At 60.4% G+C, this 55,680-nt stretch carries 58 protein-coding genes and 1 tRNA gene (2 of these 59 running past the window's edge); 26 read left to right on the top strand and 33 right to left on the bottom strand.

The window, feature by feature from the left end:
- Positions 1–441, top strand: the 3' portion of a protein-coding gene (locus DXY33_RS02495; protein ID WP_170950904.1) for a glycoside hydrolase family 15 protein. It extends 2,736 nt beyond the left edge of the window; 441 of the gene's 3,177 nt are visible here — the last part of the coding sequence; the start codon falls outside the window, past its left edge; it ends in the stop codon at positions 439–441.
- A gap of 15 nt (positions 442–456) precedes the next feature.
- Here the strand turns inward: DXY33_RS02495 and DXY33_RS02490 are convergent, their stop codons facing one another.
- From DXY33_RS02490 to DXY33_RS12905, 5 genes are all read right to left on the bottom strand, one after another.
- Positions 457–1,464 (bottom strand): Gfo/Idh/MocA family protein, encoded by a 1,008-nt coding sequence (locus tag DXY33_RS02490; RefSeq protein WP_115131588.1) that lies wholly within the window; start codon positions 1,462–1,464, stop codon positions 457–459.
- A 37-nt stretch (positions 1,465–1,501) separates the two neighbouring features.
- Positions 1,502–2,785 (bottom strand): hemolysin family protein, encoded by a 1,284-nt coding sequence (locus DXY33_RS02485; protein ID WP_115131587.1) that lies wholly within the window; start codon positions 2,783–2,785, stop codon positions 1,502–1,504.
- Between the two features lie 13 nt (positions 2,786–2,798).
- Positions 2,799–2,871 (bottom strand) — tRNA-Ile (locus DXY33_RS12150).
- A gap of 12 nt (positions 2,872–2,883) precedes the next feature.
- The gene (locus tag DXY33_RS12910; RefSeq protein WP_371634545.1) at positions 2,884–3,102 is read right to left on the bottom strand and encodes a hypothetical protein; all 219 of its coding nucleotides are present in this window, start codon (positions 3,100–3,102) and stop codon (positions 2,884–2,886) included.
- Positions 3,083–3,385: a hypothetical protein gene (locus DXY33_RS12905; RefSeq protein ID WP_371634544.1), complete on the bottom strand. Its 303-nt coding sequence runs from the start codon at positions 3,383–3,385 to the stop codon at positions 3,083–3,085. Before DXY33_RS12905 ends, DXY33_RS12910 begins: the two co-directional genes overlap by 20 nt.
- Positions 3,386–3,441: 56 nt before the next feature.
- On the opposite strand from DXY33_RS12905, the gene pyrE reads away from it, so the two are divergent.
- Both pyrE and DXY33_RS02470 read left to right on the top strand, forming a co-directional pair.
- Positions 3,442–4,014 carry an orotate phosphoribosyltransferase gene (gene pyrE, locus DXY33_RS02475; protein ID WP_115131586.1) on the top strand — a complete coding sequence of 191 codons (573 nt, stop codon included), beginning with the start codon at positions 3,442–3,444 and terminating at the stop codon, positions 4,012–4,014.
- On the top strand, positions 4,011–4,805 hold the full coding sequence (locus tag DXY33_RS02470; protein WP_115131585.1) for a glycine cleavage T-protein: 795 nt from the start codon (positions 4,011–4,013) through the stop codon (positions 4,803–4,805). Before pyrE ends, DXY33_RS02470 begins: the two co-directional genes overlap by 4 nt.
- Here the strand turns inward: DXY33_RS02470 and DXY33_RS02465 are convergent.
- Positions 4,787–6,262, bottom strand: a complete 1,476-nt coding sequence (locus DXY33_RS02465) for a TM0106 family RecB-like putative nuclease (RefSeq protein WP_115131584.1) — start codon at positions 6,260–6,262, stop codon at positions 4,787–4,789. The two genes, DXY33_RS02470 and DXY33_RS02465, sit on opposite strands and share 19 nt — an antisense overlap.
- 53 nt (positions 6,263–6,315) lie before the next feature.
- On the opposite strand from DXY33_RS02465, the gene DXY33_RS02460 reads away from it, so the two are divergent.
- Positions 6,316–7,779, top strand: coding sequence for a phosphoglucomutase/phosphomannomutase family protein (locus DXY33_RS02460; RefSeq protein WP_115131583.1), 1,464 nt, complete (start codon positions 6,316–6,318; stop codon positions 7,777–7,779).
- The gene (rdgB, locus tag DXY33_RS02455) at positions 7,776–8,357 is read left to right on the top strand and encodes an RdgB/HAM1 family non-canonical purine NTP pyrophosphatase (RefSeq protein WP_115131582.1); all 582 of its coding nucleotides are present in this window, start codon (positions 7,776–7,778) and stop codon (positions 8,355–8,357) included. The genes DXY33_RS02460 and rdgB overlap by 4 nt, the downstream gene beginning before the upstream one ends.
- Positions 8,358–8,416: 59 nt before the next feature.
- Here rdgB and DXY33_RS02450 read toward each other — a convergent pair whose 3' ends face one another.
- From DXY33_RS02450 to fabI, 4 genes are all read right to left on the bottom strand, one after another.
- The gene (locus tag DXY33_RS02450; RefSeq protein WP_371634543.1) at positions 8,417–8,908 is read right to left on the bottom strand and encodes an SIMPL domain-containing protein; all 492 of its coding nucleotides are present in this window, start codon (positions 8,906–8,908) and stop codon (positions 8,417–8,419) included.
- A gap of 295 nt (positions 8,909–9,203) precedes the next feature.
- Entirely contained in the window at positions 9,204–10,670 is a 1,467-nt protein-coding gene (locus DXY33_RS02445) for a carotenoid oxygenase family protein (RefSeq protein ID WP_115131672.1), read from the bottom strand.
- A gap of 60 nt (positions 10,671–10,730) precedes the next feature.
- Positions 10,731–11,339 (bottom strand): imidazoleglycerol-phosphate dehydratase HisB, encoded by a 609-nt coding sequence (gene hisB / locus DXY33_RS02440; protein WP_115131671.1) that lies wholly within the window; start codon positions 11,337–11,339, stop codon positions 10,731–10,733.
- A 29-nt stretch (positions 11,340–11,368) separates the two neighbouring features.
- Positions 11,369–12,151, bottom strand: coding sequence for an enoyl-ACP reductase FabI (gene fabI / locus DXY33_RS02435; RefSeq protein WP_025362030.1), 783 nt, complete (start codon positions 12,149–12,151; stop codon positions 11,369–11,371).
- Positions 12,152–12,234: 83 nt separating this feature from the next.
- Between fabI and DXY33_RS02430 the strand changes: the two genes are divergently transcribed.
- Both DXY33_RS02430 and DXY33_RS02425 read left to right on the top strand, forming a co-directional pair.
- Positions 12,235–13,146, top strand: coding sequence for an FAD-binding domain-containing protein (locus tag DXY33_RS02430; protein WP_115131581.1), 912 nt, complete (start codon positions 12,235–12,237; stop codon positions 13,144–13,146).
- A gap of 15 nt (positions 13,147–13,161) precedes the next feature.
- Positions 13,162–13,602: a hypothetical protein gene (locus tag DXY33_RS02425; protein WP_115131580.1), complete on the top strand. Its 441-nt coding sequence runs from the start codon at positions 13,162–13,164 to the stop codon at positions 13,600–13,602.
- On the opposite strand, the gene DXY33_RS02420 is transcribed toward DXY33_RS02425, so the two are convergent.
- Complete coding sequence (locus DXY33_RS02420) at positions 13,584–14,102, bottom strand: hypothetical protein (protein ID WP_115131579.1); 519 nt, start codon at positions 14,100–14,102, stop codon at positions 13,584–13,586. The genes DXY33_RS02425 and DXY33_RS02420 overlap by 19 nt on opposite strands.
- A 57-nt stretch (positions 14,103–14,159) precedes the next feature.
- On the opposite strand from DXY33_RS02420, the gene DXY33_RS02415 reads away from it, so the two are divergent.
- Positions 14,160–14,744 carry a thioredoxin family protein gene (locus tag DXY33_RS02415; RefSeq protein ID WP_115131670.1) on the top strand — a complete coding sequence of 195 codons (585 nt, stop codon included), beginning with the start codon at positions 14,160–14,162 and terminating at the stop codon, positions 14,742–14,744.
- A 19-nt stretch (positions 14,745–14,763) separates the two neighbouring features.
- A complete protein-coding gene (locus tag DXY33_RS02410) occupies positions 14,764–16,005 on the top strand; it encodes a DegT/DnrJ/EryC1/StrS aminotransferase family protein (RefSeq protein WP_115131578.1) in 1,242 nt (413 codons plus the stop codon).
- On the opposite strand, the gene DXY33_RS02405 is transcribed toward DXY33_RS02410, so the two are convergent.
- The gene (locus DXY33_RS02405) at positions 15,984–17,417 is read right to left on the bottom strand and encodes an FAD-binding domain-containing protein (protein WP_115131577.1); all 1,434 of its coding nucleotides are present in this window, start codon (positions 17,415–17,417) and stop codon (positions 15,984–15,986) included. The two genes, DXY33_RS02410 and DXY33_RS02405, sit on opposite strands and share 22 nt — an antisense overlap.
- Positions 17,417–17,977, bottom strand: a complete 561-nt coding sequence (locus tag DXY33_RS02400; protein ID WP_115131576.1) for an NUDIX hydrolase — start codon at positions 17,975–17,977, stop codon at positions 17,417–17,419. The genes DXY33_RS02405 and DXY33_RS02400 overlap by 1 nt, the downstream gene beginning before the upstream one ends.
- A gap of 49 nt (positions 17,978–18,026) precedes the next feature.
- On the opposite strand from DXY33_RS02400, the gene DXY33_RS12795 reads away from it, so the two are divergent.
- Both DXY33_RS12795 and DXY33_RS12790 read left to right on the top strand, forming a co-directional pair.
- Positions 18,027–19,364 carry an ATP-binding cassette domain-containing protein gene (locus DXY33_RS12795; RefSeq protein WP_256377185.1) on the top strand — a complete coding sequence of 446 codons (1,338 nt, stop codon included), beginning with the start codon at positions 18,027–18,029 and terminating at the stop codon, positions 19,362–19,364.
- Positions 19,318–19,770: an ATP-binding cassette domain-containing protein gene (locus tag DXY33_RS12790; RefSeq protein WP_256377184.1), complete on the top strand. Its 453-nt coding sequence runs from the start codon at positions 19,318–19,320 to the stop codon at positions 19,768–19,770. Before DXY33_RS12795 ends, DXY33_RS12790 begins: the two co-directional genes overlap by 47 nt.
- Here DXY33_RS12790 and folK read toward each other — a convergent pair.
- The gene (folK, locus tag DXY33_RS02390; RefSeq protein WP_115131575.1) at positions 19,712–20,197 is read right to left on the bottom strand and encodes a 2-amino-4-hydroxy-6-hydroxymethyldihydropteridine diphosphokinase; all 486 of its coding nucleotides are present in this window, start codon (positions 20,195–20,197) and stop codon (positions 19,712–19,714) included. The two genes, DXY33_RS12790 and folK, sit on opposite strands and share 59 nt — an antisense overlap.
- Before the next feature lie 38 nt (positions 20,198–20,235).
- Between folK and DXY33_RS02385 the strand changes: the two genes are divergently transcribed.
- Entirely contained in the window at positions 20,236–22,341 is a 2,106-nt protein-coding gene (locus DXY33_RS02385) for a putative cobaltochelatase (RefSeq protein ID WP_115131574.1), read from the top strand.
- A gap of 48 nt (positions 22,342–22,389) precedes the next feature.
- Here the strand turns inward: DXY33_RS02385 and DXY33_RS02380 are convergent, their stop codons facing one another.
- Positions 22,390–23,250 (bottom strand): MlaD family protein, encoded by an 861-nt coding sequence (locus DXY33_RS02380; RefSeq protein WP_115131573.1) that lies wholly within the window; start codon positions 23,248–23,250, stop codon positions 22,390–22,392.
- A 5-nt stretch (positions 23,251–23,255) separates the two neighbouring features.
- A complete protein-coding gene (locus DXY33_RS02375; RefSeq protein WP_170950916.1) occupies positions 23,256–24,014 on the bottom strand; it encodes an ABC transporter ATP-binding protein in 759 nt (252 codons plus the stop codon).
- Positions 24,015–24,163: 149 nt separating this feature from the next.
- On the opposite strand from DXY33_RS02375, the gene yvcK reads away from it, so the two are divergent.
- The gene (yvcK, locus tag DXY33_RS02370; protein WP_115131572.1) at positions 24,164–25,519 is read left to right on the top strand and encodes a gluconeogenesis factor YvcK family protein; all 1,356 of its coding nucleotides are present in this window, start codon (positions 24,164–24,166) and stop codon (positions 25,517–25,519) included.
- Here the strand turns inward: yvcK and DXY33_RS02365 are convergent.
- The 3 genes from DXY33_RS02365 to DXY33_RS02355 are packed head-to-tail and all read right to left on the bottom strand — an operon-like array spanning position 25,513 to position 27,181.
- A complete protein-coding gene (locus DXY33_RS02365; protein WP_115131571.1) occupies positions 25,513–26,079 on the bottom strand; it encodes an NAD(P)H-quinone oxidoreductase subunit J in 567 nt (188 codons plus the stop codon). The two genes, yvcK and DXY33_RS02365, sit on opposite strands and share 7 nt — an antisense overlap.
- Complete coding sequence (locus DXY33_RS02360; RefSeq protein WP_115131570.1) at positions 26,076–26,816, bottom strand: NADH dehydrogenase subunit K; 741 nt, start codon at positions 26,814–26,816, stop codon at positions 26,076–26,078. The genes DXY33_RS02365 and DXY33_RS02360 overlap by 4 nt, the downstream gene beginning before the upstream one ends.
- 2 nt (positions 26,817–26,818) lie before the next feature.
- Positions 26,819–27,181, bottom strand: a complete 363-nt coding sequence (locus tag DXY33_RS02355) for an NAD(P)H-quinone oxidoreductase subunit 3 (RefSeq protein ID WP_038551549.1) — start codon at positions 27,179–27,181, stop codon at positions 26,819–26,821.
- An 83-nt stretch (positions 27,182–27,264) separates the two neighbouring features.
- Between DXY33_RS02355 and DXY33_RS02350 the strand changes: the two genes are divergently transcribed.
- The 6 genes from DXY33_RS02350 to DXY33_RS02325 all read left to right on the top strand — a co-directional run bounded on the left by DXY33_RS02350 (position 27,265) and on the right by DXY33_RS02325 (position 29,477).
- Positions 27,265–27,663 (top strand): rubredoxin, encoded by a 399-nt coding sequence (locus tag DXY33_RS02350; RefSeq protein ID WP_115131569.1) that lies wholly within the window; start codon positions 27,265–27,267, stop codon positions 27,661–27,663.
- Positions 27,664–27,672: 9 nt separating this feature from the next.
- A complete protein-coding gene (locus DXY33_RS02345; RefSeq protein WP_115131568.1) occupies positions 27,673–28,674 on the top strand; it encodes a photosynthesis system II assembly factor Ycf48 in 1,002 nt (333 codons plus the stop codon).
- A gap of 71 nt (positions 28,675–28,745) precedes the next feature.
- A complete protein-coding gene (psbE, locus tag DXY33_RS02340; RefSeq protein ID WP_006850675.1) occupies positions 28,746–28,994 on the top strand; it encodes a cytochrome b559 subunit alpha in 249 nt (82 codons plus the stop codon).
- A 3-nt stretch (positions 28,995–28,997) separates the two neighbouring features.
- Positions 28,998–29,138 (top strand): cytochrome b559 subunit beta, encoded by a 141-nt coding sequence (psbF, locus tag DXY33_RS02335; RefSeq protein ID WP_006851435.1) that lies wholly within the window; start codon positions 28,998–29,000, stop codon positions 29,136–29,138.
- Positions 29,139–29,146: 8 nt separating this feature from the next.
- Positions 29,147–29,266 carry a photosystem II reaction center protein L gene (locus tag DXY33_RS02330; protein WP_006852026.1) on the top strand — a complete coding sequence of 40 codons (120 nt, stop codon included), beginning with the start codon at positions 29,147–29,149 and terminating at the stop codon, positions 29,264–29,266.
- 10 nt (positions 29,267–29,276) lie between these two features.
- Positions 29,277–29,477, top strand: coding sequence for a photosystem II reaction center protein J (locus DXY33_RS02325; protein ID WP_011363231.1), 201 nt, complete (start codon positions 29,277–29,279; stop codon positions 29,475–29,477).
- A gap of 100 nt (positions 29,478–29,577) precedes the next feature.
- Here DXY33_RS02325 and DXY33_RS02320 read toward each other — a convergent pair whose 3' ends face one another.
- From DXY33_RS02320 to hisS, 4 genes are read right to left on the bottom strand one after another with little or no spacing between them, the layout of a single operon-like run.
- Complete coding sequence (locus tag DXY33_RS02320; protein ID WP_115131567.1) at positions 29,578–30,600, bottom strand: NAD-dependent epimerase; 1,023 nt, start codon at positions 30,598–30,600, stop codon at positions 29,578–29,580.
- Positions 30,597–32,033: a nucleotide sugar dehydrogenase gene (locus DXY33_RS02315; protein WP_115131566.1), complete on the bottom strand. Its 1,437-nt coding sequence runs from the start codon at positions 32,031–32,033 to the stop codon at positions 30,597–30,599. Before DXY33_RS02315 ends, DXY33_RS02320 begins: the two co-directional genes overlap by 4 nt.
- Positions 32,030–32,986, bottom strand: coding sequence for a UDP-glucuronic acid decarboxylase family protein (locus tag DXY33_RS02310; protein WP_256377187.1), 957 nt, complete (start codon positions 32,984–32,986; stop codon positions 32,030–32,032). The genes DXY33_RS02315 and DXY33_RS02310 overlap by 4 nt, the downstream gene beginning before the upstream one ends.
- Before the next feature lie 57 nt (positions 32,987–33,043).
- A complete protein-coding gene (hisS, locus tag DXY33_RS02305) occupies positions 33,044–34,336 on the bottom strand; it encodes a histidine--tRNA ligase (RefSeq protein WP_115131565.1) in 1,293 nt (430 codons plus the stop codon).
- A gap of 84 nt (positions 34,337–34,420) precedes the next feature.
- Between hisS and galE the strand changes: the two genes are divergently transcribed.
- The gene (galE, locus tag DXY33_RS02300) at positions 34,421–35,482 is read left to right on the top strand and encodes a UDP-glucose 4-epimerase GalE (RefSeq protein WP_115131667.1); all 1,062 of its coding nucleotides are present in this window, start codon (positions 34,421–34,423) and stop codon (positions 35,480–35,482) included.
- The gene (gene selD / locus DXY33_RS02295) at positions 35,479–37,506 is read left to right on the top strand and encodes a selenide, water dikinase SelD (protein ID WP_115131564.1); all 2,028 of its coding nucleotides are present in this window, start codon (positions 35,479–35,481) and stop codon (positions 37,504–37,506) included. Before galE ends, selD begins: the two co-directional genes overlap by 4 nt.
- Here selD and DXY33_RS02290 read toward each other — a convergent pair.
- From DXY33_RS02290 to DXY33_RS02280, 3 genes are all read right to left on the bottom strand, one after another.
- Positions 37,451–38,590: a hypothetical protein gene (locus DXY33_RS02290; protein WP_244275826.1), complete on the bottom strand. Its 1,140-nt coding sequence runs from the start codon at positions 38,588–38,590 to the stop codon at positions 37,451–37,453. The two genes, selD and DXY33_RS02290, sit on opposite strands and share 56 nt — an antisense overlap.
- Positions 38,591–38,867: 277 nt before the next feature.
- Complete coding sequence (locus tag DXY33_RS02285) at positions 38,868–40,061, bottom strand: CCA tRNA nucleotidyltransferase (protein WP_371634542.1); 1,194 nt, start codon at positions 40,059–40,061, stop codon at positions 38,868–38,870.
- Between the two features lie 86 nt (positions 40,062–40,147).
- Positions 40,148–42,532 (bottom strand): UvrD-helicase domain-containing protein, encoded by a 2,385-nt coding sequence (locus tag DXY33_RS02280; RefSeq protein ID WP_115131562.1) that lies wholly within the window; start codon positions 42,530–42,532, stop codon positions 40,148–40,150.
- A 316-nt stretch (positions 42,533–42,848) separates the two neighbouring features.
- Between DXY33_RS02280 and DXY33_RS02275 the strand changes: the two genes are divergently transcribed.
- On the top strand, positions 42,849–43,724 hold the full coding sequence (locus tag DXY33_RS02275; protein ID WP_115131561.1) for a glycosyltransferase family 2 protein: 876 nt from the start codon (positions 42,849–42,851) through the stop codon (positions 43,722–43,724).
- A 34-nt stretch (positions 43,725–43,758) separates the two neighbouring features.
- Here DXY33_RS02275 and DXY33_RS02270 read toward each other — a convergent pair whose 3' ends face one another.
- The 5 genes from DXY33_RS02270 to DXY33_RS02250 form a co-directional block, all read right to left on the bottom strand.
- On the bottom strand, positions 43,759–45,012 hold the full coding sequence (locus tag DXY33_RS02270; RefSeq protein ID WP_170950903.1) for an O-antigen ligase: 1,254 nt from the start codon (positions 45,010–45,012) through the stop codon (positions 43,759–43,761).
- A gap of 36 nt (positions 45,013–45,048) precedes the next feature.
- Positions 45,049–46,881 (bottom strand): ABC transporter ATP-binding protein, encoded by a 1,833-nt coding sequence (locus DXY33_RS02265; protein ID WP_115131559.1) that lies wholly within the window; start codon positions 46,879–46,881, stop codon positions 45,049–45,051.
- A 195-nt stretch (positions 46,882–47,076) separates the two neighbouring features.
- Positions 47,077–48,123 carry a glycosyltransferase gene (locus DXY33_RS02260; RefSeq protein ID WP_115131558.1) on the bottom strand — a complete coding sequence of 349 codons (1,047 nt, stop codon included), beginning with the start codon at positions 48,121–48,123 and terminating at the stop codon, positions 47,077–47,079.
- A gap of 18 nt (positions 48,124–48,141) precedes the next feature.
- Positions 48,142–48,855, bottom strand: coding sequence for a heme oxygenase (biliverdin-producing) (locus DXY33_RS02255; RefSeq protein WP_115131557.1), 714 nt, complete (start codon positions 48,853–48,855; stop codon positions 48,142–48,144).
- A gap of 72 nt (positions 48,856–48,927) precedes the next feature.
- The gene (locus DXY33_RS02250; protein ID WP_115131556.1) at positions 48,928–49,335 is read right to left on the bottom strand and encodes a hypothetical protein; all 408 of its coding nucleotides are present in this window, start codon (positions 49,333–49,335) and stop codon (positions 48,928–48,930) included.
- 113 nt (positions 49,336–49,448) lie between these two features.
- Here DXY33_RS02250 and DXY33_RS02245 point away from each other — a divergent pair, with 113 nt between their 5' ends.
- A complete protein-coding gene (locus DXY33_RS02245) occupies positions 49,449–50,204 on the top strand; it encodes a 5'-methylthioadenosine/adenosylhomocysteine nucleosidase (RefSeq protein WP_115131666.1) in 756 nt (251 codons plus the stop codon).
- A 67-nt stretch (positions 50,205–50,271) separates the two neighbouring features.
- On the opposite strand, the gene DXY33_RS02240 is transcribed toward DXY33_RS02245, so the two are convergent.
- Positions 50,272–50,469 (bottom strand): glycosyltransferase, encoded by a 198-nt coding sequence (locus DXY33_RS02240; protein WP_371634541.1) that lies wholly within the window; start codon positions 50,467–50,469, stop codon positions 50,272–50,274.
- Positions 50,470–50,551: 82 nt separating this feature from the next.
- Between DXY33_RS02240 and DXY33_RS02235 the strand changes: the two genes are divergently transcribed.
- The gene (locus DXY33_RS02235) at positions 50,552–51,976 is read left to right on the top strand and encodes an NADP-dependent isocitrate dehydrogenase (protein ID WP_115131555.1); all 1,425 of its coding nucleotides are present in this window, start codon (positions 50,552–50,554) and stop codon (positions 51,974–51,976) included.
- Positions 51,977–52,010: 34 nt separating this feature from the next.
- Positions 52,011–53,369: a (Fe-S)-binding protein gene (locus DXY33_RS02230; RefSeq protein ID WP_115131554.1), complete on the top strand. Its 1,359-nt coding sequence runs from the start codon at positions 52,011–52,013 to the stop codon at positions 53,367–53,369.
- Here the strand turns inward: DXY33_RS02230 and DXY33_RS02225 are convergent.
- Complete coding sequence (locus DXY33_RS02225) at positions 53,268–54,614, bottom strand: four-carbon acid sugar kinase family protein (protein WP_115131553.1); 1,347 nt, start codon at positions 54,612–54,614, stop codon at positions 53,268–53,270. The genes DXY33_RS02230 and DXY33_RS02225 overlap by 102 nt on opposite strands.
- A 14-nt stretch (positions 54,615–54,628) precedes the next feature.
- On the opposite strand from DXY33_RS02225, the gene DXY33_RS02220 reads away from it, so the two are divergent.
- Positions 54,629–55,680 carry the 5' portion of an FAD-binding oxidoreductase gene (locus DXY33_RS02220; protein ID WP_115131552.1) on the top strand. It continues 100 nt past the right edge of the window, so 1,052 of the gene's 1,152 nt are visible here — the first part of the coding sequence; its start codon is at positions 54,629–54,631; its stop codon lies off the right edge, out of view.

The raw sequence follows: 55,680 nt of genomic DNA, 5'->3' as shown, positions 1-55,680 counted from the left end.
GCCGGGATCTGGTCGCTGCTGCAGCACTGCCGCGGCCTGGTGATTGGCGACAAGCTGGAGCGGCGCAATCGCCTCAACAGCAGCCTCATCCTCGAGAAGACGCCAGGGGAGCGCAATTTTGCCGCCCAGGTCGACCATTTGCTCAGTCGGATCAAGGCACCTGAATACCGACAACTCTGCAGCGAATGCCTGCTTTCGCTGATGGCCTTCGTCGAAGCCAATCCAGAGGTGCGCTTCGAGGATGACCTGGCCCTCGACGTGGTGATCGGTCATGCCGTCCGGGTGGGCTGGCAGCAGAGCCATCCCTCTCTGCGTCCAGAGAACTACCCGCAACACAAGGCCCAGGCCTGGGGGCAGTTTTATCGGTCCTCACCCGGTGATTGCCGCCGCTGGCAGGTCACGGCGTTGCGGGAACTGGCCGAAGAGCAGGGGCTGGTGTAATCCCAGTGAAAGCCCTCAGATCGGTGCGCACAGGGGCGCCCCCGTATCCGGGTGTTCAACGGCCTGCTCGATCAGGTCTGCCAGCTTGAGAGCCCGCGAAGCCTGAAGACCATCCACCGCAGGGGTCTCCCGGCCGCGAACGCACTGCAGAAAGTGCTCGAGCTCGGCATAGAGCGGTTCGATCGAAGTGGTGCTCACCTCCTCGATGAAGCCGTCATTCCGATACAGCAGCTCGCCGTGATCAGCTGAATACCACTCGTGGGCCCGGCGATGAACATGCAGGGTGTGGTTGAGGAAGTCCGTCTCCACCAGGCTCGAACGGCAATGGGCACTGAGGCTGCGGATTTTGCGGTGGCTCATCTTGCTCGCCGTCAGGCTGGCCACAACACCGTTCTCGAAACCCAACGTGGCGTTGACGTAATCGATCGGGCCTTCGGCACTGCGACCGCCGGCAGCGGCAAGCCGCACCACCGGTGCCTTCGCCAGCTCCAGCACGAGGTCGATGTCATGGATCATCAGATCCAGCACCACGGAGACGTCATTGGCCCGATCGGAGTGGGGGCTGTGGCGACGCGCCTCAAGAACCACCACCTCCTCGTTGGCCACCACCTTGGTGAGCTCACGGAAGGCAGGGTTGAACCGCTCGATGTGGCCCACCTGCAGCAGACACCCCGCCCCTGAAGCGGCCTCGATCAGTGCGGTGGCTTCGTCCTGACTGGCCGCAATCGGCTTTTCAATCAAAACGTGCACACCCGCACGCAGGCAGGCCAGACCGACGGGATGATGCAGCAGCGTGGGAACCGCGATGCAGACGGCCTCCACCTCCGAGAGCATGGCGTTGTAATCGGCGAACCAGCGGCAGCCGAATTGCTCGGTGGCGAGCTTGCCGCGCTCAGCATCCGGGTCCGCGACGCCCACCAGATCGGCATCCCGCAGAAGGCTGAGCACCCGCGCGTGGTGCCAGCCCATGTTGCCGATGCCGATCACCCCGACCTTGACCGGGACCATGGGGTCGGGAGACATCAGCGCAGGCGGTCGATTGGGAGAAGACTATCGGCCTTCAGTCGGAATCTTCCTCTGAGGTGGGGAGAACAAGCCGGACCCGCTCGATCCGCGGCCCTGCCATGGCTGTGATCTCGAACTGAAGGCCGTTGAAATGAAGCCCTTCCCCCGCGGACGGAATGTGCTGGAGCCGCTCCAGCAGGAAGCCCGCCAGGGTGTGATGGTCATCGGCCTCGGGCAGATCGAGATCGAGCTGTCGGTTGAGCTCGAAAATCTCCAGATCTCCGGCCACCAGCCAGGCACCGGGGCAGTCCTCCTCTTCGAGCAGATCCGGTTCGTCGGTCTCGGCGGGATCCTCATCACCAACGATTTCTCCGGTGAGGTCCGCAGCGGTCACCAGACCCTCGGTTCCACCGTGTTCATCCACCACCAGCAGGAGCGGCTGACCGCTGCGGATCATCGGCAGCAGTTCCGCCAGCGTGCAGGTCTCCAGCACGGGCACCGCAGGCTGGAGATACGGCTCGAGCAACGAATCGGCCTGGAGCTCACCCCGTGCGATCGGTTCGGCCATCTGACGCAGATCCAGCACGCCGCGCACGTCATCCAACGACTGGCCGATCACCGGAAAGCGGGCATGACGGGTGTGGTGCACGGCCTCCATCATTTCCGCAAAACGGACCGTGGCCGGCAGAGTGACCATCCCAGAGCGCGGCACCATCACCTCCCGCACCTGGGTGTCCCGCAGGGCGAAGACACCTTCGAGGATGTTCTTCTCATCCGGGAACAAGCCCGTGACCCGTCCAGATTCCACAAGGGTTTCCAGCTCACCAGCGGAAAGGGCTGGCACCAGCACATCCCATTGGGGAGCCAGGCCAAGCAGACGCATTAACAGGCCCGCCAGCGCCTCAAGCAGATTGAGCAGTGGGGCCAGGCAGCGCATCACCACCTCCAGCAGCGGCACCAGGCGAAGCGCCGAAGATTCCGGACGGTTCAACACCCAGGCCTTGGGCAGCAAACCAGCCACCAGCGTGGCCAGCAACACGATGCTGAGGAACAAGGCTGTGTCGCGCCAAGCGACACCCACAGACCCATCCGACCAGAGCCGCCCCCCCAGACCACGGCCAGCCCAGCCAAGGGCCACCAGCGCAAGGGTTGCACCCAGTTGAGACACCAGCAGAGCGCGCCGCAGGCGTCGCTGAAGACGCTGGATGGAACGGGCCCCGGCCTGCTCTTCCTCAACGAGCACTTCAACGCGACTGGGGCGTAGCCGCAGCAGGGCCACCTCTGCAGCCGCGAAGAAGGCCGGCAGAACCAGCAGAACAGCCAGCAGAAGAAGCCGCATCAACAGGGGGGAATGGGGGTCGCGAGGATCGAACTCGCCTTAGGCGAATTATGAGTTCGCTGCATTCACCAGATTGCTAGACCCCCATGGGGAGAGTGTTACCACAGGGGAGTCACGCTGGGGAAGTGATCGCCTGAGGGCGCATCCTGCACGGCTTCGATCGTCTCGGTGGCCGCCAGGCTGCCGTTGAAACCGCTTGAGATATCCATGGTTCGCATCGGCAGCGGCGGACTCTGCTCCTCCAGCAGGGCTCCCGTCGTGTTCTGAAGTGCAGACCCATCCCAAATCAGCGTCTGGTCAGGGAAGCCGAATCCCATGACCCCGATTCCCCTCGATGCCGCCAACTGCGATCCCCAGAAAATCGGTCAATTGATGCAGGGGGTCCACGCCCCGGGCCATGGGCGAGGTCCAGGTGTAGAAGCGACGGTTGACCAGCTCACTGGTGGTGTCCGTGGGGTGGCACACCGTGACTTCGACGGGAGCACCACCACTGCCGGGCGGAGGCGCCTCAACACTGGTGGTGCAGACCAACGGACCCGCCAACACCGATGGGCCGGCGAGCAGGAGCAGGCTCGAACCCAAGAACGACCGCAGCAGCACCGGATGAATCAGCTCTAAGCGCAAACTAAGGACATCTGCGAAGCGCGGCCAGCCCCATGTCTGAATCGTCGAGTGTCCCGACTGAGAGGGAGCAACTGCTGAACCGTCTGGCCACCCTGGCCTACCGACGCGGAGACTTCACCCTGGCTTCAGGCCGCAAGAGCGAGCACTACGTGAACTGCAAACCCGTGAGCCTGAGTGGTTCCGGTCTGGCGCTGATCAGCCGGGCGATGCTCACCCACGTGGAGGCCGATGCGCTGGCCGTGGCTGGTCTCACCCTCGGAGCAGACCCACTGGTGAGCGGTGTTGCCATGGCCGCCGCCGACCGAGGTCGGGAGCTTGATGCGCTGATCGTGCGCAAGGAAGCCAAAGGCCACGGCACCGGTGCCTGGCTGGAGGGTCCGCTCCCTGCCCCCGGGGCACGCATCACCGTGCTGGAAGATGTTGTCACCACAGGAGGCTCATCCCTCAAGGCTGTTCTGCAGCTGCGCGACGCCGGCTACAAGGTGGAGCGGGTCGTCACCATCGTCGACCGGGAAGAAGGGGGTGACGCTGCGATGACAGCTGAAAATCTTGAACTGATCAGCCTTTTCAAGCTGTCTGAAATCGCCGCCTTCACGCCGGCATGAGCAAGTTGTTTTGGGACGCCAAGGTCCCCTGGCTGCGCTTGAACGGCAGCGGAGCACGCCAGTTTCTTCAGGGGCAGACCAGTGCTGACCTCACCGCACTCCAATCCGGGGATTTGCTTCAGACCTGCTGGCTGACCGCAACGGGACGCTTGCGGGCCGTGCTGGAACTTCGTTTCGATGCAGAGGGGGCCGATGTGATCGTTCTGGCGGGAGAGGCCTCTGCCATTCACGCTGGATTTGATCAGGTGATCTTTCCAGCCGATCGGGTTCGCCTCCAACCCCTGGGCCAGTTGCGCCGACTGCAGTGGCTGGAGCCCATGGCTGCAGCCGTGTGGTGCGATCCGGATGTGCCCCTGCCGGAGCCCTGGGCATCAGGGGAAGCAGCCACCGCGACGGCTCTGGAGCAATGGCGGCTTCAAAGCGGATTCCCCCCGGGACCCGGTGAACTCAATGGCGAGACCAACCCCCTTGAGCTTGGGCTCATCGCTCAGGTCAGCACAGAGAAAGGCTGCTACCTCGGCCAGGAGACCATGGCCAAACTCATCGGCCAGGCAGGGGTGAAGCAACAACTGCGCTGTTGGAGCTGCCCCAGTCCGCTGGCGGCCGCCGCCAAGCTCACGCTGGATGGCGAGCGAGCCGGGGTGATCACCAGTGCGCTCGAACGCGATGGCACTTGGCTTGGGCTGGCCCTGGTGCGCCGCCAGTGCCTGGCCAGTCCAACGCTGGAAGGTCCCAACGGAGAACAGCTCCAGATCCGTCAACCTGAGGCGTTTCAGGATCCCGACGCCTGATCCTGTTCAAGCAACCAGTCGGCTACGGCCCAGGTGGCCAGGCAGTCGTCGCGGTTGTAATCGAAGATCCAGCGCAGCCCGTGCCTGGTGCCGCGTCGGTCGGGCCCCTCTCCCTGCCACTGCCGCCACCAGAGCAGGGCCCTGGCCCCATCCACACCGGCCTGACTCCATTGGAACCCCTGCCAAACAGCCACGGCCTTGAGGCCATAACTGGCCAGGGGTAGGCGCCAGTGATGTCTGACCCGGGCATGCACATCCACCAACCGCTGACGAAGTTGCAGCACCTCGGCCTCGGCAGCACCCTGCCGCTCAGCCATACGCCTTAAGGCCAGGCTTTCTGTCTCCCCGTAGTGGAGGATCGGCCAACCCCGATAGCGATTCAGCAACCGCTGCAAACGAAGCCAGCAACGGGCTTCACCATGCTCCGCCAGGGCCAGGATCGGGTGATACGCCACGGATGCCAGATCCCAATTTCCGCTTTTGGTTCTGGGCAACACCAGAAAACCGTGAAGGAAGTCGTGACGGGCGTCGGGATCGGATTCGATGTCGTAGAGCAGCACACCAGGACAGTCCTGCAGTTCCGGCAGTGCCGCTGAGGCATCCAAACGCTCCACCCGTCCATCCCGCTGCGCCCGGGCCTGAGCCACCAGGGATGCGGCCACCTCACCATGCTGATCCCCAAAACGCTGCAGCTGCTTGGCGAGCTGCAACGGATCAGCCCCGGCGAGATCGGACAAGCCGCGAATCCCAAGCTCCAGCAACATCTCGCGCCGCTTGGCGCCGATGCCGCTGACCTCGCTCAGATGCCCTTCCTCCGCCGCCACGGCATTGCAGGCGACACGCCAGCTGCAAAGTGAGCACTTGCGCCGGTCAGCGGCCAGCGGAGGAGGAACCGGGCTCTCGAGGTCAGAGCGCAGTTTGCGCAGCCCCTCCGACAGCTGTCGGCGCAGACTACTGGAGAGATGCAGCCGCTCCTGTTCCAGGCGCCGGCCACCACCGCCGAGCACCAGCATCGACGGAACGTCCCCCTGCTGATGCTGCTCAAGCAACAGGGCCATCAGCGCCAGCGGCAGCTGATGTTCCCGGGTGGTGCGGCGGCCCTGACGGGCCAGCACCGGTTGATAGGCGAAGTCACCCCAGCGGCTCTGCCCCTTGACCCGCCGCAGCAGTGGAGGGTGTGCCTCCAACGGCTCACCGGATGGGCCAAGCCCCTTCAGACGCAGACCCACCACAGCCTCGGCTCCGGCAGCACAGGCGGCGATGCCATGACCAGGCTTGCGGGGCAGCAAGGCCACAAAACAGCGCTGCTGGTCGTCCAGCAGGAGATTGCGATGGGCCGTCCAACGCCGCTCGGCAGGATTCCCGTGGCGATCGAGCCAGGCCTTGCGACGGCAACGCAGCCAACTGCGCAGCAACCGGTCGGTGAGAGCGTTGTCGGCAGCCGGGGTGTCACCCATCCGCCGACCCTACGGCTGCCAGCTGCTAGATCCACTGAAGTGCAGGCTGTGCCATGGCATCGGCTCCCCTCCCTCTGAGTCCAGCTCCGATCAAGTTCGGCACCGATGGCTGGCGCGGGATCACCGGCGTCGACATCACCGTTGAGCGGTTGTTGCCCGTTGCCGCTGCCGCGGCTCAGGAGCTCGCCCATCGCTCCCCCGAAGGTCTCAACAGCCGAACGGTGGTGATCGGTTACGACCGGCGCTTTCTAGCTCCAGAACTGGCGGAAGCCATCGCAGCCGCTGTGCGGGGTTGTGAACTGGAACCCCTGCTCACCGACACCGCTGTGCCCACGCCGGCCTGCAGCTGGGCCGTGGTGGAGCGCAAAGCCCTGGGAGCGTTGGTGATCACCGCCAGTCACAACCCACCGGAATGGCTGGGGCTGAAGATCAAAGGCCCCTTTGGTGGATCGGTCGAAGGAGACTTCACGGCCGCCGTGGAACGACGTCTGGCTGCCGGGGGCATCACGGCCCCGATCAAGGCGGAGGTCCCCCGGTTTGATGGACGCGGCGAGCATCTCGAAGGGCTGCGCCGCAAGCTGGACCTGAATGCCCTGGTTGCTGGCCTCAAGGCCATCAACCTCAAGGTGATCGTCGATCCGATGCACGGATCAGCCGCCGGGTGTGTGACGGAGCTGCTCGGCCCTGAAGCCGCTGGCGTTGTGGAGGAAATCCGCAGCGAACGAGATCCCTTGTTCGGCGGTCATCCGCCGGAACCCCTGGCGCCCTACCTCGGGGCATTGATCACGGCGGTGAAAGCCTCAACCGCCGCCGGAACCCCTGCCGTGGGACTGGTGTTCGATGGCGATGGTGACCGCATCGCCGCCGTGGATGAAACCGGCCGGTTCTGCAGCACCCAGCTGCTGATGCCCCTGTTGATCGATCACCTGGCCCGGGCCCGCCAGCTGCCGGGCGCCGTGGTCAAGACCGTGAGCGGTTCGGATCTGATGCGGCTGGTGGCGGAAGCCCAGGGGCGGAAGGTTCTGGAACTCGCGGTGGGCTTCAAATACATCGCCGCAGAGATGCTGGCCGGAGATGTACTGATCGGCGGCGAGGAATCGGGTGGTGTCGGCTTCGGCATGCACCTGCCTGAGCGTGACGCTCTGTTCGCGGCGATGCTGGTGTTGGAAGCCCTTGTGGAAGGCAAGCAACCCCTGGGAGCGCGGCTGGATGCACTTCAGCAAGAGCATGGAGGCAGCAGTCACTACGACCGGCTCGACCTGCGCCTAGCCGACATGGAGGCACGCCGGCGGCTCGAGATGCTGCTGGCCCAGAGCACGCCATCGATCGTCGCTGGCGCAGAGGTGCTGGAGGTGATCAGCACCGACGGGATCAAACTGAGAATGGGACCGAGCCACTGGCTGATGCTGCGCTTCTCTGGCACGGAACCGCTGCTGCGGCTCTACTGCGAAGGGCCCGATGCCGATCGGGTGAACGAGGTGCTCGCCTGGGCCCGCGAGTTTGCGGAGGCCGCATGAAGACCCTTGTGATCGCCAGCGGCAATGCCGGCAAGATTCGTGAATTCCAGGGCCTGCTGCAGGCCCTGCCCGTCAGCGTGCAACCCCAGCCAGACGGATTGGAGGTGGAGGAGACGGGCACCACCTTTGCCGCCAATGCCCGGCTCAAGGCTCAGGCGGTTGCAGCCGCCACAGGGGAATGGGCCCTGGCCGACGATTCAGGCCTCAGCGTCGATGTCCTCGATGGCGCCCCGGGTGTTCACTCCGCCCGCTATGCCCCCACCGACCCGGAACGGATTGCCCGGGTGCTGAAGGCCCTGAACGGCTCAGACCAACGCCGCGCCTACTTCTGCGCCGCGCTCTGTGTCGCCGCTCCAGACGGCACGATCCTGCTGGAGGTGGAAGGCCGTTGTGATGGCTTGATCACGACCGCACCCCGAGGGGATCAAGGCTTTGGCTACGACCCGATCTTTGAAGTCGAGGGAACCGGCCGCACCTTCGCCGAGATGCCCTTGGCTGAGAAAAAACAGCACGGCCACCGCGGCAAAGCCTTCAGCCTCCTGGAACCCCGTCTGCGTGAGTTACTCCAAGCCAGCTGAAAAGGAACCACGGATTCCCAGCCCCCGGACCACGCTCTGCATAGTGATCCCGATGCCAATCAATGCAGGCAGTAATCCAGCTTGAGGGTGAGGCTCTGACTGGGCTTGGGAGCCTCACCAGGCCTGAAGCTCGCCTCCCCCATGCGCGCAGCCATCGCCATGGATCGATAAGTCGAACCACGCTGGTCAATCAGCAACAACTCCACCTTGCGCAGGCCGAGAGCCCGTGCTGTGGCTTCGGCGCGACGTTGCCCCGTCTCCAGAGCTTGTTTCAGCAACTGATCCGCCAATGAGGCACTGCTTGAGCTCGACGCCAAGGACGTCATGCCCTGCAGTCGAACACCCGGCAAGCGACCGGGGGCCTGAATCACTGCGTCGTAATTCTCACGGCTCACCTCGCCGGTGATGGTGGTGCTCGCCCGCTCCAGCCGTGGTCCCGACGTGCCTCCCCCAACGGGGTAGCTCCGGGGTGCAGGGATCGTAAGCCGTCCCATCGCCAGGGGCTGAATGACCTGACGCGCCTTCGCCAAACGGTCGTTTAAAGCAGTCATCGCAGCATCCTTGCTGGCATGTTCAGCGTCGAGACCGAGCGAGAGCGAAAGCGATCGCTACGGCTCGTTCCACGCTCGTTCACCTGGATCTGAAGCAGGGTGCCGTTGCAAACGCGCTCCCCAGCCCTCAGGGGGAATGACGCCACAGCACTCAGCCCGAAGAGAACGGGCGCGGCGACCTTCACAGCGCCCCAGAGTCGATTCGTCATGCCGAGCCTTCTGTTGGATCCCCATGCTGGCGAGCCTGGAGCGGCAAACCCTGCTCAACCATGACCGGCCTGTATCAAGCCGTGACTCATCCCGCCGCCCAGCTCCCGTGCAGGCCATGGGGAACGGCCAACGGCAGCTCAAGCACCGCCACCTCAGACAGATCACGGGCGTTGAGGATCACCAGATCGGATGCGGCCCGGGCCCCGTTCCACACCAGATCCAGCACCCAACCGTCGTCCTCCGATTCAGCGCCAGGGCGCCGCACCATCAGCGGCTCACTGACAAAACCGCGGGGCGCCGCACTCCAGGTGTGGGTCGCCCCGGAGTCCAGATCAAGTTTCTGAATGGCCTGCAACGGATCGTTGCCCGTCTCCCGCTCCGCCACCGCCATCCAGGCGTAGCGAGCACTGAGGCCCTGACGCTCGGGGTTGACCATGGCGAACTCACAGGTGCGCTCGCTAATCCGCTCGGTCTGAACCGATTCACGGCTGAGATCAAGACGGCAACGGTGCAGAATCCCCTCCGGAACCGTGTCGAAATTCACCTCGGCGAAATCCTCATCAGGTCCGATGGACGGGAAATCGTCGTAGACGATGCTCTCCACCACAACGTGATCGCCATCCTCAAAGGCATTGAGGTGGTGGAAAACGAAGCCGTCGGGGGCTTCGAGGATGCGGGGCTTCTGACCAGCGAAGCGACCGGAATCACGGGGGATCAGCCAGAAACGCCCCTTGCCGCCGGGTTGAGATGCCAGGCACTGGGCCGCACCCTTTTCGCCGGTCACAAACGGCAGGGGATTGAAGGCGATGGCGTTCTGGAGGAACACCACCCAGTTGGGGGTAATGGCGAAGTCGTGGAGAAAGGCGAAGCCGGGGAAGCTGTCGGAACGGTCGTGCAACAAGGCGCCGGCCTCCGGGCCATCGGTGGCGAACTCCATCAGACGGATGGTGCTGCGGGGCCCGGTCTTAACTCCGAAGGTGACCATGCAGGGCCGGCCGTTATGACCAGGATCGAAGCGGGGGTGGGCACTGAAAGCCTCGCCCTTTTTCAACACACCATCGAGTCGTGAAAGACCGCGGGTCTCCAGGCTGCGGGGATCGAGCGCATGGGGTTCCGCCGCCTCCCAGAGGGCAAGCAGCTGATCGCCCAGACGCACCACATTGGTGTTGGCGATGTTCTTCAGGCGCAGATCAAAGGCATTGGCCAGCCGACCACCCGGCTTCTGGCTGCCGAACACACCTCGGTAGAGCACCTTGCCGGCCTTCTCCTCCGCCAGCCAACCCTCGGTGCGCACATAACGGTTGCTAAGGGAAACGCTGCCGTTCTCAAACCGCATCGCCGCGATCATGCCGTCGCCATCAAAGGGGTGATGCACGCGATGCCCATCACGCTCAAGACGTCCGGGGCCATTGCGATAAAAGGTGCCCTGAAGTTCGGCAGGGACCACGCCACGCACCGGCGTCAGCGCCACGTCGGTGAGTTCCTGCTCAACGTTCACAAAGGCGCTGGCCCAGTCGCTGCGGTCGTAGCTGCGGGCGGGGGCGACGGTCACGGGCAAACGATCAACGTTCGCCCATCCTCTCGTAACGGACTGTGAAGCGCGGAGCCGCCCTCAGCTGGCGCCGGCCTGCTCCAGCACGCCTTTGCTGCTGGGGATGGCGCCGGCCCGGCGTGGATCCACCTCCGTGGCCATGCGCAGGGCCCGGGCAAAGGCCTTGAAGCAGGCTTCAACGATGTGGTGGGAGTTGGCCCCATCCAGCTGCCGGATGTGGAGGGTCAGCCCGCTGTTGTTGACCACCGCCACGAAGAACTCCTTCACCAGCTCGGCGTCATACGTGCCGATCTTCTGGCTGGGAATCGCGAGGCTGTAGCTGAGGTGGGGGCGACCGGAACAATCCAGGGCCACCTGCACCAGGGCTTCATCCAGTGGTGCCACGAAGTGACCGAAGCGATGAATGCCGCGCCGGTCCCCCAGGGCCTGGGCCAGGGCCTGCCCCACGGCAATGCCCACGTCCTCATTGGTGTGGTGATCGTCGATGTGAGTGTCTCCCACCGCATTGATCTCCAGATCGATCAGGCCATGGCTGCTGATCTGATGAAGCATGTGGTCGAGAAACGGCACACCAGTACTGGCCTGGCACTGGCCGGAGCCGTCCAGATCCAGACGCACCTTCACGTCGGTTTCACCAGTGACCCGATGGATCGTTCCCTGACGTGCCATCACCCGAGCTTCAGTGCCCTCATCGTGCCTCACATTCCGGTGACGCAGTAGCCCGCATCCACGTAGATGGTCTGACCGGAGATGCCGCTGGCCAGATCGCTGAGCAGGAAGGCAGCGGTACCACCCACTTCCATCTGGGTGACGGTTCGGCGCAGAGGAGCCTTCTCCTCCACGTTGTGGATCATGTCGAGAATGCCACCGATGGCGGAGCTGGCCAGGGTGCGGATCGGGCCGGCGCTGATGGCATTGACGCGCACCTGCTTTTCGGGGCCCAGCTCTGCCGCCAGGTAGCGAACGGACGCCTCCAAAGCCGCCTTGGCGACGCCCATCACGTTGTAGTTGGGGATCGCCCGCTCAGCACCGAGGTAGGAGAGCGTGATCACACCGGCCTTTTCGCTGAACAGCGGCTTGGCATGGGCGCAGAGGGGCGCCAGGGAATAAGCGCTGATGTCGAGGGAACGGGCAAAACCCTCAGCGGTGGTGGCGCTGTAGTCACCGATCAGCTCTTCCTTGCCGGCAAAGGCCAGGCAGTGCACCAGACCGTCGAGGACGCCCCACTTCTCCTTGATCTCGCCGAAGACCTCAGCCATCTGGTCGGCATCTTGCACATTCAGAGGCAGAAACAGACTGGGCTCCAGAGGAGCGGTGAGTTCGCGCACCTTGGCCTCAAAGCGGCCCTTGTCGTCAGGCAGGTAGGTGATGCCCAGTTCGGCACCGGCCGCTTTCAGCTGCTGAGCGATGCCCCAGGCGATCGAACGGTTGTTGGCGATGCCGGTGACGAGAATCTTCTTGCCGGTGAGATCAAGCAGCATCGGGACAGACCGGAACGGGTTGAATTCGCGCGATTCTCCCCCATCCCCCGCCAAGATCACCGCTCCTTTGCTGACAAAGGCCGGTGCCCAGCGCTGCGTCACCCCCGATCAACGGCGACCTGCCGCGGCAATTCGCGTCCCGCTATGCCCTCAACACCCTGTTGGCGCAAGAGTTCCCAGGGGCGGAGGGAGAACTCAGCCCGATCCGCGGTGGGCGTGAAGCAGCCGAAGACAAACTGCGGCGCATTAACGCAAGGCGCTACGCCAAAAGTCGCAATCACCTCAAGGGTGCGGTCACCGGGCTGTCGCCCTACATCCGTCACGGCGTGCTGACCCTCGCGGAGGTGCGCGATTCAGTGTTTGCACGGATCCGCAACCGCGATGAGGGCGGAAAGTTGATCAACGAACTCGGCTGGCGGGACTTCTGGCAACGGATGTGGCTCGATCTGGGGGATGGCATCCATGACGATCAGGAACCGTTCAAAACAGGCCATGACGCCGGGGCCTATGCCCGGGAGCTGCCGGCCGATGTGCGGGCAGGGAGCACGGGGCTGGCCTGCATGGATAGCTTCCACGATCAACTGGTAACGACCGGCTGGCTGCACAACCACGCCCGCATGTGGATGGCCGCCTGGCTCGTGCACTGGCGACGGGTGCACTGGAAAGCCGGAGCCGACTGGTTCCTGGAGCACCTACTGGATGGCGATCCGGCCAGCAACCATCTGAGCTGGCAGTGGGTGGCCAGCACCTTCAGCCACAAGCCCTACTTCTTCAACCGCGGCAACCTGGAGCGCTATAGCGACGGGCACTACTGCGACAGCTGCCCCAGTGCAAACAGCTGCCCATTCGAAGGCAGCTACGACCAACTGGAGAACCAGCTGTTCTCCCCGATGCCGGCCATACGGGAGACCGGCAACAACCGCAACCAACAGCGCAACAGCCAACGCCGGAGCAGCGGAGGCGCCAATGCCGCCCTGGCCCGTCCCAAGCGATAAGCAGGAGATTCCTCAATGACATTTCAACGCCCAATCCTCTGGATTCATGAGGAGGCCCTTGGTGCCAACAACCCAGCGCTGCAGGCCTGGCCCGAGGCACCAGCGGTGTTCGTGTTCGACACCCGCTGGATCCAAGAGGCACGAATCAGCCGCAAACGGCTCGGCTTCCTCTACGAAAACGCCCTCGACCTTCCTCTAACCCTGCGCAAAGGGGATGTAGCCGATGAGGTACTGGCCTTTGCCCGCCGCCATCATGCCGATGGTGTGGTGAGCAGCAGTGCGGTGGATCCACGCCTGGAGCGCATCGGTGAGGCCATCGATGCAGAACTGCCGCTGGAACTGCTGGATCCCGAACCGTTCGTGGAACTGCCGCGGCCACCCCGGCTGGGGCGGTTCAGCCGCTACTGGCGCGACGCCGAAGGGGTGGTGTGGGAGGGCTACTCACCAGCCCGTTGATCCCTGAGCAGCTGCCGGGCCCGCTTCAATTCCTCCACGGGATTGGTGAGCAGGTCTTCTTCCTCGAGTGAGGGCAGCTGCACGGGAACCACCTGATTGTCGTTCCGGGGCGGCTCGATCCACTGCCAGCGGTCTTCCGGAGCGCGCGCCTGGCACAGAGCTTTCAGCTCGCTCTTCAACAGGCCACGCACATCGCGCCGGGCCACGGCATCAAAAAACTCCTCACGGGTCGCCAGCCCGGAACTGAACGGTGTGGATCCATTGCCGTTGAACAAGCGAGCTGGATCCGGCAGCCATCGGGGACGACACACCCCCGGGAAGCTGGTGTCTGTCTCCAAATAGATGTGGAGGCCGTAGCCATCGGGTTGGTTGACCACAGCCACCCCGTCATGGGGGGTGTAGCGCTGCAGCGGGAACAACCGCCAGCTGGGCGGTTCCTTGGGCGCACCGCAGGCCACCAGCAGCAGTGCAACTCCCCAAAGCAGTCGCAGGCGCGGCATCCATCACCACCGGAGGTGGTCATCCTGAAGCAGATTCGCCGCATCTGCCTGCGCGTTATGGCCCTGACACCATCCACGATGCTGGCGCTCGGCACAGGCCTACCTGGTTTTGATCTGCCCCAGGTCAAGGGCGGCCGACTAAACAGCCAATCGCTGGACGACCGTCCGGTGCTGCTGATGGTGCTTTGTGCCCATTGTCCGTTTGTGAAACACGTGGAGCCAGAGCTCACCAGGCTGGACAACGATTTCAGCGATGGGGTGCAGCTGATCGGCGTCAGCAGCAACAGCCTGATCACCCACCCCCAGGACGGGCCGGAACAATTGGCGGCTCAGGCTCAACAGCACGGCTGGAGCTTTCCCTACCTGCTGGATCAACAGCAAAGCCTGGCCCGAGCTCTCCGAGCCGCCTGCACGCCGGAGTTCTATCTGTTTTCAACCGATGGCGAAGGCCTGCAGACCCTGCGCTATCGCGGCCAGTTGGACGGCAGCCGACCTGGCAACGATCAGCCCCTCGACGGCCGGGATCTGCGGGCCGCCCTCCAGGCCGTGCTGACGGGATCCCCCGTCAACCCAGACCAGACCGCCTCTGTGGGCTGCAATGTGAAGTGGAACCCCGGACAGGAGCCGGAGTGGTTCGACTGAGCCACTTAAGCTTTGCTTTATGCAAGTACCTCCCTTCAGCCTCAGCCAGCAGATCGACGATCTTGGCGTGGACCTCGAAGAGGCGGTGCTCGAGGTATTGCGCAGCGGTCAGTACATCGGTGGACCGCAAATCAAACGCTTCGAGGAGGCCTTTGCCGCCAGCGTTGGCTGCGAGCACGCCGTGGGCTGCAACAGCGGCACCGACGCTCTGATCCTCGCCCTGCGCGGCCTGGGCATTGGCGCCGGCGACGAGGTAATCACTTGCTCGTTCAGTTTTTTCGCCACAGCTGAGGCCATCAGCGCCGTCGGCGCCACGCCGGTGTTCGTGGATGTCGACCCCAGCACCTACCTGATCGATTTCGATCAGATCGAAGCCGCCATCACCCCCGCCACCAGGGCCCTGATGCCGGTTCACCTGTTCGGGCGTGCGGTGAACATGACCCGGCTGATGGCCATTGCCGAACGCCATCAGCTCAAGGTGATCGAAGACTGCGCCCAGGCGTCGGGAGCCCGCTGGCAGGGCCAGGCGGTGGGCAGCTTCGGCAATGCGGGCTGCTTCAGCTTCTTCCCCACCAAGAACCTCGGCGCGGCGGGCGATGGCGGTGCTGTCACCACCAGCGATGCCCAACTGGCCCAGGCCATGCGTGAGCTGGCCGTGCACGGCATGCCCGAGCGGTACTTGCACACCAGCCTTGGCTACAACAGCCGGCTGGATGCGATCCAAGCAGCGGTGCTGAACGTGAAGCTGCCGAAGGTCGAGGAGTGGATCAGCAAACGCACCAGCATTGCCGAGCGTTACCGGGATGCCCTTGGCGATCTCCACGGGCTCACCCTGCCGACAGCCGACGACGGTCACAGCTGGAACCAGTTCGTGGTGCGCATCGGCAGTTGCCCCACCGGCCAGCCGCTCTGCAACGCCAGCTGCAATCCCTCCAGCACCAGTGCACGCCACGGCATCCCCGAGAGCTGCTGTCGCGACTGGGTCAAGCAGACCCTGCAGGAGCGTGGGGTAAGCACGATCATCTACTACCCCATTCCAATCCACCGGCAGCCGGCCTACGCCCACCTGGGCTTGAAGCAGGGATCACTGCCTATTACAGAACAGCTCTGCAGCCAGGTGCTGAGCCTGCCGATCTTCCCGGAGCTAACGGTCGACCAGCAACAGGCAGTGATCGACACCGTGCGCCAGTTGCTGGGATCCAACACACCAGCTCAATTCCGCCGCGGCGACGACCGTGATCAGGACCGGATGGTGGCGTAAAGCGCCTTGAACCTGGCCTGCTGGGTTTTGTGATTCACGAGAGGCTCGGGGTAATCGCGTCTCTCGAGAGCTCCGATCTCACCGCTGAGCAGATCCTTTGTGTTCACATGGCGGAGCTCAGGCACCCACTGGCGGATGTAGTCGCCAGCTGAATCGAATTTGGAGGCCTGGGTGGCGGGGTTGAAGATGCGCAAGGGCTTGGGGTCCATGCCACTGCTGGCGCTCCACTGCCAACCACCGTTGTTGGCGGCCAGGTCACCGTCCACCTCGAGTTCCATGAAGGCGCGCTCGCCCCAGCGCCAGTCGCAGATCAGGTCTTTGACCAGATAGGAGGCCACGATCATGCGGCAGCGGTTGTGCATCCAACCGGTCTGGTTGAGCTGACGCATGGCGGCATCGATGATCGGCATGCCGGTCTGCCCCTCCTTCCAGAAGTCGAACCAGTCCTCGTTGTTCTCCCAGGGGAAGCGGCGCCACTGCTCGCGGTAGGGGCCATCGGCCAGTTCCGGGAAATGAAACAGAGCCTGCTGGTAAAACTCGCGCCAGCCCAGCTCCTGCTCCCATACTGCAATGGCCTGCAAGTGTTCCTCGCTGCGGGCTTGCTCTCTGGAGTCCTGGGCGGCACACCAGGCCTGGCGAGGGCTGATCGTGCCGACGCTCAGGGCCGCACTGAGATAAGAAGTGCCTGGTGTTCCTGGAAAATTGCGATCAGGCTCATAGCCGAGCAGCGGCCCATCACAGAAGCTGGTGAGTTGCTCCAGGGCCGCCGCTTCTCCAGGACGACAAGGGCAGATCTCGGCGCCCTTGAAACCATGGCTCTCCCTCAGATCCGCGAGCGGATCTCCGGCCGGCACTTGAGCGGGATCAAGATCCACCAGCCCGGTGGGGGCAGCAACGGTGCTGGGTTGCTTGGCCAGCACCTGGCCGCGCCAGTTGCGCAGGAACGGGCCATACACGCGATATGGGTCACCACCACCGGTCTTGAGCAGCTCCGGAGCGATCAGCAGCTGATCCCAATCCACCAACACCTTGCGGCCATCGGCCTGCAGTTTTTTGGCCACCTGGCGGTCCCGCTCACGGGCATAGGGCTCGACGTCGCGGTTCCAGACCACAGCATCAGCACCGATCTGCTGGGCTAACTGCGGCAGTAACGCCACCGGGTCTCCTTTGACAATCAGCAACCGGCTTCCGGCCTCCCGCCAGCGCCGTTGCAGTTCCACCAGGCTCTCGATCAGAAACCACAGCCGGGCCGGCGCCATCGGCGGCAGATGATCCGGCGGGTTGATCAGCTGCGGGTCGAGCACGTACACCCCCGTCACCGCCGGACTGATGTCTGTAGCAGCCACCAAACCAAGGTTGTCCGCCAGGCGCAGGTCGCGGCGATGCCAAAACAGAACGCGGGAGCTGGTCATCAGAGGCCGAGAAGCTGCTTGGCACGGAACCAGGCGGTCACGCTTTTGCCATCGAGCCATTCGTCGCCCGAGGCCAATGCTGCATCCAGCTGAGCTGGGCTCATCAGCACCACCTCCAGATCTTCGTCGTCATCGCCGGCTGGCGGGTTCTCCAAGGGCGTGAGCTCCCGGGCCAGGAAGCAATGGATCACTTCATCGGAATAACCAGGGCAGGGAAGCATCGGCCCCAGCACATCCCACTGCGCAGCGCTGTAGCCGGCTTCCTCCCCCAGCTCCCGCTGCATCGATTCCAGTGGATCTTCGCCATCTTCAAGCGTGCCGGCAGGGAATTCGAGCAAGCGGGCCTGAACCGCAAAGCGGTACTGACGCAGCAACACCACCTGGCCATCGTTGGTGATCGGCACCGCCAGAGAGGCGCCTGGGTGACGAATCATCCCAAAGGTGGCCTCGACACCCATCGGCAACTTGATCCTGTTGCGCTCGAAACGGAGCTTGCGAGCATCCACCACTTCAACGGTGTCCAGCAGCTCGAACGGTTCCGGCGACGGCAGGGGCGCCATGGCTCAAGGGCATTGCTAGGGCCCAGCATGGCGGGTAAACCCAGCCCCCGTGTCGTCTGCCTTGACCGAAACAGGCCCGCAACCACTGCCCCGTCGGCGCCAGGTCCAGCTGCTCAAGGCCCTGGCCCTCGAGGCGGGATGGCGCCATCTGGCTCTGCTGAGTGGCCTGAGCACCCTCAACAGCTTGCTCGATATCGCCGGCCTCGGCCTGGCGGTAACGCTGCTGCTGGGATCAGGCTCCAGCACGGACGCCGCACCACTGATCGGCGGCCTTCCCATTGCCGCCAGCCTCGGGCTGCTGGTCGGCCTCATCCTGCTGCGGGGTCTGATCCAGGCCCAGGTCGACATCAACCGGGAACGGCTGCGCTCCGGCTTCACCGATCGACTTCGGCAACAGCTGCTGCATGAAGTGTTCGAGGCTTCATCAGCCCAACTCGACCGGCTGGGACGCGGTGAGCTGCTCGCCCTGCTGATGGCCGACATCAACCGCACGGCACTGAGCCTGGATCAGGCGGTGCGCATGGGGCAGTCGCTTCTGGCGATGACGATCTATCTCGCCAGCGTGCTGCTGGTGGGCCAGGCCACCGCCTGGCCGCTGTTGCTGGCACTGTTGGCCACCACTGCAGCGGCGTTGCTGCAGCGCTCCGGCAGTTGGGGACTGGGGCGGATCCAGAGCCGCCTCAATGCCGCCTTGCAACGCACCGTCGGCGATGGGCTGCATGGCCTCAAGGCCCTGCGCGCAGCAACGGCGGAGGCCTGGCTGCTGCAGCGCTTCGCCAGGGAAACCGCCGAAGGACGCTGGCTGCTGCGGGAACGGGTGCGCCGCCGGGCCAGCTTCAACGCCTGGCGCGACACCCTGGTGGTGGCCGTCGCCGGTCTCTGGATGCTGCTCCAGGGCGAAACCCTGACAGCCGAAGTCCTCACGACCACCCTGGTGCTGGCCTACCGGGCCAGCGCATCCCTGAGCACGGTGGTGCAAGCTCGCCGGCTCTGCCTGGGGAACCTGCCGGGCTATGAAGCACTGCGGCAACGGCGCGGTCAACTGATCCCCCGCCAAGGCGAAGCCAGCGACCTCACCATCACTGACGACACGCTGTCGAGGCTCAGCCGTCAACGCTGGCATCAGTTGCAGTGGAGCCGTCGTGATGACGAAACACAAAGCCTGGATTCCCTCTGCCTGCGCGCCAACGGACTGGTCGCGATCACCGGACCCTCCGGCAGCGGCAAGACCACCCTGCTCGATCGGATCTGCGGGTTGCTCCGCGAAGAAGACAGCCATTGGCAGCTGAGCTGCGATGGGGGGGGCCTGGTCGCTGAGCGGGCTGGCCGGCGCTCGGCAGATGCACCAGCTGATCGCCTACGCGCCCCAGAACGCCGTGCTGTTTGAGGCCAGCCTGCGCGAGAACCTGCTTCTAGGGGCTGAATGCCCACAGCAAGACATCGCAGCCTGGCTGCAGCGGCTGGGCCTGGCCCACCTGCTGGAGCGACCCGACGGTCTGGATGCAGCGCTGGCCCTGGCGCAGGATCCGTTTTCAGGCGGCGAGATTCACCGGCTCGGCCTGCTTCGCGCCTGGCTGCGCGACAAGCCGATGGAGGTGCTCGATGAGCCCACCGCTTTCCTCGATGCCAAGGCCGCTGAGCAGGTTCGTTCGGTGATTCGCGAACGTGCCGAGCAACGGCTGATGCTGATCAGCAGTCATGACCCGGAGCTCCTGGCCCAGGCCGATCAGGTGATCACGGTGCAGCCGAGCCCTGCATCGCTTCCAGCAACGGCGCCAGCACGAAACGCCTGAGATGCAGGCGTGGATGCGGGAGCTGTAGGCGCGGGTGCTCCATCCGCAGCTCACCCCAAAACAGCAGATCCAGATCGAGGCTGCGCGGCCCCCAGAGCTGTTCCCGCGATCGGTCGCGGCCGAACTGCTGTTCCAACCGCTGGAGCTCATCCAGCAATTGCAGTGCGGAGGCCTCGCTTGGCGAGGCTCGCAGCCCCTCCACCAGCATCACGGCATTGCAGTAGCGGGGCTGGTCCGGGGGGCCACCTACGGGGGCGGTGTCGTGCAGGGATGACCAGCGGCAAACCAGCTCCTGATCGGACCAGACCCTGAGCAGATCCTCCAGCAAAGGCCGCACCGCCACCAACGTCTCGCGCGGCGATCCCGCCGCACTGGGCCGGTTCGCCCCCAGCGCCACCGCAACAGAAGCGTCATCGATGGAGGGCATCAGCGAGACTGGCGCGCACGAACGGGCTAAACGCGTCCATGGTGGCAACCGGAGTAGCGGTGAAGGACGACCAGGCCACCCGCGCCTTTCCGCTGGCAGCGATCACGGGCCATGGCACGTTGAAGCTGGCCCTCCTGCTGGCGGCTGTGGATCCTGGGTTGGGCGGTGTGGTGATCGCGGGGGGACGCGGCACCGGCAAATCAGTTTTGGCTCGGGGGCTGCATGCCCTGCTGCCCCCGATCGACATCCTCGATGCCGAAGGGGGTGTCGGCCGCAACCTCGATCCCCAGAACCCAGAGGAATGGGACGACACCACCCGTGAGCGATTCACAGGCGAAGCACCGTCCACGGTCATTCCCGCCCCCTTCGTGCAGATCCCCCTTGGCATCACCGAAGACCGTTTGGTGGGAGCTGTGGACGTGGCCGCTTCACTCTCCAGTGGCAGTGCAGTTTTTCAGCCGGGACTGCTGGCGGATGCCCATCGCGGCGTGCTCTACGTCGATGAGCTCAATCTTCTTGACGACGGCATAGTCAACCTGATGCTGGCGGCGGTGGGCAGCGGCGAAAACCGAGTCGAACGGGAAGGTCTCAGCCTCAGCCACCCCTGCCGGCCGCTGCTAATCGCCACGTACAACCCTGAGGAGGGCAACGTCCGCGATCACCTGCTGGATCGTTTCGCCATCGCGCTCTCCGCCAACCAGCTCGTTAGCACCGAGCAGCGGGTGGAGATCACCAACGCAGTGATCAGCCATGGGCAGTGCAGCCGCAGCTTTGCCGAAAAGTGGAGCGAAGAAACCGACGCCCTGGCCACCCAGCTGCTGCTGGCCCGCCAATGGTTGCCGGATGTTCAGATCAGCGGCGAACAGATCGAGTACCTGGTGACTGAGGCCATCCGAGGAGGCGTCGAAGGGCACCGCTCCGAGCTCTACGCCGTGCGGGTGGCCAAGGCCCATGCCGCCCTCAGCGGCCGGGACCAGGTGGAAGCCGACGACCTCCAGGTGGCCGTCGCCTTGGTGATCGCGCCGCGGGCATCGCAGATGCCACCACCGGACCAACAGATGGAACCACCGCCACCGGAGGATCAGGAACCGCCACCGCCGCCCCAGGACCAGGGCGACCAGGAGCAGGAGAATCCGCCGCCGCCGGAGGGATCCAGCGAAGAGGAGAACGACCCTCCGGAAGACAACAATGACGACGACAACTCCGACGACGATGAGGGCGACGGTGAGGAAGATCAGGCCCCACCAGCGGTGCCCGAGGAGTTCATGCTCGATCCCGAAGCGATCGAGGTGGACCCTGATCTGCTGCTGTTCAATGCCGCGAAGGCGAAAAGCGGCAACAGCGGCAGCCGTTCAGTTGTGCTGAGCGACAGCCGTGGTCGCTACGTGAAACCGATGCTTCCCCGCGGACCGGTTCGCCGCATCGCCGTCGACGCCACCCTGAGAGCAGCGGCGCCTTATCAGAAGATTCGCCGCGAACGGGAACCGGGCCGCTCCGTGATCGTGGAAGAGGGCGATCTGCGGGCCAAGCTGCTGCAGCGCAAAGCCGGTGCCCTGGTGGTGTTCCTTGTGGATGCCAGCGGCTCGATGGCCCTGAACCGGATGCAGAGCGCCAAGGGCGCCGTGATCCGCCTGCTCACCGAGGCCTACGAAAACCGCGATGAAGTGGCTCTGATCCCCTTCCGAGGTGATCAAGCCGAAGTGCTGCTCCCTCCCACCCGCTCGATCACGGCGGCGCGCCGCCGCCTGGAATCGATGCCCTGCGGCGGCGGTTCACCCCTGGCCCATGGCCTCACGCAAGCGGCCCGCGTTGGTGCCAATGCGCTGGCCACGGGGGATCTCGGCCAGGTTGTGGTGGTGGCCATCACTGACGGACGCGGCAACGTGCCCCTGAGCACCTCTCTCGGTCAACCCGAACTGGAAGGCGAAGAGAAACCCGACCTCAAGCAAGAGGTGCTGGACGTCGCCGCCCGCTACCGGATGCTCGGGATCAAGCTGCTGGTGATCGACACCGAGCGCAAGTTCATCGGCAGCGGCATGGGCAAGGACCTCGCCGAAGCCGCAGGCGGCAAATACGTACAGCTGCCCAAGGCCAGCGATCAAGCGATCGCAGCGGTTGCAATGGACGCCATCAGCAACATATAGGCGGCACGATCGGCTCGAAATCGTGCCAACACCGACCCGATCTCGAGCCTATCGAGCGGTATGTGCCGGATAAATTTCGCCGAACAATTCACCCAAGCCGATGGTGAGATTACGTACGCCCTTCATGAACTCAGGATCACCTGTGAGCCGAGCCACATCACTGCCCACAGCATTGATCTTGGCGGAGAGCTCCGCGGCATTGGCGACCGTTTGCTGGAGCCCACTCAGCGTCTGGGGATTGTCGAGGGAGGCCACGATGTTGTTCATGTGAGCCGTCGCCGTCTCCAGATTGCGAATCACAGGAGCGGCCTTTGCAAGATCGTCCTGCAGTTGCAGCGTCAGAGCCTCGAATTTCTTCGTGGTGGCATTAATCAGCTCAAGGGAGGCAGCCATATTGGGGATCACCCTTTCTTCCTGCACCTGGGCCAGCAGCTCCTGCATGGTTGCAGTCACGGTGGAAAGGCTGGGGACCTCTTGCCCCACAACGGTTCCACCGCTGCAGAGTTGTCGCGTTGGCTGACAGCCAGGCGCTTGAGGGAGGGGTGCATCCTGCGGAAGCGGGGTTCCGCTGCTGAGCAGTGCCACCTGCGCATCCCCACCCAGCAGAGAACCAGCCCCCACCGTGGCGGTCACAGGCAGAGACAAGCGCAGGTCTCCCTTGTTGATCTCAAGCTCAGCCACCACCGCCTCAGGTGTGACCGCAATCGAGCGCACGGAACCCACCGTTATTACCCGATAGGTGACAGGTGAACGCTCCGCCAGTCCTGCCGCATCATTGAAACGAGCGGTCACCGTCCAGTAGCTGGCCCCCAAACGAACGCCTCGCAACCACAGGGTGGTTGAAGCAAATCCGACAATGCCACCGACCACTGTGAATCCGACGATGGCATCACGAACGCTGCGTCGCATGGTGATCAGTGCTCCGCCGGTTGCATTGGTCCGCGCAGGCTACCCGTCCTGAACTGGACGACATAGGGATTTTCTGTGGTGCGAAACTCCTCCACCGACCCTTCCCACCGGAACTGTCCGTCGTAAAGCATCAACACCCGTTCCGCAGATCGTTCGATCGTGCTGCGCACGTGGCTCACCACCACTGAACATCCATGAGCCACGGTGGTGGTTTTGACAATCAAGTCCTCGATCCGCGTGCACGCCACGGGGTCAAGCCCAGCGGTGGGCTCGTCGTACAACAGCAAGGGCATCGATTGATCCCCCCTCTGAGGATCATCAATCAGGGCACGGGCAAAGCTCACCCGCTTCTGCATCCCTCCACTCAACTCACCGGCATAGAGGTGAGCCACGTCATAGAGCCCCACCGCCTCCAGGCAGGCATGCACACGATCGCGAATCTCTTGCCGCGACAGCTGTGCCCGTTCCCGCAGCAGAAAGCCAACGTTCTCCTCAACTGTGAGCGATGCCAACAGAGCGGGGTTTTGAAACACCAGCCGCACGTCCGGTGGATCGGTCTGGTCCAGTCGCAGGTAGGTCTGGGCTTTGTTGAACAAGCGCAGCTCACCACTGGTGGGCAACTGCAAACCGGCAAGCAGGCGCAACACCGTTGACTTGCCAGCCCCCGATGGGCCCACCACGGCCAAGCGCTCCCCTGCATGCAGGGTCAGGTTGACCCGATCCAGAACAGGCCGAGGACCCCACTGCTTCGTGAGGTCCCGCATCTCCACGACGGTTTGAAGCTGCGGCACGGTCTGGGCCGAAATACAGAGACATCCTGCCGCCTTTCCACAAGCTCCGTACAGTTCGGTGAACCTGCGAATCAAGCCGTTCCTTGGCGCTGAAGCCCCCAACAAGCAGACGCCAAGCCCGGATGATGCGCGATCAGCGGCGACGGGATCTGATGACCCGATCCCAACGGGCCGTGCGCTGGTTGCAACCTGGCCTGGTCGTCAAACGCTGGCTGCTCACCTCCGGCCTGGGTCTATTGATGGCGCTGCTGGGGGCCGCCGTCTGGGCCGACCTGAAGCCGATCTACTGGATTCTGGAAACACTGAGCTGGCTGCTGAGCAGCCTCACCACCGTGTTACCCCGGGAGATCACTGGCCCGCTGGTGGTGCTCATCGGCAGCGGTCTTTTGCTCTGGGGGCAAAGCCGCAGCTTCGGCTCAATTCAACAGGCTCTCGCTCCCGACAAAGACACCGTGCTGGTGGATGCCCTGCGGGCCAAAAGCCGCTTGAACAGGGGTCCCAACATCGTGGCCATCGGCGGAGGGACAGGCCTATCAACCTTGCTGAGCGGCCTGAAGCGTTACAGCAGCCACATCACCGCCATCGTCACCGTCGCTGACGACGGCGGCAGCAGCGGGGTGCTCCGCCGGGAACTGGGGGTGCTTCCCCCGGGCGACATCCGCAACTGCTTAGCCGCCCTGTCCACCGAAGAGCCACTGCTCACACGCCTGTTCCAATACCGCTTTGCCGCCGGGAGCGGTTTGGAGGGGCACAGCTTCGGCAATCTATTTCTCTCTGCCCTCTCAGCGATCACGGGCAATCTGGAAACAGCCATCACCGCATCAAGTCGTGTGCTGGCCGTACAAGGTCAGGTGGTGCCCGCCACCAACGTGGATGTACGGCTCTGGGCCGAACTTGAAAACGGCCAACGGATCGAAGGCGAAAGCAACATCGGCCACGCCCCCAGCCCCATTGTTCGCCTGGGCTGCAGTCCTGAACGACCGCCGGCCCTGCCACGGGCACTCGAAGCGATCGCCAATGCCGACCTGATCGTGCTCGGACCGGGCAGCCTTTACACATCCCTGCTCCCCAATCTGCTAGTGCCGGAATTGGTGGGCGCCATCAAACGCAGCAAGGCCCCTAGGCTCTACATCTGCAACCTGATGACGCAACCCGGGGAGACCGATGGCCTGGATGTGCGCGGTCACATCCGGGCCATCGAGGCACAGCTCGCTACCCTCGGCATTGAGCCCAGACTGTTCAATGCCGTCCTGGCCCAGGACGACCTGCCCGATTCAGACCTGGTGCGGTACTACCAAAGCCGCGGCGCTGATCCGGTGCGTTGCGATGCGGAAGGACTCCGCTCAGATGGCTACGACGTCACTCAAGCACCACTGCAGGGGGTGAGGCCAACAAAAACGCTGCGCCACGACTCGCGCAGCCTTGCCCTTGCGGTGATGCGCTTTTACCGAACCCATCGACGAGAACGCGATCAATAGGCGTCCTGCATTTCATAGAAATCAGGCTGGACGTAGTCCTTACGCAACGGCCATCCTTTCCAGTCCTCTGGCATCAACAAGCGTTTGGGATGCGGGTGCCCCTCAAATTGGATGCCGTACATGTCGAAGGTTTCGCGCTCCTGCCAATCGGCGCCACGGAACAGTCCATAGATCGACGGCAGCGAGGGGGTGCCTTCACGATCGAGGAAGACCTTGATCCTCACTTCCCGCAGCTTGGCTGAGGGATCGGCCGCCATGGCTTCCACCTGTTCCGCCATCGCCAGGAAGTGATAGAAGCAGACCAGCTGCTCACCGGGGCCTTCGTCGTAGCCCCCTTGGCACTGGAGATAGTCGAAACCGTTGCTCTTGAGCGCCGCAGAGATCATCGGGAGAACCGCAGCGTCAACGCCGATCTGTTCAACACCGAGATGATCAGGCTCGAGGCTGTTGTGGTCAAAGCCCTGCTTGTTCAGCCATTGGCTCACCGGACCAGGCTCGGGAGCAACAACCGCACCCGCGTCATCCGAGGCGGCTGTCTTCTTGGAAGGGGTTTCGCTCATGACTCGACAGGTTCAGCAGCAGGGGTGAGCACGGCGGCATCGGTGGCCAAAGTCTGACCGGCCGGCGCTGCAGCCAGGGCAGCTTTCTGAGATTCAGCCCGAAGGTAAGAACCTGTCACGACAGGTTCAACGCGCTTCATCTGATGGGAGACCGTCATGTAGCGATGGGTCTGCTGGTGCTTGCGCCGCTCCGCCAGCGACTCATCGCCGACTTTCTTGCGCAGTTTGATCACGGCATCAAAGATCGCTTCGGGGCGGGGCGGACAGCCCGGCAGGTAGAGATCCACCGGGATCAATTTGTCGACGCCGCGCACTGCAGTCGTGGAATCAGCGCTGAACATGCCGCCTGTGATGGTGCATGCACCCATGGCGATCACGTATTTCGGCTCGGGCATCTGCTCATAAAGCCGCACAAGGGCGGGTGCCATCTTCATGGTCACGGTGCCCGCCACAATCAGAAGGTCGGCCTGACGCGGCGAGCTGCGGGGAACAAGACCGAAACGGTCGAAATCGAAGCGGGACCCAAGAAGAGCAGCAAATTCAATGAAGCAGCAGGCCGTTCCATAGAGAAGAGGCCAGAGACTGCTCAACCGAGCCCAGTTGTGCAGGTCATCCAGACTGGTGAGGATGACGTTCTCGCTGAGATCATTGGTGACCGTTGGGGCACCAATCGGACCGCAGCTGGCTTCGCGCAGATCGCGAACAGCAGCAATGGAGGGGGATGTGTTCTCAGACATAACTAGCTCCACTCAAGGGCGCCTTTGCGCCAGGCGTAGGCCAATGCCACCAGCAAGATGGCGATGAAGATAAGGGCCTCAATGAAGGCCAGCAAGCCGAGACGGTTGAACGCCACAGCCCAGGGATAAAGGAACACGGTCTCGACATCGAAGATGACGAAGACCAGCGCAAACATGTAGTAGCGGATATTGAATTGAATCCAGGCCCCGCCAATGGGCTCCATACCGGATTCATAGGTGAGCTGGCGCTCGCCGGCACGGCTTTTCGGCGCCACCAATTTGTTGGTGATCAGCGCCAAGGCAGGCACTGCAGCAGCAATCAGCAGAAACCCCAGAAAGGCGTCGTAGCCGGGCAGGGCAAACATGGAGGTCCCCGTAGACCGAGCCAGTCTGGCATTCACCGCCTGGAGTTGTCGTCGATAGAGTCGATCGGCCCAGCAACACAGCGGTGAGCGACGAACAACAGTCCGTCCAGCCGGTCGAAACCACCGAAGCGGTGGAACCAGCGGTTGAGACCGCTCCGGAGAGCGACCCACGGACCCACCGTTTCGAATGTCGCAGCTGCGGCTACGTCTATGACCCCGACGAAGGGGTCAAGAAGGTTGGGATCGAACCCGGCACGGCCTTCGAGGATCTCGACGCAATGGCCTTCCGCTGCCCGGTCTGCCGCAGCAAGGTGGCCGCCTTCCGCGACATCGGTCCGCGCGCCAAGGCCAGCGGTTTCGAGGAGAACCTCGATTTCGGCCTTGGGGTGAACCGGATGACCCCCGGGCAGAAGAATGTTCTGATTTTCGGCAGCCTTGCCCTCGGCTTCGCCTTTTTCCTGTCCCTTTATTCCCTGCGCTGAAGCCCACCCATGAAACGCCTGTTGAACACTGTCAGCCAGCTTCTGCTGGTGCTTGTGCTGGGGGTGAGCCTCAGCGGCTGCGTCACCACTCACGTGCCCACGGCCAGCACGAGTCCGTGGCAGGCCATGGATCTCGACACCCAGGCCAACCCGCTGGATGTTGCCTTCACCGACAGCCGCCACGGCTACCTGGTGGGCAGCAACCGGATGATCCGGGAAACCAACGACGGGGGTGCCCATTGGAATGAGCGCAGCCTTGATCTGCCCGATGAAGAGAACTTCCGTCTGATCAGCATCGACTTCAATGGCGATGAAGGCTGGATCGCCGGTCAACCCGGGCTACTGATGCACAGCGACGACGGCGGCCAGAACTGGACCCGCCTGTTCCTCGACACCAAATTGCCCGGCGAGCCCTACCTGATCACAGCGTTGGGCAGCCATTCCGCAGAGCTCGCCACCAACGTGGGCGCGGTTTACGAGACCCATAACGACGGCAGCAGCTGGGAAGCCAAGGTGACTGATGCGGCGGGTGCGGTGCGGGATCTGCGTCGCAGCAAGGACGGCAGCTACGTGAGCGTGAGTGGCCTCGGCAACTTCTACGCCACATGGGAACCGGGTGATTCCGTCTGGCAGGTGCACCAACGCGTTAGCAGCCAGCGGCTGCAAAGCATCGGCTTCCAACCTGACGGCAATCTCTGGATGGTGGCCCGCGGCGCACAAATCCGCCTTAACGATGAGCCATGCAACTTCGACAGCTGGAGCAAAGCCATCATCCCGATCACCAACGGCTACGGCTACATGGATCTGGCCTGGGATGACGACGGCGCCATCTGGGCCGGCGGTGGCAACGGCACCCTGCTGGTGAGCCGGGACGGCGGTGACAGCTGGGAGAACGACCCCGTCGGGGACCGTCAACCCAGCAACTTCACCCGCATGGTCTTCGACGGAGAGCACGCCTTTGTGCTGGGTGAGCGGGGCAACCTGCTGCGTTGGGTGGGCAACGCTGTGTAACTGCGGCAACGCCTCAGCCTCAGCTCACCTGAGCCACCTCCTAAGATCATCTTCCTGACACGCCCAACGCCATGGCCGCCGGCTCAACAGGAGAACGCCCGTTCTTCGAAATCATCACGAGCATCCGTTACTGGGTGATCCACGCCGTGACACTGCCTTCCATCTTTTTGGCAGGCTTCCTGTTCGTGTCCACCGGCCTGGCCTACGACGCCTTCGGAACACCTCGTCCCGACGCCTATTTCCAGGCTTCGGAAAGCAAAGCTCCTGTGGTGAGCCAGCGCTACGAGGGCAAATCAGAACTCGACATCCGTCTGAAATAAGCCATGACTCAAGCTCCTCCTGTCGCCACAACGCCACGCAATTACCCGATCTTCACGGTGCGTTGGCTGGCGTTGCACACCCTCGGCATCCCGACGGTGTTTTTCCTGGGCGCCCTTGCCGCGATGCAGTTCATCCGCCGCTGATCCGAACCATGGAACGCAATCCCAATCCCAACAACCTGCCGGTTGAGCTCAACCGCACCAGCCTGTATCTCGGTCTGCTGTTTGTCTTCGTGACCGGCGTGCTCATGTCCAGCTACTTCTTCAACTGAGGATTATTCGATGAGCGGAAAAAAATCTCCCTATCCCGACGGTCGAATTCCCGATCGCAATCCCGATGGCACACCGGCTGTTCCCTGGAGAAGCCGCTGGACCGAAGGCGTCCTTCCCCTCTGGCTGGTGGCCACTGCAGGTGGAATGGCCGTTCTGTTCGTTGTGGGTCTGTTCTTCTATGGCTCCTACACCGGTGTCGGTTCCGCCTGATCGGAAACCACTTACGAAATAAAAAAAGCCCACTGGTCTCTGTCCAGCGGGCTTTTTTAATGCAACAACGCTGCGACGACTGCAGCCTGACGGCAAGCGATCAGATGCCGTAAAAGGAGCGATACCAATCGGCGAAACGCTGCACGCCAGTTTCGATCGGCGTTGAAGGCTTGAAGCCCACCCACGCCTCCAGAGCTGCAGTATTGGCTGCAGTGGCCACCACATCGCCCGGCTGCATGGGCTGGAAATCCTTCATGGCTTCGCAACCCAGGGCCTCCTCCATCACCTCGATGAAGCGCAGCAAAGGCGTGGGCTGGCTGTTGCCGATGTTGAACACCCGGTGCGGTGCCGCGGCCGTGGCGGGATCAGGGGCCAGGGGGTCGAAGTCGGGGTTTGCGGTGGCTGGTTTATCGCAACAGCGCAGCACCCCCTCCACGATGTCGTCGATGTAGGTGAAGTCGCGCTGCATCTGGCCGTGGTTGAACACCCGTATCGGGTTCCCCGCCAGGATCGCTTTGGCGAACAACATCGGTGCCATGTCGGGCCGGCCCCAGGGGCCATACACGGTGAAAAAGCGCAGGCCCGTGGCCGGCAGCCCATAGAGATGGCTATAGGTGTGGGCCATCAATTCGTTGGCCTTCTTGCTGGCGGCATAGAGGCTCACTGGGTGATTCACCGGTTGGCGCTCATCGAAGGGCAGATTGCGGTTTCCGCCGTACACCGAACTGCTCGAGGCATAGACAAGGTTTTCAGTGCCGTGGTGGCGGCAACCTTCCAGCAGATGGCCAAAGCCCACAAGATTGCTCTGGATGTAAGCCGCCGGATTCTCCAGGGAGTAACGGACCCCGGCCTGAGCCGCCAAGTTGACCACCACTGTCGGCTTCTCGGCAGCAAACAACGCCATCAGGTCATCGCCGTCCTCCAAGGCCATTTCCACAAAGCGCCAAGCACCCTCCCTGGCGACCGCCTGGATCTGACGCAACCTCGCCTGCTTGAGAGACGGGTCGTAGTAATCGTTGAGATTATCGAGGCCGACAACCCGATCTCCGCGCTGCAACAGGCGGATCGACAGGGCTGCACCGATGAATCCGGCGGCACCCGTTACCAGGATGGTGCATGTCACGATGCTCCGTTGCCGATACGCCAGAGGGTCAAGCCGGCCGCACGAATCTCTTCCGGATTGACCACAGAACGTGCATCAAACACCCAAGCAGGGCATCGCATCCGCTGCGCCAGATCACGCCAGTTCAAAGCCTTGTAGTGCTCCCACTCCGTGAGAATCAACACCGCATCAGCACCAGCCACAGCCTCCTCAACGCTCCCCGCACTCCACCAGCTGCCCTGACCACTCAAGGCCTGCGCCGTTGGCCCTGTTTCTGAATCCGGTGCTATCGAGTCCAACTTAAGATCCCGAGAGATCTGAGAGGGCTCAACCTTGGGATCATGAATGGCCAACTGAGCGCCTTCTTCCAGAAGATCTGAAGCGATCCGAATCGCAGGAGCTTCACGGGTGTCGTTGGTATCGGCTTTAAATGCAAAACCGAGAATCGCCAACCGCTTCCCGGTCACCGTGCCAAACAACCGCTGCACGATCAGCCTGGCGATCCGATGCTGCTGCCAGGTGTTAAGCGCAACGACGCTCTCCCAGTAATCGGCCACCTCGGGCAAGCCGAAGTGACGGCAGAGGTACACCAGGTTGAGGATGTCTTTCTGAAAACAACTACCACCGAAACCGGGGCCTGACTGCAGAAATTTCGGTCCAATACGACTGTCGGTTCCAATCGCCCGGGCCACCTCCTGCACATCAGCCCCCGTGGACTCACAAAGTGCGGCGACTGAATTGATCGAGCTGATCCTCTGGGCCAGAAATGCATTGGCAGTGAGCTTGGAGAGCTCACTGCTCCACAAATTGGTGCGGAGAATCTTGTCCTTCGCCACCCACTGCCCGTAGATGCCGGCGAGGGCATCGATCGATGCATCGTCCTCCCCACCGATCAACACACGGTCTGGATTCTCCAGATCAGAAATCGCGGTGCCTTCAGCCAGAAATTCCGGATTGGAGAGCACCGCAAAGGTTCGGGGCTCTTCACCATTCTCAACGGGCTCTTGAGCTGCCTCGAGAATGGTGCGGATTGCTTCGGCCGTGCGCACCGGCAACGTGCTTTTTTCCACCACGATGGTGTGACCACTGGAGGCCTTGGCCACCTGACGGGCACAGGCCTCGACCCAACGCAGATCACTGGCCTGACCGGCACCAAGACCCTTCACCTTGGTGGGCGTGTTCACCGAAATGAACACCATGTCGGCGGCAGCAATCGCACCATCCACATCGGTCGAGAAGTGGAGGTTGCGGCCCCGCGCTCGAGCCACCACTGCATCCAACCCGGGCTCGTAAACAGGCAACCGGCTCAGGTCTGCATCATTCCAAGCCGCAATGCGGTGATCATTCAGATCAACAACCGTGACCTGAACGTCAGGACAGCGGTCGGCAATTACCGCCATGGTCGGACCGCCAACGTAGCCGGCACCCATGCAACAGATGCGTTGAACGGTCATGCCCGGACTCCCTGAGTTTGCGTGGCCTGCTGGTCGAGGACCTTACGGAACCATTCGATCGTGGGAATCAGACCGTTTTCCAATGAAACGGTCGGGCTCCAACTGAGTTCCCGCTGCGCTAGATCAATCACAGGCTGTCGCTGCAGCGGATCATCTGCGGGCAGAGGTTTCTCGATCAGCGGAAGGTCCGGATTGATGCGCGCACGGACAAGCTCGGCCAGCTGCCGAATTGTGAATTCACCGGGGTTGCCGATGTTCATCGGACCGGTGTGAGACCCATCCATCAAGCGAATCATTCCCTCCACAAGGTCATCCACAAAGCAGAAGGAACGGGTCTGCGAACCATCGCCGTACAAGGTCAGCGGCTCTCCCTTGAGCGCCTGAACAATGAAGTTGCTGACCACACGGCCATCATCAGGAAGCATCCGAGGGCCGTAAGTGTTGAAAATCCGCATTACCCGGACTTCCACGTCGTGCATCCGCTGGTAGTCAAAACACAGTGTTTCAGCGATGCGCTTGCCCTCGTCATAACAACTGCGGATTCCGATAGTGTTCACGCAACCGCGGTAGCTCTCCGGCTGTGGATGCACCTCCGGATCGCCATACACCTCGCTCGTACTGGCCAGGAGCAGCCGAGCACCCACACGGCGTGCCAGCCCCAACATGTTGTAAGTGCCGAGAAAGCTGGTCTTGGCAGTTTTGATCGGATTGAACTGGTAATGAACGGGCGATGCCGGGCATGCCAGGTGCCAAATGCGATCACATTCCAAACGGATCGGATCGGTAACGTCGTGCCGGATCAGTTCAAACCTGGGATGACCGATCCACTGGCTGATGTTGCTTTTGCGGCCAGTGAAATAGTTGTCAAGGCAAATCACTTCCTGCCTGGCCTGCATCAGGCGATCAACCAGATGTGAGCCGACAAAGCCAGCCCCTCCAGTCACCAGGTTGATCAACGCCCAATCCCCGAACGTCCGAAAAAGTACCACGCATGTCTTTGTTCCGTTCCCTTACAGGGACTTGAGAATCGCCACAAGTGCTTCCCGGTCATCGAGCCGGATGCAACGCTCCTCTCCAGACTGCTGAAGTGGCTTTAAACGCAGTTCACCCCGCTCCGCCTCATCATCGCCAAGCACCAGGGCCCAGCGAGCTCCATGGCGGTCTGCACGTTTGAACTGCTTCCCGAAGGCTGAACCCGAGTCATCAAGGACCACCACCAGACCGTTGCCCCGCAAATCGCGTGCCAGCGCCAGAGCGGCAGCCGAAGCCTGCACGCCACGATTGACAATGAAGACATCAGGTAGCGAGGCAGCCACTAGGCCAGCCGCCCTGCCTTCGGGGTCAACCTCAGCCGAGGCTTCAAGCACCAGGAGCAGCCTTTCCATTCCCAAGGCCCAACCGATGGCGGGCGTCGTTGCCCCGCCGAGTTGCGCGATCAAGCCGTCGTAGCGACCACCACCGCAGACGGTGGCCTGAGCGCCCAACCGATCGCTGGTGATCTCAAAGGCGGTGTGGCTGTAATAGTCCAGGCCCCGCACCAGTCGGGGGTTCAATCGGAAAGGGATCTCCAGGGCAGTCAAGCCCTGCTGCACCGCTTCAAAGCGCTGACGGCTCTCAGGGCTGAGGGCATCGGCCAGGGTTGGCGCATCCTTCAGCAGAGCCTGCGTGTTTTTGTTCTTCGAGTCCAGGATGCGCAGAGGATTGGTACTGAGCCGGGCCTGGGAATCGGGATCGAGAGCCTCAGACCGCTGCTCCAGCCAATGCACCAGCGCCGCTCGGTAGGCCTGGCGATCCTCTGATGACCCGAGGCTGTTGAGTTCCAGCTCCAGGCCACCCACCCCGAGGCGAGCCAACAAATCCCAGGCAAGAGCAATCACCTCAACGTCGCTGCGGGCGCTTTCCGCGCCAAGCCACTCCACCCCGATCTGATGAAACTGTCGCTGCCGACCAGCCTGAGGTCGCTCGTAGCGAAACATCGGACCGGCGTACCAAAGCTTCTGCGCACCTTGGCTCAGCAGTCCATGTTGGAGTGCAGCCCGCACCACCGAGGCCGTGCCCTCCGGCCGCAGCGTGCAGGAGCGATCGCCGCGATCCTGAAAGCTATACATCTCCTTACCCACCACATCGGTGGCTGCACCGATGCCACGACAGAACAGGTCCGTCGTCTCCAGAAGCGGCGTCCGAATCTCACCAAACCCAGAACGCTGGAAATGCTCCCGCGCCACAGCCTCCACCGCTTGCCAGCGCTGAAGCGCCTCCGGCAGCAGATCCACCATGCCCCTGAGGCTCTGGAGCTGACTCACTTACGGGATTCAAGTACAGCGACTCAGTCTGCCCGCTGGCGGCAGTTGCTTCAAAATCAGACAGTGTTGTGAATGCTGCAAAAGATGGGCAGCCGCGTTTTGGTCACAGGCGGCGCCGGTTTCATCGGCAGCCACACCTGCCTCGTTCTGCTCGAGGCCGGTTACGACCTGCTGATCCTGGATAACTTTGCCAACAGCTCTCCAGAAGCCCTAACCAGGGTGGCCGCTGTCGCCAACGTTGCTCTAGGCAGCCAACGGCTGCAGATCCAGCGAGGGGACATCCGCGATCCCATCACCCTCGATGGGCTCTTTTCAGCGGCTGCCGCCAACGGTCGTCCCTTTGATGCCGTCATCCATTTCGCCGGGCTTAAAGCGGTTAGCGAATCTATTAAAAAGCCGCTTCTCTACTGGGATATAAATGTCGCGGGCTCACGAACTCTGCTCGCGGCCATGGATGCCCATGCCTGCCGCACCCTTGTCTTCAGCAGCAGCGCCACCGTCTACGGATACCCCGTAACCGTTCCGATCCCTGAATCGGCACCCATCCAACCCAACAACCCCTACGGCTTTTCTAAAGCCGCTGTTGAGCAGATGCTCACGGATCTCAACAGCAGCGCTCCAAACACTTGGCGCATCGCATCCCTCCGATACTTCAACCCCGTGGGCGCCCATCCCAGCGGTCGCATCGGAGAAGACCCTATGGGAATCCCCAACAACCTCTTTCCTTTCGTGACCCAAGTCGCTGTCGGCCGCCGTGATCAGCTCCGGGTATTCGGCAGCGACTGGCCAACCCATGACGGCACGGGCGTTCGCGATTACATCCACGTAATGGATCTGGCAGAAGGCCACAAAGCCGCCCTCACCACCCTGCTCAATCAGGGGCCACAGCACCTCACCTGCAACCTCGGCAGCGGCGATGGGGTCAGTGTTCTTGACGTGGTCAACGCCTTCTCCGCCGCCAGCGGACAAGACATTCCCTATGCCCTCGTCGACCGACGGCCTGGCGATGCCGCTGTCACCGTCGCCGATCCCTCACACGCCGCTGACATTCTCCAGTGGCGAACGAAGCGAACGCTCGGCGACATCTGCCGCGATGGTTGGGCCTGGCAGCAGGCCAATCCCATGGGCTACCGACAATCCGCATGACGACCGGCGAGACACTGCTATTAGCCGGCGGCGGCCACAGCCATTCACTACTGCTCAAACGCTGGGCGATGCAGCCGGAGCGACGCCCAGCGCAGAGCATCACCCTGGTCAACCGCTCCAGCACAGCCCTGTATTCCGGCATGGTGCCGGGCCTGATCGCCGGCATCTACCAACGCGACGAGCTCGCCATCGACCTGCGTCAGCTCTGTGACAGGGCCGGGGTCGCCTTTGTTGAAGCGGAAATCACCGGATTAGACGCCGAACAGAACTGTCTGCACCTGCGTGACCGTCCTGCGCTCCACTTCAACTGGCTGAGCCTGGATGTGGGAGCGGTGAGTCGACCGAACAGCAGGGGGATTCCGATCAAGCCATTGGAAGCCGCACTCGCCTTCCTCGAAAGCGAAGACCCAAGCGATCCCAGGCCACTGCGGGTGATCGGAGCGGGAGCAGCCGGCCTGGAAGTCGTCCTGGCGCTGCGGCGCCGCTGGCCGCAGCGGGCGCTGCAGCTGCAACAGCGCATGGGACAGCTAGATCCAGCCGTCCAACACGTGCTGCGAAAGGCCAATATCGCCGTCACCGACGACGACAGCCACCACAACGGACCCAGCCTGCTCTGCACGGGAAGCCAGGGCCCCGCCTGGCTGGCGACGACTGGTCTGCCCTTAACTCCCGATGGCCGGGTCCGCACCGATCGCCACCTCAGGGTCGAAGGCCATCGATGCCTGTTCGCCAGCGGCGACTGTGCCGTGATTAGCGCATCACCCCGGCCGGCGTCTGGGGTATGGGCGGTGCGCGCCGGACGCCCCTTGGCCATCAATCTGGAAGCGGCCTGCAAGGGGCACCCCCTGCGGCCCTGGCATCCCCAGCGCAAGGCGCTGCAGCTCATCGGCAGTCATCAAGATGCCGCCTGGGCACGTTGGGGCGGCTGGCGACTGGGGCCATCCCGCCTGCTTTGGCACCTGAAGCAACGCATTGATCGGGCCTTCATGACTGGATTTCTGCAGCCAGCAGCGATGGCCGATGCAGCACCGATGGCCTGCCGGGGCTGCGCGGCCAAGTTGCCGGCCCAACCCCTGGCAGCAGCACTGGAGCGGGTGGGGCTTAGCGGACAGCCCGAAGACGCTGCCCATCTCGCTGGGCATCCAGGACTCCTGCAGAGCACGGATGGCTTTCCGGCCCTGGTGAGTGACCCCTGGCTCAACGGACGTCTGACGGCCCTGCACGCCTGCTCTGATCTCTGGGCCTGCGGTGCCCCGGTCTCCAGCGTCATGGCAACGGTCACGCTGCCGATGGTTTCAGCCGACGAACAGCAGGAGCTGCTGGTGCAGACCCTGGCGGGCATCCGCTCGGTTCTGGATGAACAGTGCGCCGAGCTGATCGGTGGACACACGATGGAATCCCGCAGCGCCTCACCGCTGCCGACCAGCCTCGGGGTGCAGATCACCCTCACGGTGAACGGCAACAGCCCCCAATTGCCCTGGCTGAAAACAGGACTGCGCCCAGGAGATGCCCTGCTGATCAGTCGCCCCCTGGGCACCGGGGTGCTATTTGCAGGGGCCATGAGTGGCGCCACAAGGGCGGCTGATCTGGATACTGCACTGCAGACCATGGCCTGCAGCCAGCACACGCTGCTTGACCAGATCGAGCCGATCCGCGGGGGCATTCACGCCTGCACCGACATCACCGGTTTCGGCCTGCTTGGGCATCTGGGCGAAATGCTCCAGAACAGTCCAGGACTGACCATCGAACTGGAGGGTTCTGCCATCCCGGCATACCCCGGTGCACTTGAGCTGTTCGAACGCGGCATCTCCAGCACGCTGGCCCCCTCGAACCGTGCTGCCTGGCGATGGCTCGAAGGTCCGGTTCAGCTAAGAGACCACGCGTCCCCGGCCTTGCTCGAACTGCTGGTGGACCCACAGACCTGTGGCCCCTTGCTGCTGGCCTGCACCAGCAAAGCCGCCGCTCAACTCACTCGGAACGGCCCATGGCTTCAAATCGGCAACGCAACAGCCGCGCATGACTGAGGTCGTTTGCACGTTGGTCACAGTTGTAACCCGCCTGCACAACTTGTGATTGCAGGCGTTTGAGCTTGCGCTCCATGGCCTGTAAAGGCCCACTGCTGGCCAGCCAGAGCTCCGAAGGCAACGGCGGCGCGGCCAGATGTTTCTCCAGATCGTCAGCATCACCCCAGGGCACGGGATCCGATGGGATCCGCCCCATGGCAACTTCCATTCGATCGCTGAGATTGAGCAAACGGGCCCGCGGGCCATAACGCTCCACGAGGCCACCGGTGCGCTGGCTGATCAGACGGAACTGATCCTGTTCACGCACTCCCCCCAGAGCGGGATCCAGTTCGGCAAAACCCGGCCCCCACCAACTGGCCAACAACACGCTCAGCGCCCCAACGGCACAGCCGCGGCCAAGGCGATTGAGGTTCAGAGCACCGAACTGAACCGCCAGAACAGGAAGCACAGCCGGCACCAGCACCACGAAATAACGGCTGAAGGCCATCGGCTTCACGAACGACACCAGCACAACTCCAACCACTATCAACAGGGACGGGGTCAAGCCGCTTCGATCCAGAACACCAGGCTCAGGCCAAGACAACCGTTGCAGCCCTCCCCAACGCCTTAACACCACCAACAGCAGCAGAATCAATCCCAACTTGGGCAGCGGCCACAGCCCAAGCCCCCGGGCCAGGGTCTCCTCCAACAGGGCGTAATCCGGGGCACCAATCCAGCTGGCGGCTCTGGAGCGGAACAAATAGTCAGCGGCATAATCAATCCAGCCCAGGCCAGGCAATGCCGCCATCAGCGCCGCCAAAGCAAACCGGGTGCGGCCCTTCAGGCCATCCCAGACGGCGGCAGCAAGCACCAAGAACAGACCATAAAAATGGGTGATTCCTGCCAAGGCAGAGACCAGCGCGTACAGCAAGGGACGTTGCGAGCGCCGACACCACCACGCCAGCGCAACCATGAGCAGCAGTAAGGCATAACTCTTGCCTTCAATGGCGAAACACACCGGATAAGGACTGCAAAGCGCAAGCAGAGCAGCCACCGTCAAGACCTGCATGTTGCGCCCACCCGTGGCGAGGGACTGGCGCACCATCACAATTCCGCCCAGACAATAGACACACCACGAGAAAAGCCTCAATGTGACCGGAGTTTGACCAATCAGCTGTCCCTAAACCCACAGAAGAAAGTAATAAAAAGGTGGATGAGTGTCTTCACGAAGCATCTCAACAAGGGCTCCCAGACTGGGCTGGAAACTCTTACCAACGCTGTAGAGCTCATCGCTCCACAAGGACGTGGTATCAATCAGAAAAGGGTCCGAAATGCAAAGGCACTGCAAACCAAAGCGAGGGAAAATAGCTACCTGTTATTCATCACGACTTATCCAGAGCCTCACAACGGAGCCTGTGCAACTCCTGTCCCAATGCAGGGCCAGGACACCAGCCGGAGTCCAAAAGCTGACGGGCGGTTTTCGGCGATTTGATCTTCCGCCAGCGCCCCCACCAGCGCAAAAGAGGCTTCCATTGAACGGGCATCAGACAGATCAGCAGAGCGACGCTTTCAGCCTTCGCACCACGCTCCTCCAGGGCCTCTGACCAGACCGACGGGAGCGACGACACCCTTGGGCCATCCGCGAGAAGCCATTGCTTCAAATCCAACATCTGGCTTAACCACTGCTGCTGCTGACCAGGAAGCTGAAGTCGCTGCGCAACGCGCAGCGGATGCCTGGCACCAGACAGCAAAGCCGGCAAGAGGGGGAGCTCCAAGCGCTGAGCCCAGTGCAGACGACGCATCAGCCGCGGATCATCCTGAAGACTCGGATCAACCAACGGCAAAGCACGCCATTGCTCCAGACAAGCAATGGCCTGTGCCCATGGCTCATTTTGAAACAAGCGGTCGAGTTCCATCCTCAGACGGGTCGAGAGGGCCGGTGGGGCCGCCTCTGCGGAAGCGCTGGTGGTCCAAGCCCAGGGCCAGGCCTGAATGGTTTGGGTGATTTGATCCTCCGTTTGTTCATCCAACGTGAAGCCCAGTCGAGCGGCATAACGCGCTGCCCTGATCACGCGCGTGGGGTCATCCCGAATGCTCTGGTCATGCAGCAGTGTCAATTGCTTGTTGGTCAACCCGCGTTGACCCGAATGGGAATCAACCAACTGCTCCGCCATGAGATCAATGGCCATGGCATTGATCGTGAAATCCCGCCGGAGAAGATCCTGCTGCAACGTGCCGGGTTCCACCTTGGGATTCTGAGCGGGAACCGGGTAGATCTCCCGCCGGGCTGATGCCAAATCAATGGGGATTCCATCGAAGCGCAGTGCAACTGTCCCGTAAGCCCCGTAATGCTGCACATCCGTGACCCGTTGCGAACCACAGCGCTGCAACAGCGCGTCAGTGAGGGCCAGAGCATCCCCCTCAACAACCCAATCCAGATCGGGAACACCGGCCCATGGAACACCATGCAGCTGATGCAGCAACAGGTCTCGGACCACGCCACCCACGAGGGCCAGCCGCGTCACTCCTGCGTCTTGAGCAGCACCACGAAACTCAGACGCTAACGATGGCGGCACACCCGGCAGATCCAATGCGTGGTGCTTCGGTCGGCAGCTCAATCATCACGCATCTGCATGGGATTGACCGCTTGCGATCAATCGCCTCAACCAACAGGCTCGATTGGGGCGAGGCGCGGATCAAGGATCTTGGGGCCCATCCCTACGAACTTGACCGCGATAGACACCTTTTCGCCACTACCGAAGGTATGGGTGATCTCGCCAACACCGAAGCTGGCATGCAACACCTGGTCACCCACCTGCCAGCTCCGACCGGGAGCTGGCCCTGCCTGACGTCGCCGCACCGCATTCGCGGGGGCCGATGACGGTTTGTCCCGATCCACACGGGTGAGCCGTTCCAGGCGCCGCTCGCGCCGAAGCGCTGCACCACCACTCTGGGGAATGTCCCCCTGCACCAGGGCCTCCGGCAGCTCCGAAAGAAACACCGACGGAACCGCCGCCTCACGCATGCCACCCCAAAGACGCCGCTCACTGGCATGGGATAGGAACAAACGCTCCTTCGCCCGGGTGATGCCCACATAGCAAAGACGTCGTTCTTCCTCCAGTGATGCCGGATCGTCGAGGGAGCGATAGCTGGGAAAGAGTCCCTGCTCCAAACCCACCAGGCAGACCACAGGAAATTCCAATCCCTTGCTGCTGTGCAGTGTCATCAAGGTGACACGGTCCGCAGCGGTGTCCTTGCTGTCGGCATCACTGGAGAGTGCAGCACTGGCCAGGAATCCCTCCAGATCTCCCTCCTCGTTCTCCTCCTGGTACTGAAGAGCGGCGTTCACCAATTCCTGCAGGTTGCGACGCCGTTCCTCGGCCTCATCGGTGCCATCAGCGATCAGCTCGCTGACATAACCGCTTTTCTCCATCACCTGCTGAATCAGTTCTGAGGGAGCCACCTCACGGCTGCGCGACTGGAGATCGTTCACCAGATCGCAGAACTGCAGCAGCCCCTTGGCGGAACGACCGCCCAGGGAACGTACCGCTTCAGGGTCACTCACCACATCCCACAGCGGAATGCCCAGTTGATTGGCCGCATCGGTGAGCCGCTGGATCGTGGTCTTGCCGATGCCGCGCTTGGGCACATTGATCACCCGCAGCAGGCTGACGGTGTCCGCCGGATTGATCAGCAGCCGGAGATATGCCAGAAGATCCTTGATCTCACGCCGGTCGTAGAAGCGCAGTCCCCCGACCACGATGTAAGGAATTCCCCAACGCACCAGCGATTCCTCGATCGCACGGGACTGGGCATTGGTGCGATAAAGCACGGCCATGTCACCCCAACTGAGCTCGGGATTGGCCGCTTCCATCGTGCGCAACCGGTGCACCACGGCTTCCGCTTCAGCGATTTCGTCATCGCAGCGGGTGAGAGAGATCAATTCCCCCTCACCACGTGTGGGTCGCAACACCTTGTCGATCCGTTCGCTGTTGTTGGAAATCAGTGCGTTGGCCGCTTCAAGGATCGTGGCGGTGGAGCGGTAATTCTCCTCCAGCTTCACCATCGTGCGCGTGGCCTCATCCGGAGCCTGATCACCGAAATCGTCCTGAAAACCCATCAGGATCGTGAAATCTGCAGCCCGGAAGCTGTAGATGCTCTGGTCGGCGTCACCCACCACAAACACCGAGCGCCCGGCCCAGTCGTCGACATCCTGAGGGTCCTTGCCATCGGTGACCAGCAGCTTGATCAGGTCGTACTGGGTGCGGTTGGTGTCCTGATACTCATCAACCAAAACATGACGGAAGCGGCGGTGCCAGTAGCTGCGCACCTGCTCGTTTTGCTGCAAAAGCTGTACAGGGAGGAGCAGCAAATCGTCAAAATCGAGGGCATTGTTAGCAGCAAGCGCCTTTCGATAACGCCGGTAAACATCAGCCGTGAGCTTGCCCCGCTGTCCATCGGCATTGGCCTCGAGCTGATCGGGCAGCCAGCCCTGGTTTTTGGCGTTACTGATGGCCCAACGGGTCTTCTTGGGATCGAAGCGCTTCGGATCAAGCTGCAATTCCTGGGTGACGATTTCCTTGACCAGGCTCTGGGCATCAGCTTCGTCATAAATAGAAAACTGCTTGGTCCAGGTGAGCCCTTCGGCGTCCTTGAACTTATCGATGTCGTAACGCAGCATTCGCGCGAATAACGCGTGAAAGGTGCCGATCCATAACTCTTTGGTCACCTCGCGGTAGATGCGCGAGCGCAACTGACGCTGCTCCACCGGCGGCAAAGTGCTCCAGGGTTGGCCAAATTGCCCCTGTGCAAGCCTCTGAGACAGAAGCAACTCGAGCCGCTCCTTCATCTCCCGAGCGGCTTTGTTGGTGAAAGTAACAGCCAAAATCTGCGCCGGATCTGCGCCGTGCTCACCAATTAGGTGGGCGATGCGATGGGTGAGAGCCCTCGTCTTGCCGCTGCCGGCTCCGGCAACAACCAACATGGGGCCTTGATAGTGATCGACAGCCCTGCGCTGGGCATCATTGAGGCCATCCAGGAAGCTCATAGTGACTTATTGTAGGCATAGTGCGCAGTGATGATCGACAACTGCAAAACAAATTTTGTCGCGACTTTGGAATCCATATGAAAGCTCACATTTCCAGACCAGACACACGCAGGCTAATAAATAGATTCACTGAACGGTTGCAACAATCCACAAGACACCCAAGAACGCCTTAAAGACATCCAAAAAAGATGCAACATAACAGTTCACATCAAAAATTCAATCATACTAATTAGGCAACAAATTCACTTTCAAACCACGTACTCCCCATAACCATGGGGCCAATGAATTAGGCTTGGAGCATTCATGGTCCGAAACAATGGCACCAAAGAAGCCCACAGGCACCGCCGATTTATCACTAGTAGTTTGCACATATGGCAGAACGAAGCAATTATCAGAACTTATTGACTCAATTAAGCATCAATCGGTCCCACCAAAAGAGATTATTATTGTAGACCAAAATCCACCGAGCTTCTTGGACGCCCTAATCAAAGATTCTGCAGGCAGCCTAAATATTGTTCACGCTAATGTTCCATTCACTGGGGCCTCAAAAGCAAGGAATCATGGAGCCAGTATAGCCACAGGCGAAATAATTGCATTCCCCGACGATGACTGCATCTATAGAAAAGATACTATAAAAAATGTCATGAGCGGATTTGAACGAAAAGACGAACTTGGCGTATTAATAGCAGGGAAAGACGAAACTTTAAACGCCGTCCATCACGATAATGGCCTAAAGAGAAATGCTGTCACGGAGATACATACAGTCTTAGACTTGTTCAAAGCAAAAGCCGAAACATCCAACATTTTTGCACGAAAAGAATACTTAAGCAAATTAGAATATATTTTCGACAATAATATAGGCCCAGGGGAGCGAACGAAATGGGCCTCTAATGAAGAAACTGATTTACTTGTAAGACTTCTACAGAGAAATATATCAATAATGAAAGACGAAAATGTAAGAATAATACATCATTCTAGCCAAGGATCACTAAAGAAAACACTGCAGTATGGGATGGGCAGATATGAACTAATCAGGAGAAATAATCTTGGAATTTACATCTACATTATAAATCTTTTGCAGCCAATCGCAAGACTGATTCTTAAGCCACGACTAAAGAATGTTCCAACCTGTTTTATGACAATAATTGGACGATCTGGACTAATCAATAAATTCACTATTCTTTGGAGATAATATATATTTAGTTCGTCGTTGATTGATTTGTATGCTAATTTAATTTATCCTCTCTCCCTGCGACAAGACCAAGAATAATCCAAAAAGCAGGATACTCACCTAAGTGACCATTATGCATGGAGTATATTATTACTTGTGCGGCCAAGAGAGATAGGGAGATATGCGTAAAATCTAAGATCTTGAAATTAAATATCTTGATTATTGGAATCATAAAACAAACTAGCAATGGTGTGGCCAGCAAAAGACCTCCAATGGCCAAAGATTCAAAAATATAGTTATGCGGGAAGTAAATACCCTGCTCAATCTTAAGACTTTCTAACAATGACTGTATGTTAAAACCAGTACCATAAAGTGGACTTGTTAAAAATTCACTTAGGCATAACTTCCAAAATTCAATTCTTGTAAAAACTGTATCCCATAGCCGAATCGTAGAAAGTTTATCAAGCAAAAGGTCTGAATAGGACGTGACGCAAACAATAAATATCACCAAAAAAAAGGCAAGCAAGACACGTGAGGCTGAGAAAGAAAATTGGGAAAAGGAAGAACGTCTTGCAAACAATATGCCAAAGAGCGAGATAATTATCATTGCCAAAATCGCTCCCCTAGTACCACTAAAAACTACAATAAAAGAACCAATTATTATTCCGAGAAACGACACATATTTTGAATAGCAAAAGGGATTCAGATAATCGTTTCTTACAATAAGGCTGCATACACTTAGCAAGACTAGAGAACAGCCAGCATTGGCAGCAGTAATTGCATTTAAATGGTCTAGATAAAACCCACCTTGCTCCAATCCCGGCTGAAATGCGAAGCAAATTACCGAAATGCCAAGCAAAGCAACGCCAAACTTAATTACTTTGTACAAAACTCTTCCAAGATTTATAAATGGCGCGAAGAGAAAGGCGGCCAAACCACTAACCAATGAACTACCCAAACCCCATGCCAAAAGTTCCCAAAGTGGAACAGATAGGTTAACTTTCGCTAGGAACACATCATAAAAAAGCCTGCTTGTATACATAGTCCAAAAAATTACGGTTGCATTAAACCATGGCTTGAAGGTAATTGAAAAAACTTTTTTCTGAAGAAGGAAAAATATAATATAACAGGTATTTATAAGCATTAGGCACAGACGAAATGCAAGCATCACAGAACGGTTGTCCAAAGACAATACGTTGACAATAGAAGAAAAGAATACTTGACCAAAAAGAGCAAACGAAAGGACTAGAGCTGCTATCTCGACAGAATTTTTTTGCGTAAACTGTAAAATTCTTTCCATGATATGCATCATGTATAAGTGATAGGCTCCAAAGTAAATATCAAGTTAAGGATTTGTGCAAGATTGCAGATTAATCATCTGCCTGAAGCTCGATGAAAGTTCTTTAAGCTCATCGAAGTTACCACTTGCAACAATTTTACCTGCATCAAACTCATATATACGATCACATTTTTGAATAGTAGAAAGACGATGGGCAATAACTAAAGTAGTACACCTTCTTCCAATGATCTCTAGAGACTGTATAACTTCGGATTCCGTTTTATTGTCTAAAGCACTCGTAGCCTCGTCTAGAATTAAAAACTTTGCAGACCTGTAAAATGCCCTAGCTAGAGCTAATCTTTGACGTTGTCCTCCTGACAAGCTAATACCATTATCACCAATGGGTGTGTGCAAACCGTAAGGAAGATCTGATACCACTACATCTAATTGTGCGGCTTCAAGCGCATCCCAAACCCTATTCTCATCGACATCATTTAAACTAACACCAAAAGCAACGTTAGAGATAATAGAGTCAGACAATAAATTTATAGACTGAGGGACTTGAGCACAACACAAATGCCAAGAAATTATTTCATCGGCTAAAACGGGAATACCATCGAGAATCAAATTTCCTCTTTGTGGAGTTAACAGTGAAAGTAAAATATTTGCAGCTGTAGTTTTTCCACTACCTGTAGGACCTACAAATGCCACACGAGATCCCACTGGAATGTTTAGTGACACATTATCAAGTGCATTCTTAGTTGCATCTGGATATCTATAAGTAATGTTTTGGAGGCCTATTGATCTAAGAGGGAAAATGCCTGCTGGAGTCCTATTAAGAAGCTGCGCAGGGGCTTGAAAATTGACAGTATTCTCAAGCAATGCTGTTATATTCATAATTTCAGGCAATCCTCCTCTCAAAATTGATATTGCAGAGAAAAAGTCTTGAAGTGGCTTTGCAAGGCGTAAAGCTCCTACAGATAATATAGATAAAAATGGAAGAACCTCAATAATTTCTTCTTGTTGCCCAGATAAAACTGGTAGAAGGACTCCAATAAGAAAGATCATTGAGATACCAAGGGGCTCAATAAGCAGCCTAGGTATCTCGGGAAGAACTGTCGCATTAACTACTGATCCCTTAAATATCGATGTAGATCGATTAAATCTTCTTGAAAAGTATGGCTCGCTGAGACCAAGCTTCAAGTCAACTATTGCTTGGAAAGATTCAAAGAACCCTTTAGTGTATCTCTCTCTCGTAACAATCTTTTGTCTTGAGGCTTTACGCAACGCAGGATTTATCAAATAGCCAATAAGAATATAAAGAATAAACATCGATAGTATCAATATAAATGCAGAACTTCCGCCGACATACAAAATCCCTGCAACCAGAAATATAATACTAATTAAACAGCTTATTGCCCTCAAGGCCGGAGTCAAAATATCCCTCAACAGACACTCCAGATTTGACAGTAGATCCGAAGCAAGTGCTGATATATTCCCCGTTAAATGATATTCATAAGGCTGACCCAGTGTCTGCTTGAAGATTCGACTTGATAAATCCAGCCACAATTCTCCTGCAAGATTTTCCTGCATAAAGCGAAGTAAGAGTCGGACCCCAGACTGCAGCCAATTTACTAGGACAAAAATTGCAATTAACCACAAAGATTGTATGTATGTACTGGCTCCAAATACCTTTACGCCAGGCAACAAGTTGATGAGATCAGTACCAACAAGTGTTCCGGTGAGCCTGCCTATAACTGCGACAGTAGTAATATCAAGCAAGCCAGAAAAAATGGAAACTGGTATAATTATCCATAGCCTAATTAAACTTTCCTTTTCAACATACCTAAATAAATTTTTTAGCTCATAGAGCGTCTCGCTAGTAAATACTTTTAACACAGCGACAATACTAGTATATCCACTTTAAGCTGTCTTGCCTTTCCTTTAACATTTGATAGACAGTTAACCAACCGATTGGCCAATATGCCTACCAAAAAACAAAAAATATATGCAAGACAAAGAATTTGGCAAATGGAAGTCGAAGAGACGGCAAATTCTCTTGAAAAAACAAGATCTTTTAGAACATAATTATACTCAAAGATGGAAGAAATTTAAAATTTTCCTTAGAGATTGCTTGAAAAATTTAAAAAGTAAAATCAATCCATAATTTGGCTTCAACAAAAGGCGAGGATTATTAATTAAAATCGGCATTAGAGAATCTAACTCTGTCAAAACAGTACGCCATCTTTGAACGAATAGGGACTCTGAAAAATCTCTCAATGCAAAGTCCAAAGCAGATTCTGATGGCTTCCACTCATCAGGATTTGCAACGGCTGCAGCTATTCTGTCCACATCATTCGATAAACATCCGTAACCAATTTGATGCCCCATGACGCCAGGTGTAAAAGTATCTGCAAGGGCATGATTCAAACTACTAAATACAATGCAACCGCAAGAAATGGCTTCCAAAGGAGGCAAACCAAATCCTTCGCTCACACCAGCTCTACTCCAATGTTCAGTAGAGTCATATAAAAAAACTTTAGCGCTATTAAATAAATGCACCAAATCTTCCACCCAATCACTCTGTATCTCTACATGAAGGCCCTTGGCACGAAGAGCTGGGACCAATTCATACAAGAGATAATTACTACTTTTTCTTTTTTGAACAAGAACATCTATTGGTCGACTCGATACATCTCCTCTACGATCTCCTCTTGCTAACCATTGAGATTCAAGTGCATTAGGAATTAGGAATAAGGGGTTCCTTGGTGCACGATGCCCCCAATAGCCCATTGTATTCCTACTAACAGCGACAATAGGAACACTCGGAGGAAGAGTAAATCCATATCCAGTACTATGAGCTTGGTAAACAACTTTTCTTCCTCGAAGACGTTTTATCAATTTAGGAATATCAAATCCCCAACTAACTATCCATATTGAAGTATCATGGATAGATTGTTCGTTGGACAACAACGAATCAAAAAAAGGGTATTTATCGCTTCGCTCTCTATAAGTAACAATTGTTGTGCTTCGAATTTGCGCAAGTAAACCCGCTGTCTGCTTCGCGACATTGAGACCTCCACAACGAAAGCGTGGGCCAGTGCCTGGAACTAGAACCCGAATTTCACGCAAGGAAATCAAAGAGTCACCAATCTGACTCTAAGCAGCGGCAGCTTCAGTACTGCCGGCCCGCTGACGGCGAGTGAGGAAGCCAAACAGAACCTTGCCGATGGCGGCGACCAAGTTGCCCTCCAGCTCCTTGAACATATTCATGTTCAGGTGGAAGGCGTGGTTGGCCTCCTCAACGATGCGATCGGCCATTGCCTGATCAATCGGCAGCGTGTCCATGGCAGAGCGATATGTCGTCTTGAACGCTTTTTCGTCAGCGATGTCGTCGAAAACGTAAAAGCGGAGGCCGTCATCCCCCTCCATGTTCATCGCCTTCTGGGCGATGTTCTTGAGGATCTGACCACCGGAGAGATCACCGAGATAGCGGGTGTAGTGATGGCCTACCAACAGCTCAGGAGACTCCTGGGCCACAGCGTGAATGCGCTCCACGTAAGCCGCTGCTGAGGGCGAGGGTTTGATGTCTTCCTTCCAGCTCTCACCGAAGTAATAGGTGAGGTCTTGCTCCAACGCCTCACGACGGTTCAGCTGAGCCATCGCGACAGGCCCAACAACCGGGTGGTCCGCCAACTTGGTGATCTCCTCCTCCATCGCGGAGTAAACGAAGTAGAGATCAGCCACCAGCTTGCGGTAACTGGCCTTATCAACAACTCCCTTCAGAAAACAGCTCACGAAGCCCGTGTTCTCGGCCATGGTGTGCGACTTTTTCGTGCCTTCCCGGAGCTGGGCAGCAAGGGCGACAGACATGATTGCGAGAAATGGCCTGACCTCGAACTTAAAAGGAGTTCAAGGCAGAACGGCTGTATGCGTTGCGAAGGGTTACGCCGCTGGTTCAGAAGCAGCGGTTCCATCAAAGAGCTCGAACAGCTCGCGACAGATCTGCTGCAGCTGCTTCACCTGCTGCTGCTGAGGCAGGTGGGGGCCTTCCGGCAACCATTCCCCAACCGTGGCGAGGCGCCAGCGTTCGCCGTCGTAGGTCATGCCCCGCATCAACACCCCCAGCAGGCGCAACTGGTCATCACCACGGTCCGTGCTGATGCGCAATTGCATCAGCAAACTGCGGCATTCCAGGCGTGGACTCCAACCAGGGAAGTGAAACGAGAGGTCGAGCGATTCCGTCTCAGTCCACTGTCGGGTCTGCGGGTCGTCCCGCCAGGGGCTGAGGTTGACCTGTGCAGCAGGAAATTGGCGACGCACAAGCGTGATCGTGGATGCAAGCGCTCGCATCCGGGCCACGCTATGTACCGATTCGCCCGCGTTCACTGCAACCTCGTCACTCCGCACAGTGTGGGGGGAGATCAAAAAGGTCGCCGTTACGGTTGCGCGAGGTTCACGAAACCATGACGCAACCGCTGCACCTGGGCCTGCTGGGCGCCATGCCGGAAGAGATCGGCTCAGATCTCAGCCACCTCAAGGATCTGAGCTGCAGCGACCACGGCGATCTGAAAATCCACAGGGGATCGTGGGGCGACGAGGTGCGCCTGAGCCTGGCCTGGAGCGGCTGGGGCAAGGTGAGCGCTGCGCGGGCCGCCACTCGCCTGCTCGCCAGCGATCCCAGCATCGATCTACTGGTGTTCACTGGCGTTGCCGGCGCTGCAGATCCAATCCTGCGCCAATGGGATGTGGTGTTGGCCGATGCCGTGGTGCAGCACGACATGGATGCCCGACCCCTGTTCACGCGCTTCACGGTGCCAGCACTGAAGAAGGAACAGCTCCAACCGCAGCCGGCCTGGTTCAACTGGGCCGAGACCGCCCTACGTGAGGCTCATAGCGCAGGCGATCTGGACGGGTTCGCTCAGCCCAGCAGCGGGCTAATAGCAACTGGAGATCGTTTCATCAGCAATCCAGCCGTGCTGCAAACGCTGCGAAATGCCCTGCCCGACCTGCGGGCCGTTGAGATGGAAGGCGCGGCCGTCGCACAAGTGGCTGAGCAAGAAGGCGTCCCCTGGCTAGTGCTGCGAGTGATTTCCGATGGTGCCGATGCGGCGGCGGCCCAAAGCTTTGAAGACTTCGTCAAACTCTACGAAAAACAGGCCTGGCGGCTCATTGAGGCCCTGCTTCAGCGCTGCAACAACACGCCCCGACACTGCGCATGATGCCTCTGCTCAACTGATTGCTGCGCTTTGGCCTGATGGTGGAGGGGCACGGCCGCAGCCGTTCACATCAGCGTGTGCTGCTGCTGGGCCCAAAGATGCGCCTGAGCCTGGCCAACCCCATCGCCTCCGTGGCATCGGACGAACCGTCATCGATGAGCAGCAGATGATCCACATCCGGCAAGGCCATGACCCGCTCTAAGAAGACGCTGATCACCTCGGCTTCGTTGAAGCAGGCCGCCACCACCCACACCTGCTCGCTGGCCATCAATGCGCGGTCTGCACTGTTTGGAACCGTAGGGCTACCGGCTCAGTCATAGGCTCAGCCTGCTGACGCCCGACCAACCGCCATGGCCCAGTTCGAGAAGCTCACCGCCCCCAGCCAGGGCACCCCGATCCGCTTCGAGAACGGCCAGCCCGTGGTGGCGGACAACCCGATCATCCCCTTCATCCGCGGCGATGGCACCGGCGTGGACATCTGGCCCGCAACGCAAAAGGTGCTGGATGCGGCTGTGGCCAAGGCCTACGGCGGCAGCAAGAGCATCGAATGGTTCAAGGTCTACGCCGGCGATGAAGCTTGCGACCTCTACGGCACCTACCAGTACCTGCCGGAGGACACCCTCGAGGCGATCCGCACCTACGGCGTAGCCATCAAAGGCCCCCTCACCACACCCGTGGGCGGTGGCATCCGTTCGCTGAACGTGGCCCTGCGCCAGATCTTTGATCTGTATTCCTGCGTGCGGCCCTGCCGCTACTACGAGGGCACCCCAAGCCCCCATAAGCGTCCCCAGGATCTGGACGTGATCGTTTACCGGGAGAACACCGAAGACATCTACATGGGGGTGGAATGGGAAGCCGATGACGCCGTTGGACAGGAGCTGCGCAAGCACCTCAACGAGGTTGTGATCCCTGCCAACGGCAAACTGGGCAAGCGCCAGATCCCAGAAGGGTCAGGCATCGGCATCAAGCCGGTGAGCAAAGCCGGCAGCCAGCGCCACATCCGCAAGGCCATCCAGCACGCCCTGCGTCTTCAGGGCGACAAGCGCCATGTGACCCTGGTGCACAAGGGCAACATCATGAAGTTCACGGAAGGAGCCTTCCGCGACTGGGGCTATGAACTGGCCACCACCGAATTCCGCGATGTGTGCATCACCGAGCGGGAAAGCTGGATCCTCGGCAACCTCGAGAAGGATCCCAACCTGAGCGTGCAGGCCAACGCCCGCATGATCGAGCCTGGCTATGACAGCCTCACTCCAGAGAAGAAAGTCGACATCGACGCCGAGGTACAGGCGGTGATCGACGCCATCGGCAGCAGCCATGGTGGCGGCAAGTGGAGGTCGATGGTGCTGGTGGATGACCGCATCGCCGACAGCATTTTCCAGCAAATCCAAACCCGGCCCCAGGAGTATTCGATCCTCGCCACGTTGAACCTCAACGGCGATTACATCTCCGACGCCGCCGCCGCGATGGTCGGTGGCTTGGGCATGGCCCCCGGCGCCAACATCGGCGAAAACGCCGCCATCTTCGAAGCCACCCACGGCACCGCCCCGAAACACGCTGGCCTCGACCGGATCAACCCCGGTTCGGTGATCCTCAGCGGCGTGATGATGCTGGAGTTCCTCGGCTGGCAGGAGGCTGCTGATCTCGTGACCAAGGGCCTCAGTGCCGCCATTGCCGACAAGCAGGTCACCTACGACCTGGCCCGACTGATGGAGCCCAAGGTGGATCCGGTGAGCTGCAGCGGTTTCGCCGAAGCGATCATCCAGCGCTTCTGATCACCAGAGCTGCCATTCACGCCAGACTCAGGCGATGGCCTCTCCAACCCAGCTCCCCGGGCTTCCCGAAGGTGCAGCAGACCCCTGCGTGCACTGCGGCTTCTGCCTGCCCACCTGTGCCAGCTACCGCGTGCTGGCCAGTGAGATGGACTCACCCCGCGGCCGCATCCATGCGCTGCGGGCGATCGAAGCCGGTGACCTGGAGCTGGATGCCACGGTGGCAAGCCATTTCGACACCTGCCTGGGCTGTTACGCCTGTGTTTCCGCCTGTCCTTCGGGAGTCCGCTACGACCAGCTGATCGAAGCCACCCGGCCCAAGCTGAATCAGGCCAACCAGCGCAGCAGTTGGCAAACCAGCTTCCGCAAGGTGCTGCTGCAGGTGCTGCCCTACCCCAAGCGCCTGCGGGCCCTGCTGCAACCCTTGCGGGCCTATGCCGGCACACCGCTGCAACAGCTGGCCCGCCGCTCCGGGCTCACCCGTCTGTTCGGGCCGGAAATCGAAGCGATGGAGCAGCTGCTGCCACCCCTGGTGCCGGAGAGCTTCAGCGACCGACTGCCCCAGATCAATCCCGCCTCCGGCAAACGCCGCGGCCGCGTGGCGCTGTTGCTGGGCTGCGTGCAGCGCTGCTTCGATCCCAGCGTCAGCACCGCAACGGTGAAAGTGCTGCAGGCCAACGGATTTGAGGTGGTCATCCCAGCAGACCAGGGCTGCTGCGGGGCGGTGAGCCATCACCAGGGGGAGCTGGAACTCACGCGCCAATTGGCAACGGATCTGGTTCGGAGCATGAATGCCGTTGAGGGAGATCTGGATGCGGTGCTGGTGGCTGCTTCGGGCTGCGGCCACACGATGAAGGCCTACTGCGAGCTCCTGAACGGCAAGGCGGCCTTCCGCGCTCCGGTGTTGGATGTGCAGGAATTCCTGGCGGACCGCGGCCTTTTGGAGTCGTTCCGCGCCCAACTGCAACCACTTCCCGGCGTCGTGGCCATGCATGACGCCTGCCACATGATCCATGGCCAGGGCATCCAGGCCCAGCCCCGCCAGCTGCTGCGGGCCATCCCCAACGTTCAGCTGCGGGAAGCAACCGAGGCGGGGGTGTGCTGCGGCAGCGCCGGCATCTACAACCTGGTGCAGCCAGAGGAAGCCGCCGAACTGGGCCGAATCAAGGCCGACGACCTCAGCAGCACAGGCGCCGAACTGGTGGCCAGCGCCAACATCGGTTGCACCCTGCAGCTGCGGCGCCATCTAGGCGATCGGGCCCAGGTGCAGCATCCGATGGAACTGCTGGCCGCCTCAGCCGGCCTCCATCCGCTGCCAGGCGTCCCTCAACGTGCCAGCAACGCCGAGATTGCCGGGGAAGGTGAGAATCGGCAGTCCCCTGAAGGGTCCCGCTGACGGACGCACCAACGACAGACCCGGCAGCAGCTGCCCTTCCAGCTGCACCGACTCGAGGGCCAGACCCCGGGCCAGCAGCGTCTGGGTGGTGATGCCACCTTTGCTGAGCAGATAGCCCAGATCAGGAGCCAGGGCTGACGCGAGTCGCCCCATCAACTCGGCCAGAGCGCAGGACAAGCGCCGGCCCTCCTGTTCGGAAGCACAACGCAGCTCACCGCGGCTGGTGAACAACACCGGCGTCAGACCTTGATCCAGCAGTGCCAGCAGCTGCTGCAACCAGACCCGCTCAAGATCCGCCAGCAACAGATCGGGTGTCGGCCCCTCCAGCACCCGAGCGATGCGCGGCACCGGCAGTTCAACCCCTTGGCAACCCGATTCCTGCAGCAACAGCTCCAGCTGCTGATCCGCCAAGGGCACGTGGGAGCCCACCATCACCAGGCCCGGCAGAGGCGTTCCATCGTCAGCCAACCGTCGCAACCCCGCTAAGCCCTTGGGATCAAGCGGCGGCGGGCCTGGATCCGCCAGGGCCTTCACCATGCTGGCGGCGGAACGGAACAGAAAGCGTTTCTGCCCCTGAAGGGCGCGCGCCGCTGCTGCCAGAGCGGTGAGCTGCTCCTGCCGCTCGGCATCCACCACCACAGAGGCATTGCCCTGGAGCCCACGCAGACGCTCGATCAACAGCGGCAGGCCTGCTGCGCAGGCGGCATCAAGCTCCCGGCCACAGATGCGCTTCACAGACGCCGCGGCAATGGACCCATCACTCTTCTCCTCCAACCAGCGGGCCAGATCACTGCTGGTGAAACCGAACAGCCGATCCTGAGCGAACGGCGTGGTGTGCACCGGTTCCCCGTGGAGGAGATGCACCCCGTTCACGGTGGTGCGGCCCCCTTCCAAGAACGCCGGAACATGGAACGTGGCATCAAAGGGCCCGAAGGACGCCTGCAAAACCTCAGGCTCCAGCACCCCATGGCCGCGCAAGGTCGAATCACCACGACTCACCAGCAGCACCTGATCACGGGCCAATCCCTCCAGCTGCAGCGCCTGATCCAAGGCCACCGCAATACCGCGGTTGCGTTCCGCGGCATCCGTGGGCATCAGCGCCCGGGTGTCAGCCAGCAGAAACAACAGAGGCGACGCATGACGCAGCCCCTTACGCAGAGTGTCGACATCCCAGCGCAGCAGCAGCGGACAGCTGTGCACCGTCTGCGAGCCGGTGGGATCGTCGTCAATGACAACAACCTTCATGGCACCATCGTGCCGTGAGCCATTCCCCCGCCAGCCGCAGTGCCCTGATTGATCTGGTGCGCCAGTGGCACCAGAGCGGCACCCACTGGAGTCCCAGTGGCCTGGGCACACGCCTGGACTGGGGTCCGCCGCTGGACCCCCGCCATGAGGTGCTCTCCTGCCGGCAGCTCAACCAGGTGATGGACCATGCCGTGGACGATCTGACCATCACGGTGGAAGCCGGCATGCCATTGCAGGACCTGCAGGATCTGCTGGCGGAGCAGGGGCAATGGCTGCCCATTGACTGGCCACGAGCCGGCGCTGCCGGAAGCATCGGAGGCCTGGTGGCCCGTGGACTGGCGGGGGGACTGCGGCAGCGCCATCTGGGGGTGCGCGATCAGATCATTGGCATCGGCCTGTTGCGAGCGGATGGCGTCGAAGCCCACGCCGGTGGACGGGTGGTGAAAAACGTGGCGGGCTACGACCTGATGCGGCTGCTCTGCGGCAGCTGGGGAAGCCTGGCGCTGATCACCGAACTCACCCTGCGGCTGCAACCGCTGCGGCCCGCCCGGAGCGGCCTGCTTGTGGAAGGCGACCTGAAGGCCCAGGAGGCCTTTCGCAGCGAACTGCTGCGCTCCAGCCTGACGCCGGAACGCTGTGACTGGATCAACGGCGGCGATGGTGCCTGGCGGCTGCGGCTGGTGGTGAGCAGCGTCTCGAAGCAGGCGGTGAACGATCAGCTGAAGCAGCTCGAGGCGTTGGCGCTGAACCAACAGCTCAGCTCCGAACGCCAGACATGTTCCGATGCCCTCACCACACCCTTCGATGCCAGCCCCTCTGCGCAGCTGGTGCGGCTGGTGCTACCGCCGGCCCAGTTGCACCGGTTGTTGCGGGATGAGGCGATGAGGGCCCTCAAACCATGGACCTGGGAGCTGGCCGCAGGAGCCGGCTGCGGTGATGGCTGGTGCGACGCGGCGACAGCGGATCACCAGCTGGAGGCGCTACGCCGCAGCGTGATCAGCCTCGGCGGCGAAATGACGCTGTTGAAACGGGCGGCCGGATCAACCGTGCCGGTCTGGCTTGACCG

Source organism: Synechococcus sp. N26, assembly GCF_900473975.1.
GTDB lineage: Bacteria > Cyanobacteriota > Cyanobacteriia > PCC-6307 > Cyanobiaceae > Parasynechococcus.
The sequence above is the reverse complement of the archived record's forward strand: the minus strand, read 5'-3'. Positions and strand labels throughout refer to the sequence as shown.

Excerpts from the sequence above, each read along its gene's own strand:
- DXY33_RS02490 (WP_115131588.1), bottom strand. The coding sequence starts at position 1,464 with ATGTCTCCCGACCCCATGGTCCCGGTCAAGGTCGGGGTGATCGGCATC.
- DXY33_RS02485 (WP_115131587.1), bottom strand. The coding sequence starts at position 2,785 with ATGCGGCTTCTTCTGCTGGCTGTTCTGCTGGTTCTGCCGGCCTTCTTC.
- DXY33_RS12910 (WP_371634545.1), bottom strand. The coding sequence starts at position 3,102 with ATGGGATTCGGCTTCCCTGACCAGACGCTGATTTGGGATGGGTCTGCA.
- pyrE (WP_115131586.1), top strand. The coding sequence starts at position 3,442 with ATGTCTGAATCGTCGAGTGTCCCGACTGAGAGGGAGCAACTGCTGAAC.
- DXY33_RS02470 (WP_115131585.1), top strand. The coding sequence starts at position 4,011 with ATGAGCAAGTTGTTTTGGGACGCCAAGGTCCCCTGGCTGCGCTTGAAC.
- DXY33_RS02465 (WP_115131584.1), bottom strand. The coding sequence starts at position 6,262 with ATGGGTGACACCCCGGCTGCCGACAACGCTCTCACCGACCGGTTGCTG.
- DXY33_RS02460 (WP_115131583.1), top strand. The coding sequence starts at position 6,316 with ATGGCATCGGCTCCCCTCCCTCTGAGTCCAGCTCCGATCAAGTTCGGC.
- rdgB (WP_115131582.1), top strand. The coding sequence starts at position 7,776 with ATGAAGACCCTTGTGATCGCCAGCGGCAATGCCGGCAAGATTCGTGAA.
- DXY33_RS02450 (WP_371634543.1), bottom strand. The coding sequence starts at position 8,908 with ATGACTGCTTTAAACGACCGTTTGGCGAAGGCGCGTCAGGTCATTCAG.
- hisB (WP_115131671.1), bottom strand. The coding sequence starts at position 11,339 with ATGGCACGTCAGGGAACGATCCATCGGGTCACTGGTGAAACCGACGTG.
- fabI (WP_025362030.1), bottom strand. The coding sequence starts at position 12,151 with ATGCTGCTTGATCTCACCGGCAAGAAGATTCTCGTCACCGGCATCGCC.
- DXY33_RS02425 (WP_115131580.1), top strand. The coding sequence starts at position 13,162 with ATGACATTTCAACGCCCAATCCTCTGGATTCATGAGGAGGCCCTTGGT.
- DXY33_RS02420 (WP_115131579.1), bottom strand. The coding sequence starts at position 14,102 with ATGCCGCGCCTGCGACTGCTTTGGGGAGTTGCACTGCTGCTGGTGGCC.
- DXY33_RS02415 (WP_115131670.1), top strand. The coding sequence starts at position 14,160 with ATGGCCCTGACACCATCCACGATGCTGGCGCTCGGCACAGGCCTACCT.
- DXY33_RS02410 (WP_115131578.1), top strand. The coding sequence starts at position 14,764 with ATGCAAGTACCTCCCTTCAGCCTCAGCCAGCAGATCGACGATCTTGGC.
- DXY33_RS02405 (WP_115131577.1), bottom strand. The coding sequence starts at position 17,417 with ATGACCAGCTCCCGCGTTCTGTTTTGGCATCGCCGCGACCTGCGCCTG.
- DXY33_RS02400 (WP_115131576.1), bottom strand. The coding sequence starts at position 17,977 with ATGGCGCCCCTGCCGTCGCCGGAACCGTTCGAGCTGCTGGACACCGTT.
- DXY33_RS12790 (WP_256377184.1), top strand. The coding sequence starts at position 19,318 with ATGCACCAGCTGATCGCCTACGCGCCCCAGAACGCCGTGCTGTTTGAG.
- folK (WP_115131575.1), bottom strand. The coding sequence starts at position 20,197 with ATGCCCTCCATCGATGACGCTTCTGTTGCGGTGGCGCTGGGGGCGAAC.
- DXY33_RS02385 (WP_115131574.1), top strand. The coding sequence starts at position 20,236 with ATGGTGGCAACCGGAGTAGCGGTGAAGGACGACCAGGCCACCCGCGCC.
- DXY33_RS02380 (WP_115131573.1), bottom strand. The coding sequence starts at position 23,250 with ATGCGACGCAGCGTTCGTGATGCCATCGTCGGATTCACAGTGGTCGGT.
- DXY33_RS02375 (WP_170950916.1), bottom strand. The coding sequence starts at position 24,014 with ATGCGGGACCTCACGAAGCAGTGGGGTCCTCGGCCTGTTCTGGATCGG.
- yvcK (WP_115131572.1), top strand. The coding sequence starts at position 24,164 with ATGATGCGCGATCAGCGGCGACGGGATCTGATGACCCGATCCCAACGG.
- DXY33_RS02365 (WP_115131571.1), bottom strand. The coding sequence starts at position 26,079 with ATGAGCGAAACCCCTTCCAAGAAGACAGCCGCCTCGGATGACGCGGGT.
- DXY33_RS02360 (WP_115131570.1), bottom strand. The coding sequence starts at position 26,816 with ATGTCTGAGAACACATCCCCCTCCATTGCTGCTGTTCGCGATCTGCGC.
- DXY33_RS02355 (WP_038551549.1), bottom strand. The coding sequence starts at position 27,181 with ATGTTTGCCCTGCCCGGCTACGACGCCTTTCTGGGGTTTCTGCTGATT.
- DXY33_RS02345 (WP_115131568.1), top strand. The coding sequence starts at position 27,673 with ATGAAACGCCTGTTGAACACTGTCAGCCAGCTTCTGCTGGTGCTTGTG.
- psbE (WP_006850675.1), top strand. The coding sequence starts at position 28,746 with ATGGCCGCCGGCTCAACAGGAGAACGCCCGTTCTTCGAAATCATCACG.
- psbF (WP_006851435.1), top strand. The coding sequence starts at position 28,998 with ATGACTCAAGCTCCTCCTGTCGCCACAACGCCACGCAATTACCCGATC.
- DXY33_RS02330 (WP_006852026.1), top strand. The coding sequence starts at position 29,147 with ATGGAACGCAATCCCAATCCCAACAACCTGCCGGTTGAGCTCAACCGC.
- DXY33_RS02325 (WP_011363231.1), top strand. The coding sequence starts at position 29,277 with ATGAGCGGAAAAAAATCTCCCTATCCCGACGGTCGAATTCCCGATCGC.
- DXY33_RS02315 (WP_115131566.1), bottom strand. The coding sequence starts at position 32,033 with ATGACCGTTCAACGCATCTGTTGCATGGGTGCCGGCTACGTTGGCGGT.
- galE (WP_115131667.1), top strand. The coding sequence starts at position 34,421 with ATGGGCAGCCGCGTTTTGGTCACAGGCGGCGCCGGTTTCATCGGCAGC.
- selD (WP_115131564.1), top strand. The coding sequence starts at position 35,479 with ATGACGACCGGCGAGACACTGCTATTAGCCGGCGGCGGCCACAGCCAT.
- DXY33_RS02290 (WP_244275826.1), bottom strand. The coding sequence starts at position 38,590 with ATGGTGCGCCAGTCCCTCGCCACGGGTGGGCGCAACATGCAGGTCTTG.
- DXY33_RS02280 (WP_115131562.1), bottom strand. The coding sequence starts at position 42,532 with ATGAGCTTCCTGGATGGCCTCAATGATGCCCAGCGCAGGGCTGTCGAT.
- DXY33_RS02275 (WP_115131561.1), top strand. The coding sequence starts at position 42,849 with ATGGCACCAAAGAAGCCCACAGGCACCGCCGATTTATCACTAGTAGTT.
- DXY33_RS02270 (WP_170950903.1), bottom strand. The coding sequence starts at position 45,012 with ATGCATATCATGGAAAGAATTTTACAGTTTACGCAAAAAAATTCTGTC.
- DXY33_RS02255 (WP_115131557.1), bottom strand. The coding sequence starts at position 48,855 with ATGTCTGTCGCCCTTGCTGCCCAGCTCCGGGAAGGCACGAAAAAGTCG.
- DXY33_RS02250 (WP_115131556.1), bottom strand. The coding sequence starts at position 49,335 with ATGCGAGCGCTTGCATCCACGATCACGCTTGTGCGTCGCCAATTTCCT.
- DXY33_RS02245 (WP_115131666.1), top strand. The coding sequence starts at position 49,449 with ATGACGCAACCGCTGCACCTGGGCCTGCTGGGCGCCATGCCGGAAGAG.
- DXY33_RS02240 (WP_371634541.1), bottom strand. The coding sequence starts at position 50,469 with ATGGCCAGCGAGCAGGTGTGGGTGGTGGCGGCCTGCTTCAACGAAGCC.
- DXY33_RS02235 (WP_115131555.1), top strand. The coding sequence starts at position 50,552 with ATGGCCCAGTTCGAGAAGCTCACCGCCCCCAGCCAGGGCACCCCGATC.
- DXY33_RS02230 (WP_115131554.1), top strand. The coding sequence starts at position 52,011 with ATGGCCTCTCCAACCCAGCTCCCCGGGCTTCCCGAAGGTGCAGCAGAC.
- DXY33_RS02225 (WP_115131553.1), bottom strand. The coding sequence starts at position 54,614 with ATGAAGGTTGTTGTCATTGACGACGATCCCACCGGCTCGCAGACGGTG.